The sequence below is a fragment of the Azonexus sp. GW821-FHT04F04 genome (genome assembly GCF_059420025.1).
Genome location: NZ_JBWKSX010000003.1, coordinates 1 through 56,156 on the forward strand (window position 1 = coordinate 1; position 56,156 = coordinate 56,156).

The 56,156-nt window shown below is 53.0% G+C and carries 48 protein-coding genes, 8 tRNA genes, 1 pseudogene and 1 riboswitch; of the genes and pseudogenes, 29 read left to right on the forward strand and 28 right to left on the reverse strand.

The annotated features are described in order from the left end of the window. The first annotated feature begins 179 nt into the window (after window positions 1–179). From AC07TV_RS07385 to AC07TV_RS07400, 4 genes are all read left to right on the forward strand, one after another. On the forward strand, window positions 180–1,166 hold the full coding sequence (locus AC07TV_RS07385; RefSeq protein WP_494647756.1) for an integron integrase: 987 nt from the start codon (window positions 180–182) through the stop codon (window positions 1,164–1,166). A 6-nt stretch (window positions 1,167–1,172) separates the two neighbouring features. Continuing rightward, the gene (locus AC07TV_RS07390) at window positions 1,173–1,655 is read left to right on the forward strand and encodes an AAA family ATPase (RefSeq protein ID WP_494647757.1); all 483 of its coding nucleotides are present in this window, start codon (window positions 1,173–1,175) and stop codon (window positions 1,653–1,655) included. Next, complete coding sequence (locus tag AC07TV_RS07395; protein ID WP_494647758.1) at window positions 1,648–2,955, forward strand: replication-associated recombination protein A; 1,308 nt, start codon at window positions 1,648–1,650, stop codon at window positions 2,953–2,955. Before AC07TV_RS07390 ends, AC07TV_RS07395 begins: the two co-directional genes overlap by 8 nt. Before the next feature lie 109 nt (window positions 2,956–3,064). Beyond that, a complete protein-coding gene (locus tag AC07TV_RS07400) occupies window positions 3,065–4,123 on the forward strand; it encodes an ArdC family protein (protein ID WP_494647759.1) in 1,059 nt (352 codons plus the stop codon). An 86-nt stretch (window positions 4,124–4,209) separates the two neighbouring features. Here the strand turns inward: AC07TV_RS07400 and AC07TV_RS07405 are convergent, their stop codons facing one another. Continuing rightward, window positions 4,210–5,262 (reverse strand): DMT family transporter, encoded by a 1,053-nt coding sequence (locus AC07TV_RS07405; RefSeq protein ID WP_494647760.1) that lies wholly within the window; start codon window positions 5,260–5,262, stop codon window positions 4,210–4,212. A 20-nt stretch (window positions 5,263–5,282) separates the two neighbouring features. After that, entirely contained in the window at window positions 5,283–5,858 is a 576-nt protein-coding gene (locus AC07TV_RS07410; protein WP_494647761.1) for a TMEM165/GDT1 family protein, read from the reverse strand. 3 nt (window positions 5,859–5,861) lie between these two features. Continuing rightward, window positions 5,862–6,041: riboswitch (yybP-ykoY riboswitch) on the reverse strand. Between the two features lie 119 nt (window positions 6,042–6,160). Between AC07TV_RS07410 and AC07TV_RS07415 the strand changes: the two genes are divergently transcribed. Next, a complete protein-coding gene (locus AC07TV_RS07415; RefSeq protein ID WP_494647762.1) occupies window positions 6,161–6,856 on the forward strand; it encodes a PA4824 family protein in 696 nt (231 codons plus the stop codon). A gap of 91 nt (window positions 6,857–6,947) precedes the next feature. On the opposite strand, the gene AC07TV_RS07420 is transcribed toward AC07TV_RS07415, so the two are convergent. Next, a complete protein-coding gene (locus tag AC07TV_RS07420) occupies window positions 6,948–7,838 on the reverse strand; it encodes a hypothetical protein (protein WP_494647763.1) in 891 nt (296 codons plus the stop codon). 126 nt (window positions 7,839–7,964) lie between these two features. On the opposite strand from AC07TV_RS07420, the gene AC07TV_RS07425 reads away from it, so the two are divergent. After that, window positions 7,965–8,567, forward strand: a complete 603-nt coding sequence (locus AC07TV_RS07425) for a hypothetical protein (RefSeq protein WP_494647764.1) — start codon at window positions 7,965–7,967, stop codon at window positions 8,565–8,567. A 9-nt stretch (window positions 8,568–8,576) separates the two neighbouring features. Here AC07TV_RS07425 and AC07TV_RS07430 read toward each other — a convergent pair whose 3' ends face one another. The 5 genes from AC07TV_RS07430 to AC07TV_RS07450 form a co-directional block, all read right to left on the reverse strand. Continuing rightward, on the reverse strand, window positions 8,577–11,018 hold the full coding sequence (locus tag AC07TV_RS07430; RefSeq protein ID WP_494647765.1) for a type IV secretory system conjugative DNA transfer family protein: 2,442 nt from the start codon (window positions 11,016–11,018) through the stop codon (window positions 8,577–8,579). Between the two features lie 9 nt (window positions 11,019–11,027). Beyond that, complete coding sequence (locus tag AC07TV_RS07435; RefSeq protein WP_494647766.1) at window positions 11,028–11,237, reverse strand: hypothetical protein; 210 nt, start codon at window positions 11,235–11,237, stop codon at window positions 11,028–11,030. Window positions 11,238–11,668: 431 nt separating this feature from the next. Then, window positions 11,669–11,917 carry a hypothetical protein gene (locus AC07TV_RS07440; RefSeq protein WP_275742633.1) on the reverse strand — a complete coding sequence of 83 codons (249 nt, stop codon included), beginning with the start codon at window positions 11,915–11,917 and terminating at the stop codon, window positions 11,669–11,671. Between the two features lie 16 nt (window positions 11,918–11,933). Then, entirely contained in the window at window positions 11,934–15,116 is a 3,183-nt protein-coding gene (locus AC07TV_RS07445; RefSeq protein ID WP_494647767.1) for an AAA family ATPase, read from the reverse strand. A 5-nt stretch (window positions 15,117–15,121) separates the two neighbouring features. Beyond that, window positions 15,122–15,385 carry a hypothetical protein gene (locus AC07TV_RS07450; RefSeq protein ID WP_494647768.1) on the reverse strand — a complete coding sequence of 88 codons (264 nt, stop codon included), beginning with the start codon at window positions 15,383–15,385 and terminating at the stop codon, window positions 15,122–15,124. A 382-nt stretch (window positions 15,386–15,767) separates the two neighbouring features. Between AC07TV_RS07450 and AC07TV_RS07455 the strand changes: the two genes are divergently transcribed. The 3 genes from AC07TV_RS07455 (at window position 15,768) to AC07TV_RS07465 (ending at window position 17,675) form a co-directional block, all read left to right on the forward strand. Next, window positions 15,768–16,421 carry a hypothetical protein gene (locus tag AC07TV_RS07455; RefSeq protein WP_494647769.1) on the forward strand — a complete coding sequence of 218 codons (654 nt, stop codon included), beginning with the start codon at window positions 15,768–15,770 and terminating at the stop codon, window positions 16,419–16,421. A gap of 103 nt (window positions 16,422–16,524) precedes the next feature. After that, window positions 16,525–16,893, forward strand: a complete 369-nt coding sequence (locus tag AC07TV_RS07460) for a hypothetical protein (protein ID WP_494647770.1) — start codon at window positions 16,525–16,527, stop codon at window positions 16,891–16,893. Window positions 16,894–17,108: 215 nt separating this feature from the next. Continuing rightward, the gene (locus AC07TV_RS07465; protein WP_494647771.1) at window positions 17,109–17,675 is read left to right on the forward strand and encodes a hypothetical protein; all 567 of its coding nucleotides are present in this window, start codon (window positions 17,109–17,111) and stop codon (window positions 17,673–17,675) included. 44 nt (window positions 17,676–17,719) lie between these two features. On the opposite strand, the gene AC07TV_RS07470 is transcribed toward AC07TV_RS07465, so the two are convergent. Both AC07TV_RS07470 and AC07TV_RS07475 read right to left on the reverse strand, forming a co-directional pair. Further along, a complete protein-coding gene (locus AC07TV_RS07470) occupies window positions 17,720–18,550 on the reverse strand; it encodes a hypothetical protein (protein WP_494647772.1) in 831 nt (276 codons plus the stop codon). A gap of 80 nt (window positions 18,551–18,630) precedes the next feature. Then, window positions 18,631–19,419, reverse strand: coding sequence for a hypothetical protein (locus tag AC07TV_RS07475; RefSeq protein WP_494647773.1), 789 nt, complete (start codon window positions 19,417–19,419; stop codon window positions 18,631–18,633). Between the two features lie 128 nt (window positions 19,420–19,547). On the opposite strand from AC07TV_RS07475, the gene AC07TV_RS07480 reads away from it, so the two are divergent. The 3 genes from AC07TV_RS07480 to AC07TV_RS07490 all read left to right on the forward strand — a co-directional run bounded on the left by AC07TV_RS07480 (window position 19,548) and on the right by AC07TV_RS07490 (window position 20,739). Then, on the forward strand, window positions 19,548–19,829 hold the full coding sequence (locus AC07TV_RS07480) for an integration host factor subunit beta (protein ID WP_494647774.1): 282 nt from the start codon (window positions 19,548–19,550) through the stop codon (window positions 19,827–19,829). A gap of 92 nt (window positions 19,830–19,921) precedes the next feature. After that, the gene (locus AC07TV_RS07485; RefSeq protein ID WP_494647775.1) at window positions 19,922–20,155 is read left to right on the forward strand and encodes a hypothetical protein; all 234 of its coding nucleotides are present in this window, start codon (window positions 19,922–19,924) and stop codon (window positions 20,153–20,155) included. Window positions 20,156–20,166: 11 nt separating this feature from the next. Next, window positions 20,167–20,739 (forward strand): HD domain-containing protein, encoded by a 573-nt coding sequence (locus AC07TV_RS07490; RefSeq protein WP_494647776.1) that lies wholly within the window; start codon window positions 20,167–20,169, stop codon window positions 20,737–20,739. Between the two features lie 302 nt (window positions 20,740–21,041). On the opposite strand, the gene AC07TV_RS07495 is transcribed toward AC07TV_RS07490, so the two are convergent. The 5 genes from AC07TV_RS07495 to AC07TV_RS07515 all read right to left on the reverse strand — a co-directional run bounded on the left by AC07TV_RS07495 (window position 21,042) and on the right by AC07TV_RS07515 (window position 24,393). Beyond that, window positions 21,042–22,904 (reverse strand): primase-helicase family protein, encoded by a 1,863-nt coding sequence (locus AC07TV_RS07495; RefSeq protein WP_494647777.1) that lies wholly within the window; start codon window positions 22,902–22,904, stop codon window positions 21,042–21,044. 63 nt (window positions 22,905–22,967) lie between these two features. After that, window positions 22,968–23,141, reverse strand: coding sequence for a hypothetical protein (locus tag AC07TV_RS07500; RefSeq protein ID WP_494647778.1), 174 nt, complete (start codon window positions 23,139–23,141; stop codon window positions 22,968–22,970). Window positions 23,142–23,280: 139 nt separating this feature from the next. After that, window positions 23,281–23,679: a hypothetical protein gene (locus AC07TV_RS07505; protein ID WP_494647779.1), complete on the reverse strand. Its 399-nt coding sequence runs from the start codon at window positions 23,677–23,679 to the stop codon at window positions 23,281–23,283. A gap of 20 nt (window positions 23,680–23,699) precedes the next feature. Continuing rightward, window positions 23,700–24,065 carry a hypothetical protein gene (locus AC07TV_RS07510; RefSeq protein WP_494647780.1) on the reverse strand — a complete coding sequence of 122 codons (366 nt, stop codon included), beginning with the start codon at window positions 24,063–24,065 and terminating at the stop codon, window positions 23,700–23,702. A 37-nt stretch (window positions 24,066–24,102) separates the two neighbouring features. Beyond that, window positions 24,103–24,393, reverse strand: a complete 291-nt coding sequence (locus AC07TV_RS07515; RefSeq protein WP_494647781.1) for a hypothetical protein — start codon at window positions 24,391–24,393, stop codon at window positions 24,103–24,105. A 110-nt stretch (window positions 24,394–24,503) separates the two neighbouring features. Here AC07TV_RS07515 and AC07TV_RS07520 point away from each other — a divergent pair, with 110 nt between their 5' ends. Continuing rightward, window positions 24,504–25,361 carry a hypothetical protein gene (locus AC07TV_RS07520; RefSeq protein WP_494647782.1) on the forward strand — a complete coding sequence of 286 codons (858 nt, stop codon included), beginning with the start codon at window positions 24,504–24,506 and terminating at the stop codon, window positions 25,359–25,361. A gap of 23 nt (window positions 25,362–25,384) precedes the next feature. On the opposite strand, the gene AC07TV_RS07525 is transcribed toward AC07TV_RS07520, so the two are convergent. Together AC07TV_RS07525 and AC07TV_RS07530 are read right to left on the reverse strand one after the other, a co-directional pair. Continuing rightward, complete coding sequence (locus AC07TV_RS07525; RefSeq protein WP_494647783.1) at window positions 25,385–25,837, reverse strand: hypothetical protein; 453 nt, start codon at window positions 25,835–25,837, stop codon at window positions 25,385–25,387. A gap of 55 nt (window positions 25,838–25,892) precedes the next feature. Beyond that, on the reverse strand, window positions 25,893–26,552 hold the full coding sequence (locus AC07TV_RS07530) for a hypothetical protein (RefSeq protein WP_494647784.1): 660 nt from the start codon (window positions 26,550–26,552) through the stop codon (window positions 25,893–25,895). Window positions 26,553–26,849: 297 nt separating this feature from the next. On the opposite strand from AC07TV_RS07530, the gene AC07TV_RS07535 reads away from it, so the two are divergent. From AC07TV_RS07535 to AC07TV_RS07545, 3 genes are read left to right on the forward strand one after another with little or no spacing between them, the layout of a single operon-like run. Beyond that, window positions 26,850–29,738, forward strand: coding sequence for an SNF2-related protein (locus AC07TV_RS07535; RefSeq protein WP_494647785.1), 2,889 nt, complete (start codon window positions 26,850–26,852; stop codon window positions 29,736–29,738). A gap of 22 nt (window positions 29,739–29,760) precedes the next feature. Beyond that, window positions 29,761–32,898, forward strand: a complete 3,138-nt coding sequence (locus AC07TV_RS07540; RefSeq protein ID WP_494647786.1) for a site-specific DNA-methyltransferase — start codon at window positions 29,761–29,763, stop codon at window positions 32,896–32,898. A 2-nt stretch (window positions 32,899–32,900) separates the two neighbouring features. Further along, the gene (locus AC07TV_RS07545) at window positions 32,901–36,206 is read left to right on the forward strand and encodes a DEAD/DEAH box helicase family protein (protein ID WP_494647787.1); all 3,306 of its coding nucleotides are present in this window, start codon (window positions 32,901–32,903) and stop codon (window positions 36,204–36,206) included. Between the two features lie 44 nt (window positions 36,207–36,250). Here the strand turns inward: AC07TV_RS07545 and AC07TV_RS07550 are convergent, their stop codons facing one another. Then, window positions 36,251–37,522: a tyrosine-type recombinase/integrase gene (locus tag AC07TV_RS07550; RefSeq protein ID WP_301101477.1), complete on the reverse strand. Its 1,272-nt coding sequence runs from the start codon at window positions 37,520–37,522 to the stop codon at window positions 36,251–36,253. 181 nt (window positions 37,523–37,703) lie between these two features. Between AC07TV_RS07550 and AC07TV_RS07555 the strand changes: the two are divergent. After that, window positions 37,704–38,669 (forward strand): annotated as a pseudogene (locus AC07TV_RS07555) (replication-associated recombination protein A); the annotation flags it as partial. Between the two features lie 5 nt (window positions 38,670–38,674). Beyond that, entirely contained in the window at window positions 38,675–39,259 is a 585-nt protein-coding gene (locus tag AC07TV_RS07560) for a DUF4126 domain-containing protein (RefSeq protein ID WP_494647788.1), read from the forward strand. Here AC07TV_RS07560 and AC07TV_RS07565 read toward each other — a convergent pair. Further along, entirely contained in the window at window positions 39,219–41,381 is a 2,163-nt protein-coding gene (locus AC07TV_RS07565; protein ID WP_494647789.1) for a 4Fe-4S binding protein, read from the reverse strand. The two genes, AC07TV_RS07560 and AC07TV_RS07565, sit on opposite strands and share 41 nt — an antisense overlap. A gap of 183 nt (window positions 41,382–41,564) precedes the next feature. Here AC07TV_RS07565 and serS point away from each other — a divergent pair, with 183 nt between their 5' ends. Next, entirely contained in the window at window positions 41,565–42,848 is a 1,284-nt protein-coding gene (gene serS / locus AC07TV_RS07570) for a serine--tRNA ligase (protein ID WP_494647790.1), read from the forward strand. Between the two features lie 41 nt (window positions 42,849–42,889). Here the strand turns inward: serS and mltF are convergent, their stop codons facing one another. After that, window positions 42,890–44,416 carry a membrane-bound lytic murein transglycosylase MltF gene (mltF, locus tag AC07TV_RS07575; protein WP_494647791.1) on the reverse strand — a complete coding sequence of 509 codons (1,527 nt, stop codon included), beginning with the start codon at window positions 44,414–44,416 and terminating at the stop codon, window positions 42,890–42,892. Between the two features lie 27 nt (window positions 44,417–44,443). On the opposite strand from mltF, the gene AC07TV_RS07580 reads away from it, so the two are divergent. From AC07TV_RS07580 to AC07TV_RS07600, 5 genes are all read left to right on the forward strand, one after another. After that, window positions 44,444–44,531: transfer RNA gene (locus AC07TV_RS07580), tRNA-Ser, on the forward strand. A gap of 198 nt (window positions 44,532–44,729) precedes the next feature. Further along, on the forward strand, window positions 44,730–44,936 hold the full coding sequence (locus AC07TV_RS07585) for a type II toxin-antitoxin system HicB family antitoxin (RefSeq protein WP_494647792.1): 207 nt from the start codon (window positions 44,730–44,732) through the stop codon (window positions 44,934–44,936). Between the two features lie 75 nt (window positions 44,937–45,011). After that, the gene (locus tag AC07TV_RS07590; protein WP_494647793.1) at window positions 45,012–45,989 is read left to right on the forward strand and encodes an ABC transporter permease; all 978 of its coding nucleotides are present in this window, start codon (window positions 45,012–45,014) and stop codon (window positions 45,987–45,989) included. Continuing rightward, window positions 45,989–47,368: an ABC transporter permease gene (locus AC07TV_RS07595; RefSeq protein WP_494648122.1), complete on the forward strand. Its 1,380-nt coding sequence runs from the start codon at window positions 45,989–45,991 to the stop codon at window positions 47,366–47,368. The genes AC07TV_RS07590 and AC07TV_RS07595 overlap by 1 nt, the downstream gene beginning before the upstream one ends. Beyond that, on the forward strand, window positions 47,369–49,345 hold the full coding sequence (locus tag AC07TV_RS07600) for an ABC transporter ATP-binding protein (RefSeq protein ID WP_494647794.1): 1,977 nt from the start codon (window positions 47,369–47,371) through the stop codon (window positions 49,343–49,345). Window position 49,346: 1 nt separating this feature from the next. On the opposite strand, the gene AC07TV_RS07605 is transcribed toward AC07TV_RS07600, so the two are convergent. The 8 genes from AC07TV_RS07605 to gltX all read right to left on the reverse strand — a co-directional run bounded on the left by AC07TV_RS07605 (window position 49,347) and on the right by gltX (window position 53,059). Beyond that, window positions 49,347–50,855 carry a transglycosylase SLT domain-containing protein gene (locus AC07TV_RS07605; RefSeq protein ID WP_494647795.1) on the reverse strand — a complete coding sequence of 503 codons (1,509 nt, stop codon included), beginning with the start codon at window positions 50,853–50,855 and terminating at the stop codon, window positions 49,347–49,349. Between the two features lie 115 nt (window positions 50,856–50,970). Continuing rightward, window positions 50,971–51,047, reverse strand: a tRNA-Asp gene (locus AC07TV_RS07610). A gap of 12 nt (window positions 51,048–51,059) precedes the next feature. After that, window positions 51,060–51,135 (reverse strand) — tRNA-Glu (locus AC07TV_RS07615). Between the two features lie 31 nt (window positions 51,136–51,166). Beyond that, window positions 51,167–51,242 (reverse strand) — tRNA-Ala (locus tag AC07TV_RS07620). Window positions 51,243–51,330: 88 nt separating this feature from the next. After that, a tRNA-Asp gene (locus tag AC07TV_RS07625) sits at window positions 51,331–51,407 on the reverse strand. 17 nt (window positions 51,408–51,424) lie between these two features. After that, window positions 51,425–51,500, reverse strand: a tRNA-Glu gene (locus AC07TV_RS07630). 24 nt (window positions 51,501–51,524) lie between these two features. After that, window positions 51,525–51,600 (reverse strand) — tRNA-Ala (locus AC07TV_RS07635). Between the two features lie 64 nt (window positions 51,601–51,664). Then, complete coding sequence (gene gltX / locus AC07TV_RS07640) at window positions 51,665–53,059, reverse strand: glutamate--tRNA ligase (protein ID WP_494647796.1); 1,395 nt, start codon at window positions 53,057–53,059, stop codon at window positions 51,665–51,667. Window positions 53,060–53,155: 96 nt separating this feature from the next. On the opposite strand from gltX, the gene AC07TV_RS07645 reads away from it, so the two are divergent. From AC07TV_RS07645 to AC07TV_RS07665, 5 genes are all read left to right on the forward strand, one after another. Then, a tRNA-Val gene (locus tag AC07TV_RS07645) sits at window positions 53,156–53,230 on the forward strand. 205 nt (window positions 53,231–53,435) lie between these two features. Further along, on the forward strand, window positions 53,436–54,332 hold the full coding sequence (locus tag AC07TV_RS07650; protein ID WP_494647797.1) for a hypothetical protein: 897 nt from the start codon (window positions 53,436–53,438) through the stop codon (window positions 54,330–54,332). Between the two features lie 51 nt (window positions 54,333–54,383). Beyond that, window positions 54,384–55,019: an HD domain-containing protein gene (locus AC07TV_RS07655; RefSeq protein WP_494647798.1), complete on the forward strand. Its 636-nt coding sequence runs from the start codon at window positions 54,384–54,386 to the stop codon at window positions 55,017–55,019. Between the two features lie 57 nt (window positions 55,020–55,076). After that, window positions 55,077–55,397 carry a DUF5710 domain-containing protein gene (locus AC07TV_RS07660; protein WP_494647799.1) on the forward strand — a complete coding sequence of 107 codons (321 nt, stop codon included), beginning with the start codon at window positions 55,077–55,079 and terminating at the stop codon, window positions 55,395–55,397. A gap of 329 nt (window positions 55,398–55,726) precedes the next feature. Further along, on the forward strand, window positions 55,727–55,939 hold the full coding sequence (locus tag AC07TV_RS07665; RefSeq protein WP_494647800.1) for a hypothetical protein: 213 nt from the start codon (window positions 55,727–55,729) through the stop codon (window positions 55,937–55,939). The last annotated feature ends 217 nt before the right edge of the window (window positions 55,940–56,156 follow it).

The window sequence follows — 56,156 nt, forward strand, 5'->3', positions numbered from 1 at the left end:
CGGGCCAAAACCGGCACGAAGCCAAGGGCAAGCGACGGGAAGCGAAGAAGCATAAAAAGCAGAAGCCTTCTAACGTTTAGTAGACACCCTGACAGGTGTCTACTTCCCGCCAGCGTGGTGTATAAAAACTAAAATAAACTGATAACATCTTGATTCTTAATTCCTCGTTGGAAACTGCCATGTCTGACGAATCGCCTTCTACACCACAGCCGCCAAAGTTGCTTGATCAGGTGCGGGATCGGATTCGGGTGAAGCATTACAGCATCCGAACCGAAACGCAATATCTGCAATGGATAAGGCGTTTTATTCTGTTTCATGACAAGCGGCACCCGCGAGACATGGGTGCGGCGGAGGTTGAGGCCTTTTTAACCCACCTTGCCGTCGAGGGGCGGGTGGCGGCTTCGACGCAGAATCAGGCGCTGTCGGCTTTGCTTTTCCTCTATCGCGAAGTGCTCGGGATCAATTTGCCCTGGCTGGATGGCGTGGTTCGCGCCAAGCTGCCGCAGCGGTTGCCGGTGGTGCTGACGCGGCAGGAGGTTGGCGGCTTGCTGGATCGTATGAACGGGCTGCACGGCATGATGGCGCGGCTGCTTTACGGCACCGGCATGCGCTTGATGGAGTGCGTGCGGCTACGCGTCAAGGATGTCGAATTTACGCGCGGGGAGATCGTGGTGCGTGACGGCAAGGGGGCGAAGGATCGGGTGACGATGTTGCCGCAGTCGCTGGTTGGGCCCTTGCAGGAACATTTGCGCTGGCGCCGCCAGGTGTTTGAAGACGACAAGGCCAAGGGCCGGGCGGCGGTCTATCTGCCCAATGCGCTGGATAGAAAGTACCCGAACGCCGAGACGGATTGGGCCTGGCAGTATGTGTTTCCGGCGGCCGGTTTTTCGATTGACCCGCGCAGTGGCGCGGAACGCCGCCATCATGTCGATGAAAAAGCCTTGCAGCGGGCGGTCAAGAAGGCGGTGCAGGCGAGTGGCATCGCCAAGCTGGCAACGCCGCACACCTTCCGCCATTCTTTCGCGACGCACCTGCTGCAGTCCGGTTACGATATTCGCACCGTGCAGGAACTGCTCGGTCACGCCGATGTGGCGACGACCATGATCTACACGCACGTGCTCAACAAGGGTGGGCGCGGTGTGACTTCTCCGCTGGATGCAATGTAAAGAACGATGTCCGAAGACCTGTTTTCAAATGCCGGCGCGCAAGCCCGGCACGCCCCGCTGGCCGAGCAACTGCGCCCGCAAACGCCGGACGACGTGATCGGCCAGCAGCATCTGCTCGGCGCCGGCAAGCCGCTGCGTCTGGCGTTCGAATCCGGCCAGCCGCATTCGATGATCCTCTGGGGGCCGCCGGGGGTGGGCAAGACGACGCTGGCGCGGATGATGGCGACGCAGTTTCAATGCGAGTTCATTGCGCTGTCGGCGGTGTTTTCCGGCATCAAGGAAGTGCGCGAAGCGGTGGCGCAGGCGGAAATGTGGCGCACGCAGGGCCGGCGCACCATCCTGTTTGTCGATGAAATCCACCGTTTCAACAAATATATAAAAGTCGTTATGAAACAACGGCTTACAATGTATATTTGTGCCTTTTTTGTGCCTTGGCACAACTTACAAGCTCGTAGCAGCATGATTTTAGGGCAGGTTCAACATGGCTGATCTGTTCGGAAAATCCCCTGTAGCTCCCTTGGCTGAAGCCCTGAGACCCAAGGTTTTGGACGAAGTGATTGGGCAGTCGCACTTGCTTGGGGAAGGTAAGCCCTTGAAGCTCGCCTTCCAGTCCGGCAAAGCGCACTCAATGATTTTCTGGGGGCCACCAGGGGTCGGTAAGACCACGCTGGCAAGACTGACCGCCAAAGCTTTTGCCTGTGAGTTCATTGCATTGTCGGCGGTGTTCTCTGGGGTTAAAGACATCCGTGCAGCGATGGAACAGGCTGAGCAAAACCTTGCCCAAGGTAAGCACACAATCTTGTTCGTGGATGAGATTCACCGATTTAATAAGTCACAACAAGATGCGCTACTGCCTTATGCAGAGTCTGGGCTTGTAACCTTCATCGGTGCGACTACAGAAAACCCTTCGTTTGAAGTCAATTCTGCTTTGTTGTCCCGATCTCAAGTCTATGTTCTGAAGTCTTTGACGGACGATGAGTTGAAGGAACTGTTCGTCAGGGCAAAAGAAACGGTACTGGGTCATCTGACCTTTGATGAGTTGTCCATTGAAACACTTGTCGGTTATGCGGATGGTGATGCCCGAAGATTCCTGAATCTGCTGGAACAGTGCAGTACAGCAGCCGGTGCTGCTGGGGTTACGAACATTGATGCGGACTTCATCAAGAATGCCTTGTCATTGAACTCACGGAGATTTGATAAGGGGGGAGACAACTTCTATGACCAGATTTCCGCCCTACACAAATCGGTCAGGGGGTCAAATCCTGATGCTGCTCTTTATTGGTTGTCCAGAATGCTGGATGGGGGGGCAGACCCAAGATACTTAGCCCGTCGCATTGTTCGTATGGCTTGGGAAGACATTGGGTTAGCTGATCCAAGAGCAATGCAGATCGCCAACGATGCAGCCCTGACTTATGAACGGCTGGGTAGCCCAGAAGGTGAGCTAGCACTTGGACAGGCGGTCATTTATCTGGCGATTGCAGCCAAGAGTAATGCAGGCTACATGGCTTATAACAAGGCTCGCGCCTTCGTGAAGCAGGACAAGAGCCGAGAAGTCCCCGTTCATCTCAGGAATGCACCTACCAAATTGATGAAGGAACTAGGCTATGGACATGAATATCGCTATGCCCATGATGAACCCAATGCTTATGCTGCGGGTGAGACCTATCTTCCTGATGAACTACAAGAACCAGGATGGTATCGGCCAACACCAAGGGGGCTGGAAGCAAAGATTACAGAAAAGATGGATTTCTTGAAAAAACTAGACAACGAAGCAAGAAGAAAAAAATAGTCTGTCTTGCTGGTTAGTCGTTAATTTGTTTTTGGTTTTGATAGACGGTAAAAACTTGACATTGTGAATTTTGTCTTTATGGTTAATTGTAGTAATCATAGAGACATAGATGGCATACAAAAAACAATACCAAAGAAAAGAACACGCCAAGACTGAAGAGCGAGACTATCAGCAGGAACTAACCAACAAGTTCATTGCACGTATTGAAGAAGCGATTGCTTGTGAAGAACAAGGCTTGAAGTGGGATAAGCCATTCTTTAGTTGCAATGAATGGCCAATAAATGCTCTGACTGGTGAAAAATATCACGGATCAAATGTTGCAACTCTGATGACTGAAGAGTTCAGCGATCCACGCTGGATGACTTTCGTTCAAATGCAAGAACTGTCCAAGAAAATGGAAGTGCCTCTTCACATAAAGAAGGGTTCCAAGGCTAGCTACATAATGAAAGTTGTTCCCGCCTATCAGAAAGATAGTGACGGTAATATTATGAAGAGTAGTGATGGGAAAGCTATTCCTATTCTTGATGAAAAAGGAAATCCGAAGATTGGCTTCAAGTGGTATCCCGTTTTCAATGCCTGTCAGATTGAAGGAATGCCACCTTACATACAATCTAGTAGGGAAGTGAAACCAGCAGAAGCGCTTGAACTGCTCTCCAAAGCTTTACAGGAAAGAACTGATCTCAAAGTGGAGCACTCTGGGATCTCTCGTGCCTATTATTCATCTTCCAAGCATCTGGTTCATATGCCTGAATCCGGTCTATTCAAGAGTAGTGAAGCTTATGCCGACACCTTGCTACATGAATTTGGGCATAGCACGGGGCCAGCGTTGGGCAGAAAAATGGGAAACGGGTTCGGCACGGCCGAGTATGCAAAAGAAGAGCTGATCGCCGAACTGACTTCATCGTTCATGGCTGTTGAGTTGGGTATCCCCCACAATCCTTCCAGCCATGAAAACCATGCGGCTTACTTGAAATCATGGCTTTCCGCCTTGCAGGACGACAAAACCTTGATCACCAAGGCTGCTAATCAGGCATCCAAGGCTACCGAATATCAGATTGAGCATTTGGAAGCCTACAAAATGACCCTTGAGCTAAAAAATGAGCAGGCTCAAGACATGGCGGATCAGGCGATTGCCACTGCAAAAAAGGGCTGTGCGATCAGTATGTAACTTTCGTGCTGACCTATACCAACTATCAGTAGCGTGCTACGCCGTGACAGCTTTCTGTACCCAAGCTCCCTATTAAATTTTCTAAATCAGTGGGGATGGCTTACGTGGTGCACGTCTGGAAAGTGTGCATGGGTATGTGAAATTGGCTGGTGCCGATGGATGTGCGAATGCTTCCCCCCCGGTGCCACCGGATAATCGTGGTCATGCTGATGATGGTCATCATGGAAGTGTTCATGGCTATGCTCAATGATTTCATGAGTATGCTCATGCTCATGCTGCTCAGTTAGGTGCAGCCAAATTCCAATGGACATTAAGGTGCCTGCTACAAGGAGTTTTGTTGTTAATGGCTCTCCCATAGCCAGCGCGATAAAAGCGCCGCAAAAGGGAGCGACAGAAAAATAGGCGCCGGCGCGTGCTGTGCCAAGATGGCGAAGTCCAACAACAAAAAGGACAAGGCTTACCCCGTAAGCCAGCAGACCAACCATCATGGCGGCGGCAAGCATTGGCCAAGGCGGTAACTGGCTTCCAAGTACAAACGAAATTGTAAGATTTACTATCCCTGCGGCCATTCCCTTCGAGGCCGCAATCCAAGTTGCATCCGCCAGGGAAACTTTTCGGGTCAGGTTGTTATCGACGGCCCATGCCAGACAGGCACCCAGCACTGCCAGTGCGGGTAATACACCAGCAAATTGCATCTCTTCTGGCCAACTGAGCACGACTGCGCCGGTTGCAATGGCAAACATGCCAAGGGCAATGCGGTGGTCGAAATTCTCCTTGAACACAACCCAAGCCAGAAGTGCTGTCAGCACACCTTCTGCATTCAAAAGCAATGCAGTCCCCGAAGCTGGCATTTCTGAGAGACCATACATCAACAGGACGGGGCCAACTACCCCGCCCGCCAGTATTGCCCCGGCAAACCATCCCACTTCGGATCTAGGTAGCCTGACAGGCTTGGCCTTGCTAACGAGCCTAAAAATTGACAGGCCAATTCCTGAACCAAGGTAAAAAAGGCCGGCCAGTAGCCATGGACTTACCTCCAGCAGTAACAGTTTTGCCAAAGGCGTTCCTGCCCCGAAGAGCAGAGCAGCACCTAGAGCAGAAGCAATGCCGGGTGAAATGAATTTATGCTGGGCATTCATGACTCTGTTCTCTTTTTGATTTAGAAGCCGAAGGCCTCTCCTGCACCCAGAAGCGTGGCGACGCCGAGAACAGCAAAGATTACGGCTGCAATGCGATGCACCAGCTTGACTGGCATTTTGTCGGCTATTTTGTCACCCATAATGACCGCCGGCACATTCGCCACCATCATACCCAGGGTTGTACCCGCGATCACAGCGACCAAACTTTGATATTGAGCTGCCAGAGCAACGGTTGCTACCTGCGTCTTGTCTCCCATTTCGGCGAGGAAGAAGGCAATCAGCGTGGTCGTAAAGACGCCAAAGCGTGCCAGCTTGGCATCCTCTTCGTCGAACTTGTCGGGTATCAGGGTCCAGCCGGCCATGGCAATAAAAGAAACGCCGAGTACCCAGCGCAGTGTCTCCGGTCCCATCAGCGTTGTAATCCAGGAGCCCACTGCGCCAGCAAAACCATGATTGGCCAGAGTGGCGACCAAAATACCGAGAACGATAGGGACTGGCTTGCGGAATTTCGCCGCGAGAATGAATGCTAGGAGTTGGGTCTTGTCACCGATTTCGGCGAGGGCAACGATCCCAGTGGAGATAAGAAAAGCTTCCATGTTGGTTTCCTTGGCCGGAATTCGACGAATGACCACACTGCCTCTCCGGCCAATCGGAAGGCTGTATGGTCAAAGGTCTTGCCAAGCAGAAACCGCTTACGCCATGGTCGAATGACCAAGTATGTTGACGTAAGCCTCTTCTTGTAGAAGAGAGGCTACTCCCCAATGACTCGTCCGCATTGTATCGAGTGAAATTATGGCCGTCTATCGCTGAAAGCACGATTCTTGGTCAAAAATTATCCACAAACAGGTGTATTCCGTGCTGTAACGGCAATTTCACACTGGTGCGATAAAATTGAAACATGAAAAGCACTTGTTTTTACCTCATTCTGTCTCTATTTGCCCTACCTGCATGGGCCGCACGCCCATTTGTGACCGATGATGCAAGGTTAACTACTGCTGAAAGCTGTCAGCTCGAAAGCTGGACACGCATATATCCAGACAGCAGAGAGGTTTGGGCACTACCAGCATGTAACCCCACTGGGAATCTTGAATTCACATTTGGTGGTGGCCTAGCAAAGATTGATGGGGAGCAATCCACGAACGACTACATTTTCCAACTTAAAACCCTATTCCGCCCTCTGGAAACCAATGATTGGGGTTGGGGATTGGGTGTCGGCACCGTAAGGCATCCGAGCATCAATCCCGGACCAAATCTGCTTGGCAATACTTATGCGTATATTCCTGTCTCAGCCTCATTCTTTGACGACAAAGTTATTGTTCATACAAATATTGGGTGGCTTAGAGACCGGGCCAGTGAGCGAGACAATATCACGTGGGGAATTGGCGGTGAGTTTCGGGTTGGCTCTCGACTTTTGGCGATTGCCGAGACTTTTGGCGACAATCATAACCAACCCTATTGGCATCTTGGCGCTCGCTATTCAATCGTCCCGGACCGAGTGCAGATAGATGCCACCTTCGGGCATCAGTTTGATGGCCCACATTCTGGAAGGTGGGTCTCCTTTGGAATAAGACTAACCCCGGACCGGCTTTTTTGATTTTATGCAATCAATTAACGAGGTCAAGAACTGTCAGACTAGGTCGCGACTTCTATAAATGTTGATGGCAAATTTAGGTCTAGGCTTCGAGTTACCTAGACTGGCTCGTTGCCTTCATCTTCGACCCCTTCTCTTGCTTGACTGTTTTAGGGTAGAGATCGTCGGTCTTCAACTGGGCCAGCCACTCAGGGCCCAATTGGTTGCGAACCTGTTGAAGAAGAGCAGACTGATTGTTGTCCAGTCCCTTGTAGCTACCAGTGGTCCAGGCCACATTGAGTTTTTCCTTCCAAGCCTGCCCGTTCTTCTCACTGTAAGCCCTGAGAGCTGTACGCTGATCTTCCGTTAAGGTTTGGGTTTCAGTAATGGCAACGTGCTTGGGCTGGTAGTCCTTGGCGCTGATTCTTCCCAACTCGTCGTATCGTAGATACTTGTGACTGCCTGCGGGGAATTTTTCCTTCAAGGTCTCTTCACGGTTGGCAAACTCTTCTTTGCCTTGCAGTAGCTTGGTGCTGTGGATGACTCTGACGAATACCTTTTCGTCATTCTCGCCAGCAGATTGAGCCACAAAATATTTCCCACTGTACAGAATTTCACCGACAGCAAAGCCTTTGGTTGGGGCTTTGTAGATGAAGGCAACCGTTTTGTTGTCATGTGCGTGGTTGAAGGACAACACTGATTCCAAAGCTTCTCGTTCGCTGGCAATCGCCTTGGCGGTGCTCCTGGCTTCCTTTAGCTTGTAAGTGAAGCTCTTGATCTGCTCATCTGTGGCCAGATTTTCAATTGGAATTTCATAGATGGCTCGTTTGATGTCCGGTTGTTCAACACGCTTGGCAAAAGAATGTTTTTCATCCTTGCTGTTGAATAGCCAATACACGTCATAGCTGTTCGGAAGATCTATAAGGTATCGCTGGTTATCGGGGTCGGCAATCACAGTCACACCATCCAGTTCCCCTGTTTGTATCTTATTTGCTCTTATTGTCATGGCTTTCCTTTGGATCATGGTCAAGAAATAGCAAAACAAAAAATAAAGTCAAATCTAGTAAGATAAGTGGCGTTTCTCTTGCAATTAGTTTTTGTTTTTGTATGTTTGATTAAAAAAGGAAATTAAATGCAAGATACAGGAACAAAGGATGGGTTCAGGGATAAGATACTTGCCATGCTTCCTGAAGAAAGAAAGCTTGACTTGATGAGGGTTATCAATGATGCAGGTTTAAGATCGGATGATGAAGCCTTCGCTCTTCTCTATGTTATGGGATACATAAAGACACTTTATGAAGATATGCCCGATGCTGTAGAGCAAATGAATCATGTGGTCTGGCAAATGTCTGATTCGCTTGAAAGTTCGATGCAGGCGATTTTGAACAAGAATCTTGATAGCATGAAGATGGATATGCAGGCACACAGTAGCCGTGCTGCGGGTAATCTTCAGAACATGAGTCAGCGCTTCGGCCAACTGCTACAGGCTTACGATGAAAAAATTCAAAGCTACGCCAGTTTGCTTGATGCGGAAAACGAGAAGCTACGTGAGAAGAGCCGCCACTTGTTCATCAGTGCCATGCGATCCAAGCTTCCCGATCTGATTGAACCCTACCTTCAGCAGATGGTGGATGCTCCCTACACCATCAAACGAATCGCTCGCGATTTTCTAGTCTGGTCGTCCAGCATGGCGGTTGTGTTGATCGGCTATGAGCTGATCAAACGATGGCAATGATTCAGGTTCTTAATCTTCCTGATACATGGCGAAAGGACCTGGTTCGGCGATGAAGCCAAGGCGATCCGCATCCGTCTGTGTGGCAAATTCTTTTTCAAGGTCGTCACAGTAGCCGTCGTAGAGATGGTCTAGCTGTTCATCAATCATGGTCTGGGTGGCTGAGATTGCCGGTTGTGGTGCTTGATAGCTGTCGTGGGAAACATCCCAAAATCTATCCATCTCTGGGAGTACAGGACTGCTCGGCTGGGCATCGATCCATGCCGCCGGTTTGCTCTCTGCTCTGGTTTTGTAGGACAAAATCGGTGCCGTCAGTATGTAGGCCGGATTCTGTCGGGCGAACAAAGCCAGATAGGTAATGGTAAGCGTGGCTTCATTGGCCCCCAACAAGTTGAACTCGTTGGCCCCCATGACTTTTTCCTGGTGGTGCTGTTCATCCACGGATGTGGATTTTCCCCCGTCGCTATGGCTCACGCTACGGTGCAGCTTGGCGATGGTTTTTTCACCCAACAACTCAGAAAATTTGTTGGCCGTGAAACCGTCATTGACCCCCAAGATATACATGCTGCCGGTGTTCGCAGTGATGAAGTCGACGAATTCCTGCCCGTAAATTTTCACCAGTTGCGCAAGATCCTGCATGGCCAGACTGAGACTAACCCCCCTTGAGCGATACAACGATAAAGCGGGTGCGGTGAAGGCTTCAATGTTGCCGTAGGACTGGAATTCATCGATCAATATGTGGAATCGGCGGCTTCGGCTGTCGGCCAAATCACCCAAAATGACCGTGTTAGCGAAGTAGAGAATGCCCTTGATCAGTCCTTCGGTCAGTGTGGGAAAACTCTCGGAAGGCTTCAAAATGAGCACTTTTCGCTTGGGCTTCTCGTTCATGATCCAAGCACGAATGGACAGTTTTTTGATGCCTTCTGCCTTGTCCCATTCGTCAGCATACTGAACGATGGTGGCACACAAGTTTTTCCAGCCATCCATGAACGCTGGTTTCATTAGCGCCGCTTTCTCATTGCCGCTCAGATAGGGAAAAATGCGCTGGTTCTGCTCGTCAATCGGTTGTTTGACGAACTCGGCAAAGTCCTTCCACTGCCAGTTTGGCTGTTTTCGCTTGAGATGTAGGCAAACCCCCTTGAAGTAGCAGGTCTTCTTCAAACGGATGGTTTCATTCTCATCGCTCAATTGATCATTGACCATATCCTGGGTGACAAAGCTCAGATAAGCCGAAGAACGTAAGGCTCTGGCTGTCGCTTGATAGACCGGGGTCTTGCTGTCGTAACAATCGTGAATTCGTCCCAACTGAATGATGTCAGCCGTGTAGGTGCCCAGATTGAACATGACACTGGCCAAGGTGTCCTTGGCTGAATTCAAGACCTGTCGGGCTTCAGGGTAGTGCTCTCCAATGATCAGGGACAACGCTTCGCCGTTCCTGGTGAGCAGATGGGCCAACATGCCGTAGTTCCATGCCTTCGGTGCCAAAATCTGCAACACCTTGGTTGCCCCTGTACAGACAGCTACGGCAGCCAGTGACCAAATCTCGTTGCTCTCTTCAACGGGGATTTTTCCCTTCCAGAAAGCATTGGCCACCAACGGGTTGCGTAAATCTTCCGCGATGTTCCAGCAAACCCCACCTTCTTCATGGGGTGCAATCTTGATGATGTGGCTACTGTGGAAATACTTGCAGTAGTCCGATTTCGGGGTGTCGGCGATCAATAATTTGAGAGCTTCGCCGTTGCGAATACGTTGATAGACCTGAGCTACTTCCAGAAAGTAGATGAGCTGAGTCTTGCCGCGCCCCGTTCCACCAATATAGAGAGCGTGCGAACGACGAAGGGTTTCTGGCTTCTCAATGAATCGGCCTGGCTTTAGATGCTGGGGGCTGTAATGCTTCGGGTTGGTGGGATTAAATTCCTGGTCGGCGCCGATCACCAAGCCTGAACCCTTCCCGTTGCGGCAAAGAAAACCGAATTCGCGTTTCAAGATACGGTAGGCGATTTTCCCTTCTAACAGTTCCTTGCCCCTGATATGGCGAACACCCCCCACGGGTTTGAGCGATTTCCAGAAGACCCAGCCACCACAAGCCACACCGCCAACCATGGCCATCAACCAACGATAGACAAGGTAATCGCCCATGCCGATCTGGTTTAGACGGTGTAGATAAGCATGGTAGTAGTGAAACACTTCCCCCTGAAAGAGCTTGGAGACGAGTCCAGCAAGGACTTGCCAGAACGCCTGCACATGAAAAATCGGTGGTCGCTCGCTGGGTGGTGCAGGAAAGAAGGGATAGTTGGCCCACGAAAACAACAGTACAAGACTGGTAACAATCACGGTGACAAAAAGCCCCATGAACATGGCTGAACCGACATGAACCGTCTGGATGGTGGTGTCCAAGGGCTGCTGATCGCCGGGTAACATCCACTTTGCTTTGTTCTCTCTTCTGATAGTCATGCTGAACTCTCAAGCCATGAATTCAAGAAAGAGAAACGCTGCATAAAACAAGACATACAACAAGGCTGGAATGATGAATTTCAGCTTGTAACCATTTTCTGCCCACCATGGATTGGGGGGCTTGATGTACGATTGATTGCTGTACTCATAATCCCCAATGATTTTGGTGGTGATGAAGATTGAATCTTCTTCTATCAAATATTCTTGTTTGTTATCCATAATCTTCTCTTCTTCTTTTTGTACAAGCTACAAAAATAATCAGAGAAAGCAAGCTGACAAACAAGAGTTTGAAAAAACGTTACTTAAAATTCTCCGACTTCCCCAGATACCCCAGGCTTTTTCAAAGTCGACACAACGGTGTATGGAATCTATCTATATACCCTTTTTCTTCTTAATTAAAAAAGAATGGGGTATTTGGGGAAATCACTCGCAACCCGCATGAATTGGGGGCTTTGAGCCTCCCCAGGCGCTTGGGGAAGCTCTGGGGAAGCTGGGGTAAATCTTGGGAAAATGCTTCAGTTTTTCCGCTGGGGACACATGATCTTCCCCATGCTGATCAAAAATTACCCCAGGCCATGGGGAAATCTCCCCAGCAAAAGTTGAATTTTCCCCATGGCTTGCCCAGGGGAAAGTGATGGAAATTGTGAGTCCTAGGTCAAGTCGTTCATTCCCTTGAATCCATCGCACTGGGTGAATTCAAGGGGTTCCTGTGTCGCCCAGGTCACGCTGAAGAAGATGGGGCAATAGCATTGCAGAATGTCACTGCTCGGTTGCCCGACACGACGGATACGTCCTTCTCGCCAGATGGCGTTGGCGCAAGTTCGGCAGATGATGTCGCTACTGAGTTCGTGGGCTTCTTCGGATTTGGCGAGTGCTTTGAGTGTGGGGCTGATGATCATGCGGTTCTCCTTTTTATTATCTGTGCATGGTGGATCGTGTCTGTTGTTGTGCCTGCTGCATGGCAAGCTGCTTCAACCGGACTGATTGTTGAGCCTGAAGGTTGTTCTGCACCAATTGGGCTTTGACACCATCGGGAATCTTGGGGGGCTGGGTGTTCGCACGACGAATTTGCTCAACTCGTGCCATCTTCAAGGCTTCGTAGGTGTTGCGGGCTTTGCCATCCAAGATTTCGTAATCGTGGCTGGTCTTTTTGAAATTGGTCTTCGCCATCGCTTCCACAATGCTGGTTAGGCGATCCAAGGGATGGGGGGCATGCCCGGTCGTCGCTTTCCAGTGCTGGTCCAGAAAGCTTCGGGTCCAGGTGAAGGACTCCAAGGTTTCACTGGGTAGGTCCAGATTTTTTTCACGAGCAATCCACTGGGCAACTTTCTTCATGGATGCCGTGGGGGCTTTGCCGTCCAGCTTGCTTTCCATATGGCTGACCATGTCTTCGCTGAGATACAGCTTCAATTCGTGACGGTGGCGAGAACAGGCGACATAGGCATGGTGCAGGCTGTTGGTGTTGCTGGATACGAAGTAAAAGGACTGATTTTTAGTCTGTCCCTGACTTTTATGCACTGTGACTGCGTAGGCATGGCGTAGGGCATGGGATTTTCCGAGATCCAGCACGGTTTCCCTGCCATCATCCATCTTGAGCTTGATCGCTTTTGGCTGGCCGGTGAGTTTGCTCAAGAAAATCTCACTGACTTCCCCCGTATCGCTGTTGTTGAGTTGCTGGGTGTCGGCATCGTCGGATTTCTGGTTTTTGGTGAAAACCACACGATCACCCATGGAAAACGCTCGTTCCTGCTTATCCTTGCACTGAACCACGACTTCTTGCTCAGGCAATTGTCCCGACTGCTTGAGCTGGGTTCGTACAGCCAGATTGATGCGCTCAATGTCGTCGTTGGTGGTGGCCAAGATGATTTTGTCTTTGGCGGAGCTGGTCGCAGCTAGATAGTCATTGACGATCAGGGCAAGTCGCTGCTCGTCAGACGGGGTGATGATGACCTTGCCGTTTTCGTAAAGAGTACGAATTGCCTGATGGGCTCGGCCACTGGCGAAGTCTTCCACCATCTCGCGTTGCCACTGATCCACCTGTCGGTTGATCTCACGAACCGGGGTCGTGACGAAATCCTGGTTGAGCTTGGAAAAGTTGCCGCCAAATCCCACACTTTGAAGCTGTTCCTTCTCGCCGACGAGTACCAGCTTCGCACCTGCATTATTTATATGCTGGATCACACGGTAGAAGGTGTTGGTGTCGGCCATCCCAGCTTCATCCCAGAAAAGAACGGACTGACGATCCAGTTTCAACTTCCCTTCGTCCAGCAGACGTATCAGTTTGGTGGTGTTGTGAAATTCTCTTGAGCCCATGCCTGTGGATTTGGCCAGACCCTTACTTGCCGTTGAACTGGTGGAAGTCCCGAAGACCTTGAAGCCATGAGCCACATAGAACTCACGGGCCGCCTTCAACAAGGTGGATTTACCGGCACCGGCTCTACCAGCCACATTACAAACAGCCCCTGGTTCGGTCAGGATCATCTGCACGGCTTCACGCTGACCTAGTGCAAATTTGAATTTTCGGTCGGGACTGGACTGCTGACGCTCGTAGTCCAGAATGAAACGGGCCACCTGATCACGGTCAAACCTGAATCCCTGTTCCTGCTCACGCGCCTTCAGGCTGGATGAGATGTAGGTGTCCTTGGCAATCGTGGATCGGTGCAGAAAACGGGCTTCGCGCATGAATCGCAGTTGCATGGACTGACGGTGGTTGGGATCGGTGATCGTGTCGTTCAATAAGGGCTTGAAGTAGTCCATCTGCTCCTTGCTCATGGACAGCACGCAATCCTGTTCAAAAATTCGGGTGGCTTCTCGTTCGGCTTGCTCGCCGCTCATGCTGGGCAACAGTTGTTTCTGGATGTGGGCCAGATATTGGCTCTCGGTCATCGCCACATCCTTGTGATGGCGAAGAAAGGTCTCTTCCATGACTTCTGCCGTCAGCGGCGGCTGGGGTTTGTGGGTCGCTTTGACACGGGATAATTCCTGCTTGAACTGGGTCGGTGTCCAGCCCATGCGCTGAAATTCCTGATGCCACATGGCTTTCAGTTGAGCCGGTGACTTGTCAGTTTTCTCGTCACGGGAAGTTAGACGGGCAAGCTCTTCAGCCTGGTAGCCGGATTTCCCCGAAGCTTTCAACGCCTTCTGCATCTCTTGTTCGCGGGTAGATCGCCAGTCACGGACCTGGGCAGGGATCATGGATTTGGGCAAGTCAAAGGAAACCGTTTTTCGTTCCTGCTCCTGAAGAAACTCGTTGGCTACGTCCTCATCGTGCTTGACGGAATCGAAGACAAAGCCGAATTCTCGTTCCAGACCTTCCTTCATGTGGCGCATGAAAATGGCGTCCAGTGCCGAAGCATTAGCCCCGATCTCATCCGTGCATAGGCTGTAGAGCTTGCCGTCGTAACCACGGGCAACATTTAGCAGATCAAAGTGGAAGTGCAGAAAGGGACTCTCTGAGCGCGAGTCAATATGGAAGAAGGGGATACCCAAGATTTCGGCAGCACACTGGTAGTCGGTGCCATCCTGACCTTTGCGGATACGGGCCAGATTGAGCATTTCAGGGACAACAGCCTGCCTGAAAACGTCGTTGCAAAGCTGGCTGAAGCGTTTTTCAATGCTGGGGTCTTCGGTAGCCAGCAACGCCATCGCCGTTGAAAGTCGTTCGCCAAAGCAAAAGATGAACTCTGTTCCCAGTCGGTTCTTTTGCTCGCCCTTGGCAGGGTAACGATAGCTGCCGTCAGGATTGATCGGGGTGGCCGTCTTCCTGAACTGCACCATTTTTCCCCTTGGGGTGTCCTGTGCCTGACTGAACAACGCCGATGATTCGGACATGGGACACCAGCCGTTGGACAAGTCCTTCCATAGCTCAGGGCTGAGAAATTTACCGTCTAGTCCCAAGCTCTGCGCCAGATCACCCAATAGCTTTGGGTTGTAGGGATTGTCGGCCAGAAACTCGGCAAATCGGGGATCATTCAAGTCATGAGATTGCTCGTCGGGAAACTGCTCGGCAATCGAAGCCCATAACGACGTGCTGTTGTAGTTCAGTTGCTTCTCGTGATACTCCAGATTGGTCATGGAAGCATAGTTACGCAACATCATGACGGTTACTCCGTGCTCATGCTCTGAACGATAAAGTACAAGTCTTCAATCCCTGAACTGAGCTTGGTAATTTCGTTTTTTACCGCAACCAACTCATCCTTCAAGTCATCGAAGGCTTCTGCCTGATCCCTGTTCTTCTCGTATTCACGAAGGGCGATTCGCCAAGCTTCGCTTTTATTTTTTGTCTGGTGATCTTTCATCACAAGGTCAAGAAGCTTCGCATCTTCTTCAAAAACCTTGATGCCATCCATGCGTAAGTGTTCTTTCATTTGTTCTTCCTTTTTGATTCAAGGTAACAAACGAAGTTGCAATGTCAAGGTTTAATCTGACAAGCGGAACAGAATGATTATCCAAGCTCGTTTTTATTAGCTTGAAGGCACTTAACGCATCAAGATACATTTTAATGTGATAGGTGCTTATGAACTGAAAAACAGTAAAAAACAGAAAAGACAACAGAGAAAAGACAACGGAAGACAAAATGTGAAATAACAAGAAAAATCAATACGTGTCACCAAACAACCAGCTAACACAAGATGAACAACGAAAAACAAACAAAACACAATGAGAAAACAAAAACAAGACAAAATCACTTGATTTTATGACAAAAATTTCTTACTTCAATTTATGACACAAGAGCAATGGGAGATTGTCATGGATATACAAGGAGTTTTGAGCCAAGCTATCGTGCAGGCTGAACATGAAGCAGTGGGTACAACCAGCAAGACAAGACTGATCGATGTCTTCAGGGAAAACTACGATGATTGGAATGGTCGTCTATTTCCTGCCTGGAAGAAGGTTGGCAAAGTTTGCCATCAAGAATTGAGCTTGCTGCTCAATCAAGTGGGGTTCAGCACGGTCAATCCAGCGATGGTCAGTCGTTACATGAAGCTGGTCAGGGATGAGCGAAAGAATGTGGCTCAGTCAGCGACACAACGAAAAACGGTGATCAGCAGTTCCCCCGCCAAACTGGCTGGGGTGGTCGCGGAAAAGGTGATCGCTGCCGACTGGTCAGTGCAAGATTGGTTAGGCGATGAACCGGATTGGCGAAGCCTATGTGGTCCTGGTGCAACTCGCCCCAAAGTGCCAGAAGACTGGAGTAGACACTGGGAAAATGTCTGGCGTTGGCTCTATCGTCTGGCTGACGACCACGATTTGAATGCATTTGAGCGTACCAACTATGCGGGCTTCAAAAAAATCAGTGGCAGTATCGGTGATCTCTGGCTGGACTTGAGCAAGGTTCGTCGGTTGATGAACATGGCTGGAATGTCGGTTGATCCCAAGGGCGTTGGATGCCCAGGATGCTGAAAATTATCGTCGCAGCAGCCCGTAAGCCGTTGCTCAACGGTTTTGGCTTTAACGGTAAAATCACCTTGGCATTATCACATCATCTAAATGAACTGCGATTGACATGGCAACTCTCGAAGAAGACCAGCACAAGACTAAGGTTTGCATAACTCTGATCTATGAGCTTGTTACCGATTCAACATTTACGATTCGCTACCCAGATTTTTCAGCGGAATGTCGCCGTCGCTTGGGGGCAGGTTGGAGCTTGATGACAATAATGCAATGGCTGACTGGCAAAAGGGCCGTTGCAGCTATCAATGCCCTATCTGGTAGATTCGAATTATCTGGGCTGAAAGGTCAAGCACTCATAGGCTTTCATGATATGGCTATCGATTTTTGTCGTGAGCATGATGCGAGTGCTGCTGCGACAGCGGATGGGGATCGCATGTCCGTCTTGAGCATGTATCGCAATAAATTTCAATCGATTCACTAATACTCGTCGCCGCCTGAGTTTTCATGGTCGTTTAATGACAACAGGCAATAAAGCTGGTGCGACATTCACTTGCTGGGGTAAAATTTTGGCAGGCTAGGTCGAAGCCTGCTGCCCACCTTGGCAAACCCGAATAGGACGATCAGCACTTCGCATATTTTGAGATTCCATATCATGGGGTCGGCAGTGGGCACCGTGTTCCATGCTGGAGATCTCAAATGGCAAATCTTTACATCATCACTTCCAAGACACTTAGCCAACTCAAGCAGAAGGCTCGTGATTTGAAAAAGTCAGCGGGAATTCCGCACCATGAAGCTCTTGAGCAAGTTGCCAAAGGCATCGGGCTACCCAACTGGCACAAAGTAGCCGAGTCAGCGGAAGCGACAGCACAGACAGAAAAAGCTTACCTGTCAGGTCTCATTATTGCCTTCGATATGAAGGATGCTGGGAGTTTTGACCCCGCGAATACCTTTGTTGAAGATCTTCAGGCATTAGAGTTCTGCGAAAAAGACCTGTTGGCTTCCTATCGGAAAGCTTGTGAAGATGAAGGCGAACCCGCTACCGAAGAGGAAGTTGAAGAGTATCGGCATTTTGAGTTGGGAAACCATGCCTTTTTTCGCTATGTTGGCAAAGATCGGCCCCAATCTGTCCGCGAAGCTTTGGATATGGTTAATGCCCAATCGTTTTGGCCCCCGTTTTATGTCTGGTTGAACGGTAAGTTTCACGAAACCTACTTTGAGAACGCTACTAACGAAGACGGAGAAGTGGTTGGCGTCAGGTTTTAGGAATTCATTTTAGATAAGCGGCGATGTCTATACCTCAAAAGTTGTTAGTTCTCGCTCAGTACCTGTAGCTTCCAAAGAAGTGCCTTCACAAGTCTGGGGGCACCTTTGTATCCATCGTATCCCTCGTGTTCCGTGACCGATTTCATTGCTTGAAGAAGCATGTAAGCCGGTCCGTCACCTTCAAAAAGATACGGATCAATCTTTTTCATGTCTATGGTGACAGTCCGTCCCCCATCTTCCATCGCCTGACAGATTGAATCTAAAGCATCGGTCCAATACCTTTGCTCTCCCCACCAGATCGTCTGATTTTCTGAACGGACTTTGTTGTTGTCGGGAATACTTGTCGGGGGGAGCGGAAAGGTCGGGTTTTCAGGAGATATGACTGAAGCTATACCATCCCATTGAAGATTATCTTTATCCGCAATCCATATCGGCAAAGTCTGTAGATCTTCAGGGTTGCCTTTCATGTTCTCCCACCAAAGTGTGGGTATCCAGTCGCCTTGCTCAAGGAAGCCTACAAGTTCAGTGAGCCAGCCTGCATATGCCCAATCTCTTTCCTTGCCTTGGCTTGCGATGTCAGGAAAGCGCTCAATGAATTTCTGCGCCAGTGTCCGGGCGTCATCGTTAGCGGTATCCTTCCAGCCGAAATAGTCTCCAGCCCCTGTGATGGCAACATCTTTCCCAGTCAGTTGGCTGTTGGGGATGACGGCTCCGTTTCGTTCTGAAAAACAACGCTTTGGGGCTATCGCCAATCTGAACCCAAGGGGATTTAGATATGGCATCCCACGCAGTCCCTGATAGCCCAAGCGGTGTAGTTCAGAAAGCATTCGTATGGATCGTTGTGCTCGCCGTATCCAGTCAATTTTTGATTTCATAGCACTTCTGTTCCTGCTGAGAGTGATGGATTATCAAGAACTTTAACTCATGCCAACTGACTAGTCAGCCAGTCTGACGCTCATTGATTCAAGAAAAGTGTTTCCACAGCCTGACTGACACTGGGAATGAACCTGTTCATGATGAACTGGTCGCCCCTATCCTGTGCCAGAAAGTCACTATCGCCAGGGAAGTAGGAGCCGTCAGACTGCTTGCGTTCTGCTCTGGGGGTGAAAACTTCTCGTAGGGTATTGTTTTTAAGCAAATCAAAGATTCTGGCGCTCAAGGTCTGCTCAAGGATGAAGTGGGGTTCATGACCGAACTGTTTAAGTATGCCGTCAATGGCGGTCTGGGCATTGTTTTCTGTCGCCTTGATAAATCCCGCATTGATGGCAAGAATGAACTTGGCCCCATGGGGGAAGGTTTCTCTCAAGCTCTTGTACGATGTGATGCTTTTCTGATCCTTGATGGGACAAACGAAAATTACTTCTGCCTCAGCAAAGTCCAGAAAATCAATGAAGTCTTGTGGGCTACCCATGCAGGTTGCCAACTGATGTGTGGCATTGGCAGGTAAATCAAATACAAGGTAGTTGGAATCTGTCCCAAGGCTGCTCGCCACCTTGGATTTTTCTTCTGGATTAGCAATGTCCAGAAAGGCAACCCCCTTGGCAGCATCTTGCAAATGTAAAGGCTTCAATGCCCCGTTACTGTTCTTCTGCCCATATCGTTCATATAAGCCTTGAAAGTTACGGTCACACACATAACCATCTACTTTTTCAGTCATTCGCAATGTTTCAAGAATTACTGATGCAACTAATGTCTTTCCAATATTGCCTGCATCGGAGGCTACGATAACTACTTTCTTCTTCATGTCTCTTCCTTCTTTGTTTTGTATGATAGATCTACAAAAAAGAAAGTGAAAAATCAATAGATGGATGAATAAATAAAACAATGGAAAGTAGAATTTTCAAGATTGGTCTTATTCGTTAAAATCATGGAATGACTCGATCAGAACTCATTGCACGCTTGGCAGAACGATTTCCCCAGTTGATCCAGAAAGATGCTGATGCCTGTGTCGCTGAAATTCTCACAGCGATTGGCGATAGCCTGAAGGCTGGAAATCGTGTCGAAATCCGTGGTTTTGGTTCGTTTTCCTTGAACTATCGGCCTGCCCGAATGGCGAGAAACCCCAAGACGGGCGAAAAGGTTGCCGTAGCTGGGAAGTTCGTTCCGCACTTCAAGGCAGGTAAGGAACTACGGGAGCTTGTGGATCGCTCGTGAATTTGCCCTAATTCATGCTCACTGGCTCAACATATGAGCTTTTCGGATGTCATACTTCCTTCCGAACATTGGCAACACTAGGAGCATATTTGATGACCGCCACGATCCTGCTTGCCGCAGCATCCTGTTTGATGATTACCAGTCCTGACCAACGTGCCTACTGCAAAGCTTTGGAGTCTGGAAGGCAAACGGATTGCACCGCCATTGCCGATTACGCCTTGAGAACACGATGCAAGGTTGAACTCGGCGGCGAACAAGCTAATTGCTACACCATTTCGGATGCCGAGCAACGAGCACTCTGCTTGGCCAAAGCAAAAAAGAGCTGAAAGGAGACCTGATGCTTACTGAAAAATTCTCTATTGCGGTCAGTATGGCGGCGACTGCCCACGCTAAGCAGGTTCGAAAGGGAAGCAATACACCCTACATCGCACACCCGCTGGGGGTTGCCTCGTTGGTATTGGAATTTGGTGGCGATGAAGAGCAAGCGATTGCTGGACTGCTGCATGATGTTATCGAAGATGGTGGCCCACAATTCATCGAACCGATTCGTGAGCAATTTGGGGAAAGGGTCTTGTCCATGGTCGAAGCATGTACCGATGGCATTCCCGATGAAAACGGGGTGAAAGGTCCTTGGCGGTATCGTAAGGAAAAGTATCTAGATCACCTTGGGACAACCGCTTCCGATGCTTTGCTTGTCTCTGCTGCCGACAAACTCTATAACGCTAGGGCCATTCTGGATGATTTGCTAGATCCTGCCGTTGGTCAGACGGTTTTTGAACGTTTTTCGGCGAGCAAGGACCAAACGCTCTGGTATTACCGTGAATTGGGCAGGATCTTCAGTGAGCGCCAGAGTCCTGTTGCGCGTCGGCTGAATGCAACGGTTCAAGAAATTGAACGATTGGCGTCTTGAAAATTGCTTAGTTGCAGTTCAGCTTCCCGTTGTTCGTTGTTTTTGAACGTACAAGGGCATCCCCCCGTTCAGGAATAGGAAGCGCGAGATACCAGTTGGGGAGATTTGGTAGTGTGCATTCTGCAACGGCACGATCAAAGACCTGCCTAAGCTCAAGAAGCTGTGCAGTCGTGAATTTCAACTGATAACGCGGTTGCCAATCGTCCATGCGAAAAGAATACATGCAGGATGGATGAATTACAACTGTGTAGGCGTATCGGGGTAGGCACCATGCAAAAGAGACTCCGAAGAGTCTCTTGAGCTTAGTGGGTTGTGCTTTCTTTCCAGAAGGCCAACTTCTTCTTCAATGGTGGTGCGGCATAGTCCTTGTCCAAAATATCGTCTGTCCAGCAGTGTTCGGATTCCTGGCTGGGAGCCTTCCAGGCCAATGGGTCGTCGTAGAAGTCGTCGGCGAAGGGATCGCACTCGTTGTATGCCTTGCTGATGCTCGGAGTGTTTGGCTCTGCTTGAGCGGCTGGGGGCTGAACGACAGGCTCTTCCACCTTCATGGGCATGGTGAATGAAATCGGTTTGATATTGAGCTCTTCCAATACCTTTTTGTCCTTTTCAGGTAATGCCTTGGATGGCTGTGTCACCAAGGTAAGTAAATCGGATTCTGGGGGACTGGTCTGATCTGGTTCGCTTGCACCTGGTCTGGTCAGACTGAAGAAATCACTGACCTTGATATGCTGGGCAAAGCGCTTACGGGCTTCGGCAAGCTTCGGAAACTTGAAATAGCGGCCAATCGCCTTGTTCTTCCACTCGGTGTAGCTGTCTGGGAACTGAAAAATCTGCTGCACCTTGGCGTTGAAATTCTGCTGGTTGAAGCCCACGATATTTCGGCCCGCCGTATTGTGGAAGGACTGGAAGTGTTCAAAGAGTTCGCGGCGGGGAATGGTGAGCTCCTGGTCTTCCATCTTTTCGGTTTGATAGCGTTTGTCTTCGGGGATCGGATCAATCGCCCCGGCCAGAATGTTGAAGATGAAGCTTTCCACAGGGTCTAGGTTCTGCGCCTTGATCAAGTTCTTGGCGTCCGTTTCAATGGAAATCGTGGGCTCGAAATTGGTGTAATCCACTTCGTTCTGGAAGAAATGCACCAAAGCGTTGGCGCCGCCGTTGTTGAGCCAGTCATAGTAGGTTTTGAAGTATGACTTGTAGCCGATCAACTTGTTACTGCATGTAAAAGCGTTGTGGCGACGGTCGCTATCTTCGATTCGGACTGGGTTGTCGTTGTTGCTAGTAAAAATGTGGAATGAATAATTCTGGATTTCCACAGATGTGATGTTCTTGATACGGCTCTTGCGTGTGATGCCGGTGATCAAAGGCTTCATCTGCTCGTTGGTCTTCTTGTCGCCGGAGAAAATGGATTCTTCGTGCAGAAAATACTTGGTGTGGTGATACTCGTGGTTGAACCCAGTCAAAAGCTCGTCCAGATTATCCACAACTGCCGTATGGCTGGGGCACATCGCACGTAAGGTCTCGGAAAGGGTGGTCTTGCCTGAACCCTGCTTGCCCTGAAGGATGATCGTTGTATCGGTTCGGATATGGGGATACTTCACAGTGAAGCCGATCAACTTGATGATATGGGCTTTCTGCTCTGGTGTGCCTTCAATCAGATTGTCAATGTGGTTCAGAAAAGGGGTTACATCCCCCTTGATGGGTTCCACAAACCCTGTCCAGAAATTGAATACGCTGGCATCGTCAAACTTTGGGTTAGGGTCAAACACCGTGCGCTTGTAGCTGGTGCAGATGTCACTACGGGTTTCAAGCCAGTAGTCCGCAAACCAGATCTTGTCTTGGTAAGTGGTTTTTTGATACTGCTTGTCAATCTTGAAGTGTGACTTGATCTTTGACTTGCGGAACTCATTTTGTGAAAAATATGAGTAAGTAAAGTCATTGACAAAGGTTTCACTACGGTCGTTGTTGGTGATTGAACGTTTTTGAACGATGGGTGAGATCACCACGGACTTTCCACCCATATCTTCAATGAAGAAGTAATTAGAAAATTCGTGACAGTATTGAAGCATAAGCTGCTTATCCTGAATGGATGAACAAGCATTGTAAGTTTCGTCGTTTTTTAAAATGCTTTGGTAATTGACATTTACCTTTCTTTTGATTAGAGTCATAAGGAACCTTTCTTGTTGTTTGTTTTTTCATAGATGCGACTTTGGTGAGTCGCATTCTTGTTTTTACTTCATTGTGAATGCTTCATTGTTTCTAAACTCTTCTGCTTTCCCTTGAAGAAAATTTCGGGTTAGTGCCTGCCAGTTCACGCCGGCTTGTCTCAGCTCACGAATATCATTCATTAGCTTGTCATCAATTACGACATTGAAGAAGTTGTGTTTTTTTGATTCTTTGATCATTTGATGCCTCCTGTGGTTTATCTGTACATAACAAAATATTTCTTATTGTCAAGATTGAAAATATTGTCAATGAATTAGTCGAATTTTCCCCTGCTTCCCCTGACACCAAAGTCTTTACCCAAGTGTCTTGTGTAGCTTTTTAGGTGTAAAAGCTATTCCGTTTCATTGATTCAATAAACTTTGCCTTCTTGTGTTCAGGATCAATCAATCTGAGTGTTACCCAAAACTTCAAATCACCAAAATGAAATGATTCAATTTCTATTTGAGCTACATTGCTTATTTCTGTATCCTTTTCAGCTAAGGTATAGTCAATCGCATAATCCACTGCATCACAAAGTTCTTTGCCAAAGACAGTGTTGGTCCAGGTTGTGATTTCTAAAAGCTCTTCCGTAGAGCATTCCTTGTAGAATTCTTTAATGGTTTTGCATTCAAATCCTTCTGAGATTTTTTTCCATATGTCGGAATAGATCTGTGATGCATAAGCCTTAGCTAAAAATTCGTTTGATTTGTTGCGATAAAAGTTGATTGCGTTTTGCATGGTGATTCCTTTCTTTGTTGTTAAATTTTGATAACTTGGTCATACATCTGGCTGAGATTTTCTAAATACCTGTCGTGCTCTTCTTTGTAGTCCCCCACAGACTGCACAAAGGTTTCAATATCTGAGCGAGACTTGAAGCTCTCTACAACGGCTGTCAATCGCTCTTCCATCTTGTCAATGTGCAAGTCAAGATCACCGTAGTAGCCCCACATAAGCGCCACAAGGTCAAGGAAGTGAAACCAATGGCTTTCTGGGGTTTCATGCTCATGTAAAATGCACTCCTGATAGACCATAAAGCTCGTAAGGATTGACCCCTTGATTTGATTATTACTCAAATTGCTCATGCCTTTGTTGAGTGCCTTGCCAAGTTCGTTTCTTTTCTTCATCGTTTCTCCTTCTTTAGGTAAGTTGTTGTATTTTTGTTTATACGGTTGCACACACAGTGGTAATAAGTGGATCATTCCTGGTAAAGTCTTTTCGCGCATTGGGGAAGAATTGGTTTGGAAGAAGTGAAACCATCTGAATCTTTTCCAAGCTCATGAGCTTCCAGCCATATTCATCAGTGCAGCTTGTGCCACCTGTTTGAAATCCACGAACATACTCATTGCCATTTGCTGCGGTGCCGACAATGTGTGGTTCAATGATTCGTGGCAACCCTTTGTACACAACAACAAGCATTTGCTTGTTTTTGATTGCATCTATTATTGTTTTCATTTTGTTTCCTTTCGTTTGTTATTAAAGTGTGTGTATTTTGAACTTCTTGTTTTTTATTCGTTGAACCCAAAATCAGAATTGGGTAGTTGACAGGTAAGCGGAATTGTGGTATGAGCGAAAATCCAGACATTGATGATGAAATTGATGAGCCTGATGAGCCACGGCGTCTGCGTGGGAAGGCATGGGTAAAGGCGTGTCTAGCCGCTCTCGGCACAGACAAGCTGTCCGTCTTGGATATTCGGTTGAGTGTTGTGAATACGCCCAGCTTGTGGGGGATGTATCAGAGCGGTAAGCGGCGTCCCATGCCGGGGACGGTTACCGTTGTTGGCCAAAAGTTGCCTGGTACAGCAGAAGTTTGGCTATCCCCAATATGGGATGTGCTTAATGATGATGCTGCGGCATGCGGAAGCCATGTAGATAAGCTTCTTGAGCGATTCACGAAGACTGAACCTTGGATGTTGCTTCATCACAAAGCAATTTCAACGATGACACTGCATGACAAGTGTCAGGCGCTGCTAGAGATCGTTATTCCTAGGCACTACTTAAAACTTCCGGACCTTGATGAAGACTTTCTTCGGGAACTTGACCCTGACTTTGAAAATCGACCATTTCACTATCGTCAGTTTTCGGAGATCTGTGATGACGAAGATAAAAATATTATTTCTCAATCCTATCGGCAAGCCAAAGCTAAATCTAAAATCATCGACGAATCTGTTGATGAAGTTCTTAAAATTTTAGCTAGTCTTAAAAGTGAGAAACACAAACCAAGACCTAGTAATTCAAAAAATCGTGCAGACTTGCTAAACAAAGACTACGTTTGCGGAGTTGCTGCATTGGTTTGCCTTTGTAATGAAAGCAAAGATCAGCGTTTAAGAAAAGCACCTGCTTATTTGAAGCAAGGTATCGTTGAAGCAGTGAAGGATAACTATGGTCTTGAAGTGGCTGATTATTTTATGACTTCACTTTGATCCTGGTCATAGGTGAATTTCTGCTAATTACCGTTCGCTACATTGATGATGTCCTGCATGGGCACCTTCTCATAGCAGTCATTCCAGTGGCTGGCGAAGATGTTGATGAGCATGATCAGCGGGGTATCCAAGGTAAAAACTTCATTGACCCAAAGCGGATCGTTCTCGTATTGGTAGCTCTCAACCGTGTAGGTCAGGGCGTATTTACCTTGGCTGTCGTCAATCACCAGATAGCCAAATTCACGCATGTGGCAACCCAGTTCCTTGAGTTGTTTGGTGAAGGTCAGGATGTTGTCTATGGCTTGCTGCGTGTCTGCTCGTTCAAAGGCCTGACCAAAGGCATCCAGAATTTGTTGGCTGCTTGAAAAATAGAATTCGCCTTGCTCAACCAAAGCACGGGCGATCTCTTGTCCAAGAGCAGTGTTCGGGCTGGCATAAATGCCTGATTGATCCAGTTTGCTCGGTCGTCCGTGCATGTCGTACTCGCGTTAAAAAGCCCACCGAAGTGGGCTGGGTTGAAATCAATTTAGATCAAGCTTTAGCGGGAATTTTTTCTGGATGATTTTCCACGTATTTCTTCACTTTTGTGTCAAACCAATTCACCCAGTCATTGATAAGTTTCTTGCCGTCATCTGATTTTAAAAACTCTGCATTTTCGGCGTTTTTTTCTTGGAGCTTCATCAGCTTCTCTTTGGTGCTACCTGGTTTCATGAAGAAAGCTAGGTGGCTCTCATTGGGAGTCTGGGGGAGATTGCTATCTTGGCGAATCAGTGCAGAACGCAAACCGCCAACCGATTCAAAGGTAAAAACGACAGGACCAGTTTTCTGTTTTCTGGTTTTCCCATTATCGTCACTTTTGGTTGTGTCGACATCATCGTTCTGGTCAGATTTTATGATGCCAAAACGCGCTGCGGCCAATTTTAGGTCATTTTTTGTGTAAGCCTGATTTTCAATCAGTGAGATCAATGAAACCTTTTCCATCTGAATCAATGTAACAATATCTTTAACCTTCTTAATCTGATTGGCTTCCCATTCAGATTTCTCTGCGGTTAGTGAAACAAGCTTGTCTAATTCTTCTTTGCTCAAGCCATCGGAAACTCTTTTTCCTAGTGCCGCTAGTTCAGCCTGTTTTGGGAAAGTCATCTCTTTACCTTTCAAAGTTGTTGAAGCATTTGATTCAACGAAGCTCATCAGGTGTTTCGTTGATCTGTATGGATCATAGCATCAAGAATGGCTGCGTCAATGCTCGCTAGACATGGATCAAAGCTTTTTTAAGAAGACTATTTTCATCTTTCACAGATGTTGTTACGCCATGTTGTTATTGTGTTCTTTGCCCTTTGTTTTGATGAAGAGAATCTTGTCAAGACTGTCTATGACAAGGGGTAGTGGCTTAGAATGCTAAGGTGCCGTTGCATCGGATGCTGACGAGCCCGGTTCCTGGGGGGGCAGTGTCCCCTTGTTGAACATATAACTAGACAGTTCAGGGACATGATCACATCCTTCCATGCCAAGTATTTTGCCCACGAGCTGACCAGACGGCACGCTCCCAATGATGTAGGTAGGCTGTCCCAGTCCCTGTTTGACGCCAGTGTGGATCTGAACCCCCACCAGATTGAAGCGGCACTGTTCGCCTTGAAGTCGCCGCTCTCCAAGGGGGTGCTGCTGGCTGATGAAGTCGGTCTGGGCAAGACCATCGAAGCTGGGATCGTCCTTTGCCAGTATTGGTCAGAGCGGCGTCGCCGTCTGCTGGTGATTTGTCCTGCCTCGTTGCGCAAGCAATGGGCGCTTGAACTGGAAGAGAAATTCAACCTGCCCGCCGTGGTGCTGGATGCCAAGACTTCCCGTGATTTCCTGAAACAAGGCAAATCACCGCTGAACCAGAAAGCCATCGTCGTCCTGTCCTACAACTATGCTCACAAAATTCGGGATGAGCTCAAGGCGATCCAGTGGGACCTGGCGGTCATTGATGAAGCCCACAAATTACGTAACGCCTACCGTGAGAGCAACAAGATTGGTCAAGGTCTTCGGTGGGCGATGGAAGATTGTCGCAAGCTGCTGCTAACAGCAACCCCCTTGCAAAACTCCCTGCTTGAGCTGTACGGACTGGCCACGCTCATAGATGACCACATCTTTGGGGATGTGAATGCCTTCCGCAGTCAGTATGTATCGGCAGGCGGGGACTTGGACGGTTTGCGGGAACGGCTGTCGGGGTTTTGCCGGCGCACCCTTCGCAATCAGGTCACTGAATACATCCGCTACACAGAGCGAAAGGCGATCACTCGTCCCTTCAGCCCTACGGACGATGAGCATCGGCTTTATGAAGCAGTCAGCGAATTTCTGACCCGTCCCAACAGCTATGCCATCCCGCATCGGCAACGACACCTGACCGAACTGATTCTTCGTAAACTGCTGGCGTCTTCGTCCTTGGCGGTAGCAGGCACCTTAGAAACCATGAAGGTCCGGCTGGAAGCGTTGCGGGATGAGAAATTGCAGGATGACCCTGATTTTGCCGAGTCACTGATTTCTGACGAAGACATTGAAGGCGATTTGCTGGACGAGATCCTGGAGCTGGATAACCTTGAAGAAGATGGTGACACCCAGCCACAAGACATAGATCGTAAGCAACTCAATGAAGAAATCCGACTGCTGAGTGAGTTGGCTGCACTGGCACGAAGCATCGGCACCGACACCAAAACCCGAAGCCTGCTGTCGGCCTTGGATATTGGTTTTCAGCAGATGGCGGTGACGGGGGCACAGAAAAAAGCACTGATCTTCACCGAATCCCGCAGGACACAGTTTTACCTGAAGGACTACCTTGAAGCGAACGGCTATGCCGGGCAAGTGGTTCTGTTCAGTGGCACGAACAACAGTCCTGAAGCTACCGCCATCTATGAGAAGTGGCTGATGGCCAACCAAGGCACGGGTCGGATTGCTGGCTCCCGTGACATTGATATTCGAACGGCCCTTATTGAGCATTTCAGGGACAAGGGCACCATCCTGATCGCCACTGAAGCGGCGGCGGAAGGGGTGAATATCCAGTTCTGTTCTTTGGTCATCAACTACGACTTGCCATGGAATCCCCAGCGGGTTGAACAGCGGATTGGTCGTTGCCACCGTTATGGTCAGAAGCATGATGTGGTCGTTATCAACTTCCTGAACGAGCGCAACCAAGCGGATCGCCGTGTCCTGGAACTACTGACCGAAAAATTCAACCTGTTCAACGGGGTCTTCGGGGCTTCTGATGAAGTGCTTGGTAGCATTGAATCGGGGGTGGATTTTGAGAAGCGCATCCTGACCATCTATCAGGAATGCCGAACCCCAGAAGAAATCGAAACGGCCTTCAAAGCCCTGCAAGCTGAAATGGACGAGCGCATCCAAGCAAGGATGAGCGACACCCGCAAGATGCTGCTTGAAAACTTTGACGAAGATGTCCATGAACGGTTGCGGGTCCAGTTGTCGGACACCAAAGCCCAGCTAGACAAATTCAGCAAACGCTTCTGGTCAGTCACTCAGTTCATGCTCCGTGAACAAGCCCGGTTTGATGACGAAAACCTTGCTTTTGATATTGCCAAGCCACCGGCACAAAGCATCCCTGCCGGTCGCTATCACCTGATTTCCAAGTCAGGGCCCAAGTCCATAGAGAAAGATGATCCCGACTATGGCACTTATCTCTACCGGCTGTCGCACCCGTTGGGCGAATATGTGATTGATCAAGCCAAGGCTTTGGTCACGCCTGTTGCCAAGGTGGTTTTCAATGTCAGCCAGCACCCAACCCGCCTGCACCTGGTGGAGTCTCTGCGGGGCAAGCAGGGCTACTTGACCCTGACCGCCTTGGCCATAGACAGCTACGAGCGTGAAGAATATTTGCTGTTCTCAGCCTTGGATGCAGACGGAACGCCCCTTGAGCAAGAAACCTGCGAAAAGTTGTTCAACTGCATGGCTGACAGTGCCGTTCCGACGACAATCCCTGACTCGGTAGTGACGAGACTGGCGGCAGAGTCCCAGCGCCATGCCAAAGCCACCATCAGCCAGTCGCTGGAAGCGAACAACAAGCACTTCAATGAAGCCCGTGAAAAGCTGGAAAAATGGGCTGATGACTTGGTGCTGGCCGCAGAAAAAGCCTTACGGGATACCAAAGAGCAGATCAAAGTAGCTCAACGGCAGGCCCGGCTTGCCACGAACCTGGACGAACAGCACGAGATACAGCAACGTATCCAAAAGCTGGAAAAGCAGCAACGGCGACAGCGGCAAGAAATCTTTCAGGTGGAAGACGACATCATAGAAAAACGGGATGCCCTGATTGAGTCGCTGGAAAAACGCTTGACCCAAAAAACCGAATCCAAAACCCTGTTCTCCCTAGCGTGGGCAGTGGTCTAACAATGATTGAATGAACGAGAACATGAGCAAATACGACGACCTGGTTCGCAAGCTGAAAGAGATTTTTCAAATTGACCGTCCTGAACTGGACTTTGGTGTCTATCGCATTCTCAATGCCCGTGTGGGTGAGATCAATGACTACCTTGAGAACGGGCTGAAAGCAAAAGTCGCTGAAAGCCTTGCTGCCTCTGGTGCGGGCAACCTGGAAGCCTTGCAAAAAGAGCTGAAGGACAAGGAAGCCCAGTATCGGGCTGACGGCATGGACCCTGACAATGTGCCGAAGGTGAAGGAACTGCGGCAGAAAATTGCCGATCTGGGTTCAGGCGGTGCCGAACATGAAAATGCCGTTTTCACACATTTGCTGACCTTCTTTTCCCGCTACTACGACAAGGGCGATTTCATCAGCCAGCGGCGTTACAAGGGTGATACCTATGCCATTCCCTATGCAGGGGAAGAAGTGGTGTTGCACTGGGCGAACAAGGATCAGTATTACACCAAGAGCGGTGAGAACTTCTCCAACTATGGCTTCAAACTGGATGATGGTCGCACGGTCAAGTTCCGTCTGGTGGCAGCGGATACGGCCAAAGACAACCGCAAGGACAATGACAAGGAACGCCTTTTCGTTCTGATTGACCGGCACACCAGAACCCTTCTGGACGAAAACGGTGAAGAGTATGAACAGAAATATTTTCCAATTGAAGAAGTTGGCAACGAGCTGGTGATTCGCTTTGATTACAAAGCCATGCCCAAGGGCAGCAAGCAGGATGCTCTGGTGTCCAAGGCTGTGGATGCCATTCTTGCTGATCCCGTTGTTCAAGCTCGTTGGCTGGATCTGAGCCGAAGGGAACCCACGGAGAAAAATCCGCAAAGGACATTGTTGGAAAAGTGTCTGACCAGCTACACCACGAAGAATTCAGCCGACTACTTCATCCACAAAGACTTGGGCGGCTTTCTTCGTCGCGAACTGGACTTCTACATCAAGAATGAAGTCATGCACCTTGATGATGTGCAGTCGGCAGAGAAGTTTTCTGATATTGAGAAAACACTTCGCCTGATTCAGACCTTTCGTGCCATTGCGTTGGATCTGACAACCTTTCTTGCGCAACTAGAAGACTTTCAGAAGAAGCTTTGGTTGAAGAAGAAGTTTGTGGTTAGCACGAATTATTGCATCACGCTAGATCGCATTCCAGAAACTCTCTATCCGGTGATTGCTGCTAATGTTAAGCAGTGGGAGCAGTGGGAAGCTCTTGGAATGCTTGATGGGAAAAAGTCTGACTTATTTGCTCAGGCTAAAAGTGGTAGTGTTGAATACTTGTCATCTCATCAATATTTGATGGCTGATACATCATTGTTTAACGATTCATTTAAGGTTGCCATTGTCTCGTCTATACACGATATTGACGTAGGTATTGAAGGTATTCTTGTTCATGGAGATAACTATCAGGCTCTCAATCTGCTGAGTGAGCGGTATAGGGGGCAGGTTGATAGTGTTTATATAGATCCTCCGTACAACACAAATGCTTCAGCAATAATGTACAAGAATGGATTTAAAGATTCTTCTTGGTTGTCTTTGATTGAAAATAGGCTGAACGTGGCAAAGCCACTTCTTTCTGAAAATTCGATCACTTGTGTTGCGATTGATGACACTGAGTATTCAAAATTAAAGCTGCTTTTGGAAGAAGTGTTCGGTTCGATTCTGGGGGTTGCGGCTGTGCGAAGCAATCCTGCTGGAAGATCAACACCAAAGGGATTTTCAGAAGCACATGAGTATGCAATTTTTGCTCCCACAAGCGATCAAGGCAAAGTTGGTCGGTTGCCTAGAAACGATCGTCAGCTTGCCCGCTATTCTGAAGAAGATCAAATAGGAAGATTTGAATGGGTGAATTTTAGAAAGCATGGTGGAGTTGAAGCCATGCGTTCGGCTCGGCCAAAAATGTTCTATCCGATTTTCGCTATGGATGGGAAGGTTCGCCTTCCAGAGATCAATTGGAACATCTTGACCAACTCCTGGGATCTGATGGAGTCTCCTGCGGATAATGAGGAAGTTGTTTGGCCGGTGACTGAGACAGGTGAAGAGTTGAGATGGAAGTGGGGGGCAGAGTCTTTCGCCACGGAAATAGAGCATTTCGTTTCTAGGCCAGACCAGTCAGGAAGAACTGGGGTTTATATGAAATCAAGGATGTCTTCTGAAGGCATGCTTCCTGTTACATGGTGGGATAGTAAGCTTTACTCTGCAACTGAGTATGGGACCAACTTACTTACCAAAATTTTTGGAAAAATCGCCGATTTTTCATTTCCAAAAGCTTTGCAACTTGTCATTGATTCATTGAGAGCTTCAAATCTTGGGAAGACTGGTTTAGTTCTAGATTATTTTGCAGGTTCAGGAACAACGGCACATGCTGTACTCGCTCTTAACCGAGAAGATTCGGGTAGTCGGAGGTTTATTATTGTTGAGCAAGGTGAATACTTTGAAACTGTAACAAAGCCTCGCGTTCAAAAGATTGTCTATTCTTCAGACTGGAAAGATGGAAAAGCGACGTCGCCTCACACTGGCATTTCACATGCTTTTAAGATTATCAAGCTTGAGAGCTATGAAGATACACTGAATAATCTTCATTTGACTCGTTCGAAATCCCAGCAAAGTCTTCTTGAGTCCATGCCCTCAGAGGCGAAGGAAGACTACCTTTTGCGTTACATGCTGGATATTGAAAGTCGTGGCTCTTTGCTATCAGTGGATAAATTCAAGAAGCCCTTTGACTGCAAGCTGAAGGTAACGGTGGATTCTGCGGGGGCCTATGAAGAGCGAACCATTGACCTGGTGGAAACCTTCAACTACTTGATTGGTCTGCGGGTCAAGCATGTAGATATGCAAATTGACCGGGGGTTTTTCGCCGTTACGGGGGCTCTTCCGTCTGGTGAAAAAGCTCTGGTGCTGTGGCGGGATGTTGAAAAACTGTCCTATGACGAACTGAACCGCTTGTGCGACAAGCTGGCGATCAATCCTGCCGACAGTGAATTTGATGTGGTGTACATCAATGGCGATCACAACATTCCTGCGGTCTTCACCAGTACGGAAGCCGAAGGGGGCATCACCAAAACCCTGAAAATTCGCCAGATTGAACCTGAATTCATGTCCCGCATGTTCAACACGGAAGCTTGACCATGGCCAGCTTTCACAAACAGCTTGTTCTTAACCAGTGGTTGTTGGGCTTCTTCAAGGGGGGCAGTCTTGCCGGCCTGAAAATTCGCTTGGGTGAAGATCGGCATGAAGGCATTGATGACGATGGGCAAACAGGCTTTTTCCATGAGCTGACCCAGAACTTGTTTGAAGTGGATCGGTTCAGCGAGCAAGACCTTCGTCGCTATGACCTGAACATTGTCCAGCACTGGAACGCCATTACCGAAAGGCGTAACAAGCTTGAGGGCACTGTCCTCAACATGAAGTATTTCCAGTATCTGTCGCTGCTCTTCACAGAGATTTATCTGGACTGGTATTTCAACAAGCCCCAAGCCTTGCTGGATGGCCTGAACGAGCAACTGAAGATCTACAACAAGCAGGCTGATGCTGATAACCGATTTCAGCCATTTGGTGCTGACGAGCTGAACAAGCTCGCCTTCTGGAATGCCACGGGTAGCGGCAAAACCCTGCTGTTGCATGTGAATATTCGCCAGTATCTGCACTACTTCCAGAAGGGCAAGGATGCCTATCCCGACAAGATCATTCTGCTCACGCCGAATGAAGGCTTGTCTCGCCAGCACTTGGCTGAACTGAACTTGTCAGGTTTTGGCTTCAGCCGCATGTTTGACAAAAATCGTAGTGGTGTCTTCAAAGGCACGATTGAGATCATTGACATCAACAAGCTGGGCGACGAAATGGGCGACAAAACCGTTGCCGTGGAAGCCTTTGAAGGTAAAAACTTGGTGCTGGTGGATGAAGGCCATCGTGGCACGGGCACCGCAGCCGGGGCCTGGATGTCTCGCCGTGAAACGCTGGTTCGTGGTGGTTTTGCCTTTGAGTATTCCGCCACCTTCGGTCAGGCGGTAGCCAAGGGTTTTACCGTGCAGAAGGCCGAAGCCGAGACGATGAAGAAGAAGGCGAAAGTTCTCTTCGAAACCACGAACCTGAAGAAGCTGGATGAGTCACAGAAGCAGGCTTTGACACTGACCACGGAAGAAAAGCGGCGTGCCCGAACCTTGGCCACCCGTGAGGTTTACGCCAAGAGCATTCTGTTTGACTACTCCTACAAGTTTTTCTACGAAGACGGCTACGGCAAGGAATCGCTCATCCTGAATCTGAAGGATGACGAATACAGCCAAGAAGACATTGCCCGCCAATACTTCACGGCGTGTCTGTTGAGCTTCTACCAGCAGCAATACCTGTGGGGGGCGAACCGTGACAAGCTGACCGATTTCAACATTGAAAAACCCCTGTGGGTGTTCGTCGGCAATACGGTATCGGGCGAAGATTCGGACATCCTGAATGTGTTGCGTTTCTTTGCGGGGTTCCTGAACGACGAAGCCAAAACCAAGCTGTGGCTGAAGGATTTGCTGGCTAACACGGCGCGTTTGCTGGATGGCAAGGGGCGCAACATTTTCCATGACCGTTTCACCCCGTTGATGGCATTCACTGCGAACGATGTGTACAGCGGCATCCTGAAGCTCTTGTTCAATGCTGACGCCAAGCAGCGCCTGAAGGTGGTCAATCTCAAAAACAGCAAGGGGGAGTTGGTCCTGCGGGTGGGTGAGTCTGAGCCGTTCGGCCTGATCAACATTGGTGACGATGCAGGCTTTTTCAAGGAAGCCGAAAAGCCCGAAAACCTGGCGCTGTTTGACACGGAAGCGGATGACTTCGGCGGGTCTGTGTTCGGTACGCTGAACAACAAGGACAGCGAGTTGCATGTCCTGATTGGCTCTCGCAAATTCACCGAAGGCTGGAGCAGTTGGCGGGTTTCCACCATGGGCCTGCTGAACATGGGGAAGGGGGAAGGCTCCCAGATCATCCAGTTGTTCGGGCGCGGTGTTCGTCTGAAAGGACGGGATTACTCGCTCAAGCGCAGCACACCGGCACAACGGCCCAAGGGGGCCCACCTTGAACGCTTGGAAACCCTGAATATTTTTGGTGTGAATGCGGGCTACATGGCTGCTTTCAAGGAATACCTGAAAGAAGAAGGGATCACCCCAAGCGACGAAATCATTGAACTGGATTTTGAGACTCGGCCCAATCTGCCGAAAAGCAAGCTCAAAACCTTGTCGTTGAAGGACGGCTACAAGGACAACCAGATCAAGGGATTCAAGCGAACCGTCTATCCGTGGCTCTATGAAGTGCCTGCTGAGTTTGCGGGCAAGATCAAGGAAGCCCACATCACGTTGGACTTGTATCCTAAGCTGGAAGCATTGGCCAGTCAGGATAAGGGTAGTGCTGGTCCTGAAGGCAATATTCGGCACATGGGCAAGATTGCCAGCGAAACCATGGCAATGTTTGACTTTGACCGAATCTACCTGGCGGTACAGGAGTTCAAGCAACTGCGAAGCTGGAGCAACCTGCGACTAGACCGGGCTCGTCTGATGGATTTTTGCCTGAACCATCATGACTGGTACACGTTGTTCATCCCAAAATCTGAACTGAGCATTCGTGGCTTTGCCGACATTCTCAAACAGGAAGAAATTCTGATCCGTCTGCTTCAGGACTACACCGACAGGTTCTACAAGTCGTTGAAATCCGCGTATGAAGGGCAGTTTTACGACATCGTGACCGTCAAAGAAGACGATGACACGCTGCTCAAGGTTTATCAGTTTGAGATTGAAGACACGGAAGACGGCGAAGCCTACGAGAAAAAACTGAAGGTTCTCCAAGAGCTGGTGCGGGATGGCAAGCTGGGCGAAGCGAGTCAGTGGAATGCGGGTCAGATGGTAGCGATCTGTTTTGACAGCCACCTGTATTACCCCTTGTTCGCCATTGAAGGGGCTGTTCCGCTGAAAATGCGTCCCCTTGCTTTTGATGCACCCAGCGAAATCCAGTTTGTTCGGGACCTGGAAGCCTTCTACCAGTCGCCACTGGGGCAGCAGATCATCGGTAAGCGAAGTCTCTACCTGTTGCGCAACGCCGATACCAAAGCCAAGGGTCTGGGCTTTGCCTTGGCGGGCAATTTTTACCCTGATTACCTGCTCTGGCTGGTAGATGAAGAAACGGGTCAGCAGTGCCTGAACTTCATTGATCCGAAGGGCATTCGGCAGATGAACCTGACCGATCCGAAGTTGGGGCTATTCAAAGAAGTGAAGGTGCTTCAGGAAAAGCTGGGGGACCCCAAGCTGACCTTGAATGCATTCATCCTGTCTGGCACGGCTTTTGGTGACTTGCTGAATGTGACCTGCAAGCAAGAAGAACTGGAAGACCGGAATGTCCTGTTCATGGACGAAGGTGGGCCGGCATACCTGAAGAAGATGTTTGAACGGACTGGGGTGCTGTAATTTTATTGGGGCCACGGCGAACCGTGGTCCCTTGCCATTCCGTTCTAGCGGTCAGCGTTGTAGGTGTCATTGGTTACATTGGTGCTGCTGTGGCCCGCCAGCAAACTGATTTCCTTTGGGGTCAGTTTCTCGCCATTTTGTAGCTTGCGGATGATGCCTGACAGGTCTTGATCAATGGCAGTTTTTTGCTTTTCAATCTCGGTCGTCTTCAAGCCGAAGACCTTGGCAAGCTTGAAGTTGTTGCCTTCGGCTTGTCGCAGATTGTTAGTGATGGCAGTCCTTCTGGTGTCGTGGAAGTAAAGCCGTTCTCTTTCATTGTCGTAGTAGCCAAGTTGCTTTGTTGCTTCAACCCAGTAAGCTCGCATGTTGAAGTAGGTCAGCTTGAACACTTTGCCTTTTTCCTTCCTTCGTTCGTTCAGGTATGCAAGGAAAGAAGGCTCAATGGGGATGTCACGGGGTTTTCCGTTTTTCGTCTTTGGGATCAAGACAGTCTGATTTTTCCAGTCAATGTTTTCCCATTCCATTGAAAGACATTCAACACGGCGACAACCTGAATAGATGCACTGGATAAAGCAATAGTAAGGCTCTTGGTTTGCCTTCATGTTCAGATATTCTGCAATCTTCAATGTCTGTTCTTCATTGATGATTGTTCTTCTGCTGTTGTCAGGTTTTGGCTTCTCGTTTCGGGGAAGTTTTTTGATGGGGTTTTCAAGACCATCTTCAAATTCAGTGAAGTATTTGTAGGCGTGCGTGAAGGCACCAGAAATGGTGGAAAGCTCCCGAAGTAGGGTGTTAGCCTTTACCTTCCTTGCCTTGATGTAAGCAAGGATGAGCTGCATATCCACGGTTTCAACAAAAAAGTCCCCAAACGGAATTCCGTCTTTCATGTAGTCAAAGGAATCTTTCTGGGTTTGCTCAATGATTGCCTGCACAATCGTTTTGCTGTACTTGTACTTGTTGATCCGCTTGTGAATGAGCTCGTAGGGAATTTTGAACTCAGGAATAGCTCGCAGACTGCGGTTTTGATTGGTCTTGTAGGAGTTGGGGCTCTGTTTGGACAGGTGTTGTTTGAAGTGCTCCGCCAAGAGCATTCTCATGGTGATCTTGTTCGCCTCGGTGATCAGGTTCTCTACTGTAGCCATGCCCGATAGCTCTTTTTCCTTCTGGGCTTCCCAGTCCTTGGCTTCTCGCTCGGTGTCAAACAGCTTGGTGTGGGCCTTGCCGTTGTGCTTTACCTGGGCGCGGTATTTGACTACTGTGATGTTCCGCTTGGTCTCTGGGTTCTTGCGGGAATACTCAACGGTATAGACGGACATGCGAATTTCTCCGTGTGGTGTGGCTGCAAAAATGTGCGGCCACAGAATGCTCAAAGCTAGAACGGCACAAAGAAAAAAGTTTGTGCCAAATTTGTGCCGTGTTCAATAAATTTGTGCCAGAAAGTCAGTTAAAAATCTTCGTAAGTCGTTATTTTATAACAAAGTTCAATGCTTTAGTGTTCGCTTCAACAAGGCGCAGCAGGACGGCTTCCTGCCCTTTGTCGAATCCGGGCTGCTCACCTTTATCGGCGCGACTACCGAAAACCCCTCGTTCGAACTGAACTCTGCCTTGCTGTCGCGGGCTTCGGTCTATGTCCTCAAATCGCTCGACGAAGCCGAGATGGGCCAGCTTTTCGACCGCGCCTGCGCTCAGGCGCTGGCCGACCTGAGCTTTGAAGCTGCTGCCCGCGAACGCCTGATCGGCCTGGCCGACGGCGATGCTCGGCGTTTGCTCAACCTGCTCGAACAAGTCCGCACGGCAGCCCGCACGGCCGGCGTTCCCACGGTCAACGGGGAATTTATCGAAAAAACGATGGCGCAAAGCCTGCGCCGTTTCGACAAGGGCGGCGATGCGTTCTACGACCAGATCTCGGCCCTGCACAAATCGGTGCGCGGCTCGAACCCGGACGGCGCGCTCTACTGGCTGACCCGCATGCTCGATGGCGGCGCCGATGCCCGCTATCTCGCCCGGCGCATCGTCCGCATGGCCTGGGAGGACATCGGCCTGGCCGACCCGCGCGCCATGCAGATCGCCAACGACGCAGCCGAAACCTACGAACGCCTCGGCTCGCCCGAGGGCGAACTGGCGCTCGGCCAGGCGGTGATCTATCTGGCCGTCGCCGCCAAATCGAATGCCGGCTACATGGCCTACAACGCCGCCCGCGCCTACGTGAAGCAGGACGGCTCGCGCCCGGTGCCCAACCACCTGCGCAACGCGCCGACCAAACTCATGAAAGACCTCGGCCACGGCCACGCCTACCGCTACGCCCACGACGAGCCCGAAGCCTACGCCGCCGGCGAAACCTACCTGCCGGACGGCATGGCCGAACCGGGCTGGTACGAGCCAACACCGCGCGGGCTGGAAGGGCAGATCGGCCAGAAGCTGGCGCACCTGCGGGAACTGGATCGCAAGGCCGGCAAGAAGTAATGGACATGTTCCAGACCATCGCCCTGTCCGCCGGCCTGGCCTGGGCGAGCGGTTTGCGGTTGTATCTGGTGGTTTTCCTGACCGGCCTGTTGAGCAATTTTGGCTACCTGCATCTGCCGGAAACGCTTTCGGTGCTGCACAACCCGCTGGTCATCGGGGTTGCCGGGCTGATGGCTTTGGCCGAACTGATCGCCGACAAGATTCCCGCCTTCGATTCGCTGTGGGACGGCTTCCAGACTTTCATCCGCATTCCGGCCGGGGCCTTGCTCGCGGCGTTTGCCATGGGCGAGGTCGATCCGGCGTGGGCGGTGGCGGCCGGGCTGATCGGCGGCACGATCACCGCTGGCACCCATTTCGCCAAGGCCGGCAGCCGGTTGGCCATCAACACCTCGCCCGAGCCGTTTTCGAACTGGATCGCCTCGTTCGGCGAGGAGGGCATGGTGCTTGGCGGGCTGTGGGCCATGTTCGCCTCACCGCTGCTGTTCCTCGGCCTGCTCGTCGTTTTTCTGGTGCTCGCCGGCTGGTTGCTGACGCGCTTCTGGTCGCTGCTCAGCCGTTTGATCCGGCGACCATCACGCCTTTCGGCGTGAGAACCAAACCCTTCTTTTCGTAGAGCAGTACCGGGCAGCGCTTGGCGTCGTGGTAGATGCCGACGCAGTCGAGGCACTGGAAGCAGGCGTCGTAGCGGATTTCGCCAGTTGGTTCGATGGCGTCATAGGCGCATTTGGCCTTGCAGCTCTGGCAGGGTTTGCCGCATTCGACGCGGCGGGTCAGCCAGTCGAAACGGCGCAGCCGCCCGCCGAGCGACATGACTGCGCCGAGCGGGCAGATGAAGCGGCAGAAAAATTTGTAATAAAAGGCGCCGGCGACGAGCAGCGCAACGGCGTAGGCGACGAACGGCCAGCTGCGGTCAAAGCCGACGGTGATCGCCGTCTTGAACGGTTCGAGTTCGTTGAGGCTTTCGCCCTGGCGCGGAACGAACAGGGCGGCACCGACCAGCACGGCGAGGGCGACATAGCGGCCCGATTCGAGCTTTTTGGCGACGGCCAGCGGAATGTGCAGGCGCGGCAAATGCAACTTGCGGGCGAGCAACCCGACAAATTCCTGCAGCGCACCGAACGGGCAAAGCCAGCCGCAGAAGGTGCCGCGACCCCAGACGACGAAGCTGACCAGCGTGAAGGCGATGAGCAGCAGCGAAATCGGGTCGTAGAGGAAACTCGACAGGCCCTGGCCGGATTTCAGCGATTTGAGGGCGCCGGTGACCTGGACGATGGAAAGTTGGCCCTGAATGGTCCAGCCGATGTAGAGCAGCGTGAAGGCGAGAAAGCCGAGGCGGAAAATCTTCAAGCGGCGAGCGTCGACCGAAATCCAGCGCGGCCGGGCAAGGGCGACGCTGAGCAGGATCAGCGCGGCGCTCAGGATGCTCAGGTCGAGCCAGCGCTGCTGCCAGGCCAGCACCCATTCGGGCAGCGGTTCGGGCGGGTAGCTGAACAGGCGGCTGGGCGGGGCGTATTTGAGCGTTACCGTCTTGTGCGTGAGGGTGGGCAGGATCATGCCCTTGGCGCGCGTGATGGTCAGCGTCAGGTCGAGCGGGCGGCCGGGGTCGAGGCCGGCTTCGGCGTAGACGCCAAACAGGCGCGAGGTGTTGAGTTCCGGCGGCCCGGCGATGTCTTTCGGCTCGAAACCCTGGTCGCGCAGTTCGAGAAAAAGGCCGTCCTGGGCCATGCTCAGGCGCGAGGACTGGCCGCCCGGCACGAAGTTGTCATCAACGATGGGGTAGCGTCCGGCCGAGGCGATCCACCACAGGTGACGGTTCTCGAAATTGCGCGCCATCGCCTCCTTGTACTGCGCCTCGCCGAGGATGGCGCGGCCGATGCTGGGCGTGTTGAGGTAGGCGATGTAGATGTCGGTGAACACGGCCTCCGCCTGGGCCAGGCCTTCTTCGTCGACCTCGGCGCCATCGGTCCCGACGAACAGCTTTTCGACCTCGGCATTGCTCAGGCGCAAACGGCCGACCATGCCGTTCTTGACCATCTCGGCAAAGGCCACCGGGTCGTCAACGTCGGTACGCACCTGCGCCGCCGGGCCGTGCTTGCTGCGGTCGGCAAAACCCAGCTTGGCGCGGGCGACTTCAAGGGCGGCGCCGAGCACGCTCTGGTTCACGATGCGCACTGAGGCGGTGGCTTTCGAGACGCCGTCCAGCGTCGTCTGACCGCTGCGCGTGTCAGCCGGGCCGGTGCGATTGCGCGCGGCGTTGAGGGCGATCAGGAACTGTTGCTTGATGTTGCGGCCGGCGTACTGGGTGACGAACTCGCGCAGGGGCGCTTCGCCGAGGCCGCCGAGAAAAACCGGCTCATGCTGGCGCAGCAACTCGACATTCATGAAATTTCCCTTGCGGTCGATGGAGACCAGGAAATTCATCGGCGTGCCCTCGAAACCGGGAACCGGCGCCAGATCGATCGATTCGAAAACGTAGGCGACCGGGCCGGCTTCCGGCTCCAGTTCACTGGTCAGCGGCCAGGCGGGAATCTGGGTCAGCTTGTCCTGAACGTGCAACGGCGGCTCGAAGCGACGTTCGATATCGGCCTTGCTCAGGTCGCCGGCATGGGCAGCCGGGAAGAGGCCGGCGCCGGCGATCAGGCCTGCGGCAGCGATACGGCAAAAGAACGAAACGGCTCTGCTGGGCAAATGCCGGGCAACGGGTTTTTCCATTGCGGTCTCCGAAAATGCGCGGGCAAGGTCGGATGTGTTTTCTTATGGCTTGGATGGTACCCAAATTTGGCCGGTCGGGGGCTTCAATGCGGAGGCCGGCCCGGATCGGCTTGCCCTATCCCTCGCGTATAATTTCGTTTTTGGCCGTTTTTTCCGGTCGACCGTAGAAATTCAGGAAAACCCATGCTCGATATCCAACAACTCCGCTCCAATCTCGATGCCGTGGCCGAAGGCCTGGCCAAGCGCGGCAAGCCCATCGATTTCACCGAATTCAAGACGCTCGAAGCCGAGCGCAAGACGCTGCAGAGCCGCACGCAGGAACTGCAGGCGCAGCGCAATTCGCTGTCCAAGCAGATCGGCATGTTGAAGGGGCAGGGCAAGGATGCTTCCGAAGTCATGGCGCAGGTTGGCGCCTTGGGTGACGAGTTGAAGTCTTCCGAAGCCCGTCTCGGCGAGTTGCTCGAACAGTTCAACGCCATCCTCGCCGCGCTGCCGAATATTCCCGACGAGTCCGTGCCGGTCGGTTCCGACGAAACCGGCAACGTCGAAATCAAGCGCTGGGGTACGCCGCGCAGCTTCGATTTCCCGGTCAAGGATCACACCGATGTCGGCGAACAGCTCGGCCAGCTCGATTTCACCACTGCCGCCAAGATCGCCGGCTCGCGCTTCTCGCTGCTCAAGGGCGGCCTGGCCCGTCTGCACCGGGCGCTTGCCCAGTTCATGCTCGACACGCACACGGCTGACCACGGTTACACCGAGCTTTACGCGCCGTATCTCGTCAATGCTGCCAGCCTCTACGGCACCGGCCAGCTGCCGAAGTTCGAGGAGGATCTGTTCAAGGTGCTGCGGGGCGATCAGGACCCGCTCTACCTGATCCCGACGGCCGAAGTGCCGGTGACCAACATCGTGCGCGACGAAATCCTCGCCGCCGAAAGCCTGCCGCTCAAGTTCGTCTGCCACACGCCGTGCTTCCGTTCCGAAGCCGGTTCGGGCGGCCGCGATGTCCGCGGCATGATCCGCCAGCACCAGTTCGACAAGGTCGAGTTGGTTCAGGTCGTCCATCCCGAGCAGTCGGCAGAAGCGCACGAAGCGCTGACCCGCCACGCCGAAGTCATCCTCGAAAAGCTCGAACTGCCGTACCGCCGCATGGTGCTGTGCACCGGCGACATGGGTTTCTCCGCGGCCAAGACCTACGACCTCGAAGTCTGGCTGCCGGCCCAGAACACCTATCGCGAGATTTCGTCCTGCTCCAACTTCGGCGCCTTCCAGGCCCGTCGCATGCAGGCCCGTTTCCGCAACGACAAGAACAAGCCGGAGCTGTGCCACACGCTGAACGGTTCCGGTCTGGCCGTCGGCCGTACGCTGGTCGCCATCCTGGAAAACTATCAGCAGGCCGATGGCAGCGTGACCGTTCCGGTTGTGCTGCGCCCGTACATGGGGGGGCTGGAAGTGCTTTCCGCCAGCTAAGCTGACTGGATCAGCCTCCTTCCCCTGAGAGGGGGAGAGGTTCAGTCTTTGACTTCCTGCCCAATGGTCGGCAGACGCAGGGTAGCCTCCCCCGTCTCTTCCTGTTCCGTCGCCGAGATCGTCTTGGCGGCGGCGATCCGCTTGACGTAGGCCTTGCGCCGCTCTTCGATTTCGAGCACCAGACGGGTCAGGCTGGCTGCCGCTGAGGGCGTCGGGGCGAAGGGCGCGGCGTTGCGCAGCAGGATGTCGTAATAGCTGCGGATGTTCTCGACCAGAATGACCGCTTCGCCACCGCGGGCGCGGCCCGTCTTGACCATGCTGGCGTATTTTGGCTGGGCTAGTTTGGGCAGGACGCGCTTCATGTCGTACCACGAGTCGGGGTCGGCTTTCAGGTGTTTGGCCAGCAACCGGGCACCGTTGAAGTGGCCGGGGCCGATGTTGTATGCAGCGAGCGCCAGCCAGGTGCGATCCGGCTCGCTGACTTCCTCCGGCAGCGCTTCCTTGAGCATGTTGATGTAGCGGGCACCGGCCAGGATGCTTTCGCTCGGATCGAGACGGTTGCTGACTTGCAGGTGATCGGCTGTCTCTTCGGTGAGCATCATGATGCCGCGCACATTGGTGTAACTGGTCGCGTTCGGGTCCCAGTTCGACTCGTGGTAGGCGACGGCGGCGAGCAGTCGCCAGTCGATGCCGGTCAGCGCCTGGGCCGCCTGGAAGGACTTGCGGAACTTGGGCAGCGTGGTCTCGACCTCGCCGAGGAACTTGATCACATCGGCCTGGGTCAGGCGCCGGACATGGCCAAGATAGCGATCCTCCAGCCGGGCCAGCGTGCCGTCGTGCTGGACGCGTTCGATAAAGGCGTTGAGCCGTTCGCGCAGTTCCGGATTCGGATGCTTGCCCAGTTGCCAGACCACCGGCTGCGTCTGGCTGAGGGGCAGGGTGGTGCGCAAGTTGGGGACGAACTGGTTGGCGATGTCTTCGAAGCTTTCGTCGATGGCGACGTATTGAATGCCCTGGCTGCCGAGCTTTTCGAGCAGTTCGAGGATGTCTCCCGTGCTGAATTCAACGACTCTGAGTCCGTGAATTTCCTTGGCCAGTCGATTCAGCGTGGCGGCCTGGCGCGAGCCGGCCATGACGTGGACGGTCTGGTCGGCCAGTTGCTGCAACTCGGTGAGCGGTAGCGAGGCATCGCTCTGGGCGAGGATGTCGCGGGTCAGAAAGATCGGCGGGGTGGCCTGGACATCGGAGTCGGTTCCCGGGGGCAACCAGGCGGCAGCAAGGTGATAGTCATTGCTGGCCAGACGGTCATCAAGCTGATCGGGTTCGACAACCTCGAATTTGACGGCGACGCCAAGTTCCTGGGCAAAGGTCTGGGCCAGATCGTATTCAAGTCCGGTCGGGTTGCCGTTGTCGTCGGTTGCATAGGTCAGCAGACCCGGCTGGATCAGGACCACCAGGTCGTGCTGGGCCGGCGTCGGAAAGGGCAGCGGCAGGCGTGACCCGACGTAGCCGCAGGTGGCGACAAAAAAACAGACCGCGAGCAGTGATAGGCGTTTTATCCAGTTCATCTGTTGTGCTATTATGCCGGCCGCTGCGGAGAGGTGGCAGAGTGGTCGAATGTACCTGACTCGAAATCAGGCGTACTGCAAGGTACCGTGGGTTCGAATCCCACCCTCTCCGCCAGCGCCTATAATCAAGCGCCTTTCGGGGCGCTTTTTTATTGGTCCATCAAAACGAAATACGCATGATTGAAGCCCGGCGAGACGCGCACTTTACCGTTACGCCCCTGGTCTGCAAAGGCAAGAAAAATTAAGAAATGTAAAACGCATGGCACGGCCGGGCTGTGTCGCGGTATCCGGAAACCATTTCAGAATCACACTCATGGCTGAAAAACTGAACTTCACCGTCGATCTTGAAGATGGCGTCTTTGTCGCCCGCTGCATCGAACTGGACATTGTGACCGATGGCCTGACCAAGGCCGAAGCCGTCGAAAACCTCAAGGAAGCGCTGGATTGCTACTTCGCCAATCCTGACGAGCGACTCGAGCGGCGTCTGCAGGGCGCTGACGATGAGGATGACGCCGGGTAGACGGCCACGTCGGGTGATTTGCCCGGCCCTGCTTTGTCTTAGCACTTCTCGCCGGCTCTTGGCATAATCGGGCCAATGCTCGCTTACATCATCCGCCGCCTGCTCTACGCGCTCCCCATTTTGATCGGGGTAAACCTCGTCACCTTCGCGCTGTTCTTTGTCGTCAATACACCCGACGACATGGCGCGCATGCAGCTCGGCGTCAAGCGCGTGACGCCCGAGGCGATCCAGAAGTGGAAGGTCGAGCGTGGTTACGACAAGCCGCTGCTGATCAATTCCGAGGCTGGCGGTTTGGCCAGCCTGACCAACACGATCTTTTTCGAGAAATCGGCCCGCATGTTCGTTGGCGATTTCGGCCGGGCCGAGGATGGCCGCGATATCGCCCGCGAAATTGGCAACCGGATGTTGCCCTCGCTGGCCATCGCGCTGCCGACATTCATTCTCGGCCTGTTCGTGACCATCACCTTCGCGCTGACGCTGGCTTTCTTCCGCGCCACCGCTTTCGATTTCTGGGGTGTCGTGCTGTGCGTCGCGGCGATGTCGATTTCCGGCTTGTTCTACATCATCGGTGGGCAATACCTGATCAGCAAGGTCTGGCGGCTGGTGCCGATTTCCGGCTTTGGCGATGGGCTGGAGGCGTGGCGGTTTCTGATTCTGCCGGTGCTGATTGGCGTCGTGTCCGGCATCGGTTCCTCGACGCGTTGGTACCGGACGATCTTTCTCGAAGAGGTCAGCAAGGATTACGTGCGCACCGCCCGCGCCAAGGGTTTGCCGGAAACGCTGGTCTTCTTCCGCCACATTTTGCGCAATGCGCTGATTCCGATCCTCACCGGCGTCGTCGTGGTCATCCCACTGCTCTTCATGGGCTCGCTGCTGACCGAATCCTTCTTCGGGATCCCTGGGCTGGGCAGTTACACCATCGACGCGATCAACGCGCAGGATTTCTCGGTGGTGCGTTCGATGGTCTTCATCGGCTCGGTGCTCTACATCGTCGGCCTGATCCTGACCGACATTTCCTACACGCTGGTTGATCCGCGGATACGCTTCGAATGATGGGCTTCCAGGTCGTCGTGCTCTGGTCGGATATCCTGATCTGGTTGCTCGTCGCGGCTGGCGTCGGTGTCGGCGTGCTGATCGCGAAAAATCCGCCGCTGCTTGCCGCCTGGCGCCGGGTCGGGGCCAACCGCGTTGGCATGGCCTCGGCGACGGTGCTGGTCGCCTTCATTCTGATCGGCCTGCTTGATTCGCTGCATTACCGGACGCAGCTCGAAAGCAAGCCGGGGCAGAAGGCGGTTTATGCGATCGAGGTGTTGTCGGTCCTCGATGCACTGGCCACGCCGCTGCGTTCGCGCAACGAAAAAACCTATTCGGCACCGTTTGCCACGCGGCTCTACGCCAAGGAAACCATCGACGTGCCGGGGCAGGGGACGGTGCGCGATTACCCGCGCCTCAAGCATGGTGGCCAGCACCTCGGCGAGCGCGAGGACGAAGTGGCCGAGGATGCCGCTTTCACGGCTTTCAAGGCCGGCATGCTGAGTTTTGTGGCATGGCTGGGCGTGTTCGGGGCGGTTGCCACGGTCAACCGGAAAAAAAGCCCGAATTTGAAATTGCGTGAAGCGGCCTTCGCCTGGGATGCCGTGCTCCTCACGCTGCTGCTCATTCTGGTTATTGCCGTCCCGCTGTTCTGGCTGTCCGGCTACTACCACGTCTTCGGCACCGACAAGGTCGGCCAGGACGTGCTCTATCAAATCCTCAAAAGCGTGCGCACCGGGCTCATCATCGGCCTCGTTACGACGCTCGTCATGCTGCCCATGGCGGTTTTGCTCGGCATCGTCGCCGGCTATTTCCGCGGCTGGGTCGATGACCTGATCCAGTACATCTACACCGTGCTCAATTCGATTCCCGGCGTGCTGCTCATCGCTGCCGCCGTGCTCATGATGCAGGTCGTCATCGACACCCATCCGCAATGGTTCTCGACCGCCGCCGAGCGCGCCGACCTGCGCCTGCTCGCCCTCTGCTTCATCCTCGGCATCACGAGCTGGACGGGGCTGTGCCGGCTGTTGCGCGGCGAGACGCTCAAGTTGCGCGAACTCGAATACATCCAGGCGGCGCAGGCCTTCGGCGTGTCGAGCTGGCGCATCATCGTCCGCCACATCCTGCCCAACCTCATGCACATCGTCATCATCGCGCTGGTCATGGACTTCTCCGGGCTCGTGCTGGCCGAAGCCGTGCTCTCCTACGTCGGTATCGGCGTCGATCCGACGATGACCAGCTTCGGCACGATGATCAACAACGCGCGCATGGAACTCGGCCGCGAGCCGGTCGTCTGGTGGTCGCTGGTCGCCGCCTTCGCGGCCATGTTCATTCTCGTCCTCGCCGCCAACCTGTTCGCCGACGCCGTGCGCGACGCATTCGACCCGAGGGCTGCGTAAATGTTGAAGGTCGACAACCTCCGCCTTGGCTTCATCGCCGGCAAGAAAACACTGGCTGCGGTCGACGGCATTTCCTTCTCGATTGAAAAAGGCGAAACCTTTGCCCTGCTCGGCGAATCGGGCTGCGGCAAGTCGGCCACGGCGCAGGGCATCATGCGCCTGCTGCCCGCCGCAGGGCGCATCCTCGAAGGCCGCGTTGCCCTCGAAGGCGAGCCACTGCTCAGCCTCTCCGAAGCCGACATGCGCGCCTACCGCGGCGGCCGGATGGCGATGATCTTTCAGGAACCGGCGACCAGCCTCAACCCGGTGCTCACCGTCGGCCGCCAGATCGGCGAAGTGCTCGAACGCCACCTCGGTTTGCGTGGCGAAGTGGCGACTGAACGCATGGTCGACCTGCTGCGTCAGGTCGGCATAGCCGATCCCGAACGCCGGCTGACCGAATACCCCTTCCAGCTTTCCGGCGGCATGAAGCAGCGCGTCATGATCGCCATCGCCCTGGCCGGCGAGCCGGAACTGCTCATCGCCGACGAGCCGACCACCGCCCTCGATGTCACCGTCCAGGCCCAGATTCTCGATTTATTGGCCAAAATTCAGGTTGACCGTGGCATGGGCATGCTGCTCATCACCCACGATCTCGGCGTCGTCGCCCGCATGGCTCACCGCATCGGCGTCATGTATGCCGGCGAACTGGTCGAAGTGGCCAGCCGCGAAGAATTTTTCACCCAGCCGCGCCACCCTTATACACAGGCGCTGTTCGAGGCGCTGCCAGAGATCTCGCGGCGCGGCCTGAAATTGACCACTATCCCCGGCCAGGTGCCATCGTTGGCCGCCATGCCCGCCGGCTGTCGCTTCGCCGACCGCTGCGCCCACGTCATGGCGGTCTGCCGCGAAGTTTCCCCGCCGTGGCGTGAGGTTGCCGATGGCCACACCGTCCGCTGCCACTGGCAGGGCGAGGCGGTAGCGGACGAAGGAACCCGCCACGCCGTCACCGAACTCGACATCGATCCCGGCAAGCCTTTTCTGCAAGTCGGCGACCTCAAAGTCCATTTCCCGATCCGCAAGGGCTTCCTGCAGCGCACCGTCGGCCACGTCCGTGCGGTCGACGGCGTCTCGCTGGCCATTTCCGCCGGGCGCACACTGGCCCTGGTCGGCGAATCAGGCTGCGGCAAGACGACAGTCGGCAAGGCGCTGCTGCAGCTGATCCAGCCCACGGCCGGCAGCGTAAAGCTGGGCGGCAGCGAACTGGTCGGCCTCAAGGGTCGGCGCTTGCGTGACGCCCGTCGCCACATGCAAATGATTTTCCAGGACCCGTTCGCCTCGCTCAACCCGCGCCTGCGCGTCGGCGAAATCATCGCCGAAGGCATGGGCGCGCTGGGTGTCGAGACGGATTCCGCGGCGCGGGCAGTCGCCGTCGCCGCGCTGCTCCAGCAAGTCGGTTTGGCGAGCGAAGCCATCGACCGCTATCCGCACGAATTTTCCGGTGGTCAGCGCCAGCGCATCGCCATCGCCCGCGCCCTGGCCGTGCAGCCGGAACTGCTTATTTGCGACGAACCGACTTCGGCGCTCGACGTCTCGGTGCAGGCGCAAATCCTCAACCTGCTCAAAAAGCTACAGACGGAACTTGGCGTCGCCTACCTGTTCATTACGCACAACTTCGCCGTGGTGGAATATCTGGCTCACGACGTTGCCGTCATGTATCTCGGCCGCATCGTCGAGCAGGGCAGGGCGGAGGAAGTCCTGCGTTCGCCGCAGCATCCCTACACGCGAGCGCTATTGTCGGCCGTTCCGGCGCCGCATCTGGACGGTCATCCCGAGGTGATTCGACTGCCGGGCGAAACGCCATCACCGGCCAATCCGCCGAGCGGTTGCCACTTTCATCCGCGTTGTCCGCAGGCGACAGATGTCTGCCGGCTACGTTATCCGGTCGTCACCGGGATTTCAGGAACGCACACCGTCAGTTGCCATCTCGCCGGCTGAGTTAGCGGCGTTTGCCGTTCGCCGGTTTGGCAGGCTTTGGCGCGCCGCCTTTGGCTGGTTTGGCGCTGCCGGCTTTCGCGTTGCCAGTGCCCGCAGCCCTGGTCGCAGACTTTCCTGTCTTGCCCTGTCTGACGCCGGCTCCACGTTGCTTCCCACCATCCATCGGCGAGACTTTGACGCTCGATTCAGCCTTGCCGCACTTCTTCGCGACGCGCTTGCCTTTGCCAGCCTTGCCACAGCGTGCCGAGGGTTCCGGCTCGATGATGTGCTGCGGTGTTGATGTGTTGAGCAGGGTAGTGAGGCTGGCTGTGCTGCCGCTGCCCGGGACCAGCAGGGTCGAACCGGCGCCGAGACGGACTCTTTCCGAAAGGCCGTTGGCGCGGGCCAGTTCGCCGGCCGTTGTGTCGAAATTGGCGGCAATACGGTCCAGTCTTTCCGGTGCCGTCAGGGTGTAAGCCTGCCATTGCGTCAGCGGGGACTGAGTGTTTTGCAGGTTGGCGCGGAAGGCGTCGAGCTTGTCGGCGGGGATCACGACGGGGGTTGCCGCCTTGATGACCGGGCGGTTGTGCGACGGGTTGAGGCGCTGGAATTCCTCCTCCGTCATGTTGGCCAGGCGGGCCACCGTCTTGACGTCCATCGGACGCCGGGTTTCCATCGTCGCAAAATAGGGCTCGTTGGGGATCATCGGCAGATCAAGGCGTGCCATCAGCGCCGGGTTGCCGAGAATGTTCTTGAGCGCCTGCAGTTTGGGCACGTAGTGCCGGGTTTCGTTCGGCATCGTCAGGTTCGGATAGTCGGTCGGCAGACCGCGCGACTCGTTCTTGCCGATAGCCCGCTTGACGGCGCCTTCGCCCCAGTTATACGAGGCCAGCGCCAGATGCCAGTCACCGTGCATCTCGTAGATGGCCTGCAGATAGTCGAGCGCGGCACCGGTCGACGAAACGATATCGCGCCGCTCGTCGCGCCACCAGTTCTGCTCGAGATTGAAACGCTTGCCGGTCGCCGGAATGAACTGCCACAGGCCGGCGGCATGGGCCGGCGAGTAGGCGTTCGGGTTGAACGAACTTTCCACCATCGGCAGCAGGGCCAGTTCCGTCGGCATGCCGCGCGCTTCAAGTTCCTCGACGATGTAGTGCAGGTAGGGGCGGCTGCGGGTGACCATCCGGCGCAGTGCATCGGGACGATTCTGGTACCACTGCTGGTAATAAAGGACCAGATCGTCGTTGAGGTCGGTCATCGCGAATCCGTTGCGGATACGCTCCCACAGATTGGTTGAATGCGCCGTCAGGTCGATGGTGCCCGGCAACTGCGGCGCCATTCGTATTTCATGGACGGTCAATACGTCGTCGGCGACCAGACCCGGTTCGGCCAGCGACGGCATGCTCAAGGAGGGGAAGCTCGTTACGTCCATGTCTTCGGCCAGCGCCGGAACAGAAAGCGTCAACAGTGCTGTGCCAAGCGTTGCGGCAAAGATTTGGCGGACAAGCGACAGGACGCTGCGATGCTGCATGAATTGGGCTCCTGGCACTGACGAGTCGACTAAGCCGGCGATTATACCCCGGTGGGGAAAGTCCATTTTTCGCAGGTTAACTGAAAAGACCAGCCTGGGCTGGTCTTCAAGAAGTTGGCGGAGTGGACGGGACTCGAACCCGCGACCCCCGGCGTGACAGGCCGGTATTCTAACCAACTGAACTACCACTCCGCGCTAAAACCTTGGCGTCCCCACGGGGATTCGAACCCCGGTTACCGCCGTGAAAGGGCGGTGTCCTAGGCCTCTAGACGATGGGGACCCGGACTTTCAGTACTGCCTAGTTCGGCGCTTGGTGGAGGTACGCGGGATCGAACCGCGGACCTCTTGCATGCCATGCAAGCGCTCTCCCAGCTGAGCTATACCCCCACATTCGAGAGACAGCCGAACTATCTGGATACGAGGCATTTGCCTCCTACCCGAAAAAAAACCGGACGGGTCCGGTTTTCTTAAACGTTGGCGGAGTGGACGGGACTCGAACCCGCGACCCCCGGCGTGACAGGCCGGTATTCTAACCAACTGAACTACCACTCCATTTACTACCAAAACCTTGGCGTCCCCACGGGGATTCGAACCCCGGTTACCGCCGTGAAAGGGCGGTGTCCTAGGCCTCTAGACGATGGGGACCCGGACTGTTTTCTTTCGCACTTTTGGTGGAGGTACGCGGGATCGAACCGCGGACCTCTTGCATGCCATGCAAGCGCTCTCCCAGCTGAGCTATACCCCCGCCGCGAAAGAAGGCCGCATTATAGGGACCTGCTTGGTCCTTGTAAAGGGCCTTTCGCGATTATTTAGAGGTACGGCACCAGCGCAGCAACAACCTTGTCGCGGCCAATCAGGGTGATTACCGCGTCGACTGCGGGTGTCTGCGCCTGACCAGTCAGAATGACGCGCAAAGGCATCGCCAGCTTCGGCATTTTAAGGCCGTGCTTGGTGACCATTTCCTTGATCAGGGCGTTGATGGCCGGTGCTTCCCACGCCACGCTGGCAATACCGGCCGCGAAATCGGCAAGGGCCGGACGGGCTTCATCGCTCAGGTGCTGGGCGAGCAACTCCGGATTGGGCGTAACGTGGCTGTAGAACACCTCGACAGCATCGGCCAGCACGTTCAGCGTGTTGCTGCGGTCGACATACAAAGTGACCGCTTTCTCAAGATCAGGGCCGGTGCTGGTGTCGATGCCGCGCGCAACCAGAATGGCCTTTATCCGTGCGGCGAGATCGGCCGGGGGCGTCAGCTTCATGTAGTGCTGGTTCAGCCACAGCAACTTCTCGGTATTGAACTGGGCGGCCGAGGCAGTGATGTGGTCGAGGTCGAACCATTCGACGAACTGCTGGCGCGAGAACACCTCTTCATCACCATGCGACCAGCCGAGGCGGGCAAGGTAGTTGATGACAGCCTCGGGCAGGAAGCCGTCCTCGTCGTACTGCATGACGGAAACAGCGCCGTGGCGCTTCGACAGCTTGGCGCCATCGTCGCCGAGGATCATCGACAGGTGGGCGTAGGTCGGCGTTTCAGCGCCGAGCGCCTGAAGAATGTTGATCTGGCGCGGCGTGTTGTTGACGTGGTCGTCGCCGCGGATGACGTGGGTGATGCCCATATCCCAGTCGTCGACGCAGACGCAGAAATTGTAGGTCGGCGTGCCGTCAGCGCGGGCAATGATCAGGTCGTCCAGTTCAGTATTGGCAAATTCGATGCGACCCTTGACCTGGTCATCCCAGGCGACGACGCCATCCTTCGGATTCTTGAAGCGAACGACTGGCGGGATGTCAGCCGGTGCTGCTGGCAACGTTTTGCCGGCTTCCGGGCGCCAGCGGCCGTCGTAGCGCGGCTTTTCCTTCTTCGCTTCCTGCTCGGCGCGCAGGGCGTCGAGTTCATCGCGTGTCGTGTAGCAGTAATAGGCGCTGCCATTGAGCAGCATCTGCTGGATCACTTCCTTGTAGCGTTCCATGCGCTGCATCTGGTAGAACGGGCCTTCGTCGTGCTCCAGACCCAGCCACTGCATGCCGTCGAGAATGGCTTGTACAGCTTCCGGCGTCGAACGGGCAACGTCGGTGTCCTCGATGCGCAGGATGAAAGTCCCGCCATGGCGTCGGGCATAGGCCCAGGAAAACAGTGCGGTGCGGGCGCCGCCGATATGAAGGTAACCGGTTGGGCTGGGAGCAAAACGAGTGCGGACAGGCTTCATGGGATGCGTGATCTATGCGGGAACAAAGGGTGCTATTCTAGCCGACCCGCGTTTGACCGGCTTGGCGACTTATGGTTAAATGCGCCCCTCTCAAGTGGGCGGTTAGCTCAGCGGTAGAGCACTGCCTTCACACGGCAGGGGTCACTGGTTCGATCCCAGTACCGCCCACCAAGTTCGAGAATCCTAAGACCCGCACAGCGCAATGCTTTGCGGGTTTTTTGTTGCTTTCTGTCATTTGTGGCGCGTGTTTTTGCAGCAAAAGGTTGCTCAGTCTGCGCAAACGCAGCTACATCGATGACATGGAGTTGCCGTTTGCGCTAGCTGCCGAGCGTCCCGCAATTGAATTTTGGATATCCCTTTTTGTGTAAGGTGATTCATGAACAGACTGATTGCGGAACTGACCCGGCTCTATTTTCTTCCTGATCAGGAGTGGCAGAGTTGGCAGCCGAACGATAACGGCGAGCGGGATTATGTTGGCGAGGGGAAACTGACTCCGGATATCCTTGCCGAACACCTGATGGCCGGGAGCAATGTCGGACTCACCCTCTTGAGTCCGGCAGGAACGCTCCGCACGATGGTCATCAGCGTTGAAAGAGGCAGCTACTGGGACCAGTTGGCAGTCCTCTATCAAGGGGTTCAGGAAGATTTTGACTTGCCGGCGCCAGCCATCTCCGTTTCCGTTGAGGATGGTTATCAAATTTGGTTTTCGCTGGCCGAGCCCGTGTCATACCAGCAGGCTCTGGTATTTCTGGACGCGCTCCGACTCAAATATCTTGCCGATATCCCATTGCCGAGACTGAAATTTCGACCGGCTGCTGGAGTGTCTGGAAATGCAGACTCGCTAAGTATCCTTCCACTGATGCAGACGCTGACCAAACCGACCGAGCGCTGGTCAGCATTCATCGACCCAACCATGGGAAGCATGTTTGTCGACGAAACGTGGCTGGAAATGGCGCCAAATCTGGATAAGCAGGCGGCGATGCTGGCTGGCGTCGAAAGTATCAAGCCTGAAGATTTCCAACGGGTATTGACGCTCCTTCCAACAGAAGCAACTTGCTCTCCCGCAGCGGATAACAAACTCCGTCCCGGTAGCGAAGCGCAGCAGCAAAGCCGGAAGACTGATTGCCGACCGTCGTCATCTGGTGTGGGCGGTGATTTTGCCGATCCAAAGAGCTTCCTGATGGCTGTTATGAATGATCCGGATACCAGTGTTCATGACAGGATTGAGGCGGCCAAGGCACTCTTGCCATACTTCGAAAGTCCTGAGGGTTAGGGAATGTCGGGCGACTCATCTCAATGCAACGCGTCGGATTTGGTCGAGCGCGTGGCAAGTTTTATCAAAGCCAAGTTTGAGGCAGAGAGTTCCGGGCACGACTGGCACCACATCCGTCGCGTCTGGCAATTGGCGAAACAGATTGCTCGGCGTGAGGGGGCAAACGAGGAAGTCGTCGAACTGGGGGCGCTTGTGCACGATATTGCCGACTGGAAATTCCACGATGGTGACGATGCCGTCGGTCCCCGCGAGGCTGGGCGCCTGCTTGCCAACGAGGGCGCCTCACTGAGCGTTATCGAGCAGGTCGTCGAAATCGTTGCGACCATCTCGTACAAAGGGGCGGGGGTAAAGACGGAGATGGCCAGTCTTGAGGGCAAGTGCGTGCAGGATGCTGATCGACTGGATGCAATCGGAGCCATCGGCATTGCCCGCTGCTTTGCCTATGGCGGACACGCCAATCGTCTGATGTACGACCCCGATGTGCCGCCAGTCATGCATGCCACGGCAGAGGCCTACAAAGCCGCGAAAGGCACCAGTCTCAATCACTTTTACGAGAAACTATTCTTGCTGAAAGGGCGCATGAACACGTCGACGGGCAAGGAGCTGGCAGAAAGTCGTCATCGTTACATGGAGGTGTTTGTTGACCGATTCCTCGAAGAATGGGGAACGGGGGCCGGATCGGTGTAATGGTTCCGATAAGGTCACGATAATTCGCGCCTGAGACGCAACAGAACAGGGAGCAATATGCGTATCAATTTGAAGGTTCCCTTCGCCGAGAAGGACCAAGCCAAGAAGCTGGGGGCGCGCTGGGATGCTGCCCGGAAAATCTGGTATGTCGAGCAGCAGGCTGATATGGCGCCATTTGCCAATTGGTCGCCTGTGGCCCACGACGGTATTGGTGGCGACGAAACACCACCGCCGAAAAAGCTCTCGGCGCCCAGGCAACAGGGGAGTGGCAAAGTCCATGTCGGTGCCGATTACGTCGAGCAGCCGAAAGTCTGCGATTGTCTGCCGTGGGACTCTTGCCAAAAATGTGCGCCAATGCTCCTGAAATACATCGGCTAATTGGCGTCTGACCAGCTTGTCTGGTGCCCGGCGCGATGCCAGCATCGAACATGCCTGTTCTGGGTGATCGCTACAAACTGATACAAAGCGTTGCAATGCACATCAACTCGCGGGGCGCCGTAAATGTGAATATGGTTACCAATTGATGACGGTAATCGATCCAATAGTTCGCCCTCGATTGTTCCCATCAAGGCTGCTGAAGCCTGGTACATCCAGGTTTCGTTTTTGGTTCCCGATTGGCCGGGAAGCTTGTCAAAATTTTCTGGTTTTAATCGCGACGCAACTTCAGTAGGATTATTGACGCAAAACCACACGGGAGATTTGGCCGAATGAAAGTGAAGTCTTCAATCGAACGCGGTGCTGAGTATCTCTGCACCAAACTGGGTGATGTCGTAACAGCCATTGAACAAGTGGCTGTGGTCAAGGGTTTGGCCATGTGGGAAGTCGAGCGAAAGATAGGAGCCGGAATAAGGAAGCGGCTGATTGTCTCGGAGCGCTCGTTGGTGCCGCAACAGCTATCCGGAGCAGGAAGTCCGGCTTAGGAAGATTTGCTCGAAAGGCCAAGAAATAGAGTGGACTTTCCGAATCAGAGGCGTATTCTGAAATTGAGTTCTGGGCAGTAACTGGTTTCACCAGAACGGAGTTTTTGTTAAATGACTGGAGGTTCTATGGTTGATAGTCCGCCGCAGTTTGATGAGAAGTCTGAGTAGCATCCCAACGGCAAAACGCCGAACACCTAGGCCATGAGTGCCTTGGTCA

What these genes read in the sequence shown, in the direction of transcription:
- AC07TV_RS07385 (WP_494647756.1), top strand. Translation starts at nt 180, where the DNA reads ATGTCTGACGAATCGCCTTCTACACCACAGCCGCCAAAGTTGCTTGAT.
- AC07TV_RS07390 (WP_494647757.1), top strand. Translation starts at nt 1,173, where the DNA reads ATGTCCGAAGACCTGTTTTCAAATGCCGGCGCGCAAGCCCGGCACGCC.
- AC07TV_RS07395 (WP_494647758.1), top strand. Translation starts at nt 1,648, where the DNA reads ATGGCTGATCTGTTCGGAAAATCCCCTGTAGCTCCCTTGGCTGAAGCC.
- AC07TV_RS07400 (WP_494647759.1), top strand. Translation starts at nt 3,065, where the DNA reads ATGGCATACAAAAAACAATACCAAAGAAAAGAACACGCCAAGACTGAA.
- AC07TV_RS07405 (WP_494647760.1), bottom strand. Translation starts at nt 5,262, where the DNA reads ATGAATGCCCAGCATAAATTCATTTCACCCGGCATTGCTTCTGCTCTA.
- AC07TV_RS07410 (WP_494647761.1), bottom strand. Translation starts at nt 5,858, where the DNA reads ATGGAAGCTTTTCTTATCTCCACTGGGATCGTTGCCCTCGCCGAAATC.
- AC07TV_RS07415 (WP_494647762.1), top strand. Translation starts at nt 6,161, where the DNA reads ATGAAAAGCACTTGTTTTTACCTCATTCTGTCTCTATTTGCCCTACCT.
- AC07TV_RS07420 (WP_494647763.1), bottom strand. Translation starts at nt 7,838, where the DNA reads ATGACAATAAGAGCAAATAAGATACAAACAGGGGAACTGGATGGTGTG.
- AC07TV_RS07425 (WP_494647764.1), top strand. Translation starts at nt 7,965, where the DNA reads ATGCAAGATACAGGAACAAAGGATGGGTTCAGGGATAAGATACTTGCC.
- AC07TV_RS07430 (WP_494647765.1), bottom strand. Translation starts at nt 11,018, where the DNA reads ATGACTATCAGAAGAGAGAACAAAGCAAAGTGGATGTTACCCGGCGAT.
- AC07TV_RS07435 (WP_494647766.1), bottom strand. Translation starts at nt 11,237, where the DNA reads ATGGATAACAAACAAGAATATTTGATAGAAGAAGATTCAATCTTCATC.
- AC07TV_RS07440 (WP_275742633.1), bottom strand. Translation starts at nt 11,917, where the DNA reads ATGATCATCAGCCCCACACTCAAAGCACTCGCCAAATCCGAAGAAGCC.
- AC07TV_RS07445 (WP_494647767.1), bottom strand. Translation starts at nt 15,116, where the DNA reads ATGATGTTGCGTAACTATGCTTCCATGACCAATCTGGAGTATCACGAG.
- AC07TV_RS07450 (WP_494647768.1), bottom strand. Translation starts at nt 15,385, where the DNA reads ATGAAAGAACACTTACGCATGGATGGCATCAAGGTTTTTGAAGAAGAT.
- AC07TV_RS07455 (WP_494647769.1), top strand. Translation starts at nt 15,768, where the DNA reads ATGGATATACAAGGAGTTTTGAGCCAAGCTATCGTGCAGGCTGAACAT.
- AC07TV_RS07460 (WP_494647770.1), top strand. Translation starts at nt 16,525, where the DNA reads ATGGCAACTCTCGAAGAAGACCAGCACAAGACTAAGGTTTGCATAACT.
- AC07TV_RS07465 (WP_494647771.1), top strand. Translation starts at nt 17,109, where the DNA reads ATGGCAAATCTTTACATCATCACTTCCAAGACACTTAGCCAACTCAAG.
- AC07TV_RS07470 (WP_494647772.1), bottom strand. Translation starts at nt 18,550, where the DNA reads ATGAAATCAAAAATTGACTGGATACGGCGAGCACAACGATCCATACGA.
- AC07TV_RS07475 (WP_494647773.1), bottom strand. Translation starts at nt 19,419, where the DNA reads ATGAAGAAGAAAGTAGTTATCGTAGCCTCCGATGCAGGCAATATTGGA.
- AC07TV_RS07480 (WP_494647774.1), top strand. Translation starts at nt 19,548, where the DNA reads ATGACTCGATCAGAACTCATTGCACGCTTGGCAGAACGATTTCCCCAG.
- AC07TV_RS07485 (WP_494647775.1), top strand. Translation starts at nt 19,922, where the DNA reads ATGACCGCCACGATCCTGCTTGCCGCAGCATCCTGTTTGATGATTACC.
- AC07TV_RS07490 (WP_494647776.1), top strand. Translation starts at nt 20,167, where the DNA reads ATGCTTACTGAAAAATTCTCTATTGCGGTCAGTATGGCGGCGACTGCC.
- AC07TV_RS07495 (WP_494647777.1), bottom strand. Translation starts at nt 22,904, where the DNA reads ATGACTCTAATCAAAAGAAAGGTAAATGTCAATTACCAAAGCATTTTA.
- AC07TV_RS07500 (WP_494647778.1), bottom strand. Translation starts at nt 23,141, where the DNA reads ATGATCAAAGAATCAAAAAAACACAACTTCTTCAATGTCGTAATTGAT.
- AC07TV_RS07505 (WP_494647779.1), bottom strand. Translation starts at nt 23,679, where the DNA reads ATGCAAAACGCAATCAACTTTTATCGCAACAAATCAAACGAATTTTTA.
- AC07TV_RS07510 (WP_494647780.1), bottom strand. Translation starts at nt 24,065, where the DNA reads ATGAAGAAAAGAAACGAACTTGGCAAGGCACTCAACAAAGGCATGAGC.
- AC07TV_RS07515 (WP_494647781.1), bottom strand. Translation starts at nt 24,393, where the DNA reads ATGAAAACAATAATAGATGCAATCAAAAACAAGCAAATGCTTGTTGTT.
- AC07TV_RS07520 (WP_494647782.1), top strand. Translation starts at nt 24,504, where the DNA reads ATGAGCGAAAATCCAGACATTGATGATGAAATTGATGAGCCTGATGAG.
- AC07TV_RS07525 (WP_494647783.1), bottom strand. Translation starts at nt 25,837, where the DNA reads ATGCACGGACGACCGAGCAAACTGGATCAATCAGGCATTTATGCCAGC.
- AC07TV_RS07530 (WP_494647784.1), bottom strand. Translation starts at nt 26,552, where the DNA reads ATGAGCTTCGTTGAATCAAATGCTTCAACAACTTTGAAAGGTAAAGAG.
- AC07TV_RS07535 (WP_494647785.1), top strand. Translation starts at nt 26,850, where the DNA reads ATGATCACATCCTTCCATGCCAAGTATTTTGCCCACGAGCTGACCAGA.
- AC07TV_RS07540 (WP_494647786.1), top strand. Translation starts at nt 29,761, where the DNA reads ATGAGCAAATACGACGACCTGGTTCGCAAGCTGAAAGAGATTTTTCAA.
- AC07TV_RS07545 (WP_494647787.1), top strand. Translation starts at nt 32,901, where the DNA reads ATGGCCAGCTTTCACAAACAGCTTGTTCTTAACCAGTGGTTGTTGGGC.
- AC07TV_RS07550 (WP_301101477.1), bottom strand. Translation starts at nt 37,522, where the DNA reads ATGTCCGTCTATACCGTTGAGTATTCCCGCAAGAACCCAGAGACCAAG.
- AC07TV_RS07560 (WP_494647788.1), top strand. Translation starts at nt 38,675, where the DNA reads ATGTTCCAGACCATCGCCCTGTCCGCCGGCCTGGCCTGGGCGAGCGGT.
- AC07TV_RS07565 (WP_494647789.1), bottom strand. Translation starts at nt 41,381, where the DNA reads ATGGAAAAACCCGTTGCCCGGCATTTGCCCAGCAGAGCCGTTTCGTTC.
- serS (WP_494647790.1), top strand. Translation starts at nt 41,565, where the DNA reads ATGCTCGATATCCAACAACTCCGCTCCAATCTCGATGCCGTGGCCGAA.
- mltF (WP_494647791.1), bottom strand. Translation starts at nt 44,416, where the DNA reads ATGAACTGGATAAAACGCCTATCACTGCTCGCGGTCTGTTTTTTTGTC.
- AC07TV_RS07585 (WP_494647792.1), top strand. Translation starts at nt 44,730, where the DNA reads ATGGCTGAAAAACTGAACTTCACCGTCGATCTTGAAGATGGCGTCTTT.
- AC07TV_RS07590 (WP_494647793.1), top strand. Translation starts at nt 45,012, where the DNA reads ATGCTCGCTTACATCATCCGCCGCCTGCTCTACGCGCTCCCCATTTTG.
- AC07TV_RS07595 (WP_494648122.1), top strand. Translation starts at nt 45,989, where the DNA reads ATGGGCTTCCAGGTCGTCGTGCTCTGGTCGGATATCCTGATCTGGTTG.
- AC07TV_RS07600 (WP_494647794.1), top strand. Translation starts at nt 47,369, where the DNA reads ATGTTGAAGGTCGACAACCTCCGCCTTGGCTTCATCGCCGGCAAGAAA.
- AC07TV_RS07605 (WP_494647795.1), bottom strand. Translation starts at nt 50,855, where the DNA reads ATGCAGCATCGCAGCGTCCTGTCGCTTGTCCGCCAAATCTTTGCCGCA.
- gltX (WP_494647796.1), bottom strand. Translation starts at nt 53,059, where the DNA reads ATGAAGCCTGTCCGCACTCGTTTTGCTCCCAGCCCAACCGGTTACCTT.
- AC07TV_RS07650 (WP_494647797.1), top strand. Translation starts at nt 53,436, where the DNA reads ATGAACAGACTGATTGCGGAACTGACCCGGCTCTATTTTCTTCCTGAT.
- AC07TV_RS07660 (WP_494647799.1), top strand. Translation starts at nt 55,077, where the DNA reads ATGCGTATCAATTTGAAGGTTCCCTTCGCCGAGAAGGACCAAGCCAAG.
- AC07TV_RS07665 (WP_494647800.1), top strand. Translation starts at nt 55,727, where the DNA reads ATGAAAGTGAAGTCTTCAATCGAACGCGGTGCTGAGTATCTCTGCACC.